This is a genomic window from Streptomyces sp. MCA2, from assembly GCF_023544705.1.
GTDB classification, from domain to species: Bacteria; Actinomycetota; Actinomycetes; order Streptomycetales; family Streptomycetaceae; genus Streptomyces; species Streptomyces decoyicus.
Genome location: NZ_JAMJFM010000028.1, coordinates 57,672 through 115,342, shown reverse-complemented (window position 1 = coordinate 115,342; position 57,671 = coordinate 57,672). Strand labels below are relative to the sequence as shown.

Annotated in this window: 43 protein-coding genes and 2 pseudogenes (2 of these 45 cut by a window edge); 25 read left to right on the top strand and 20 right to left on the bottom strand. The window is 71.2% G+C overall.

Translation table 11 applies throughout. The features are described 5' to 3' along the window. Nucleotides 1–526: the 5' portion of a helix-turn-helix transcriptional regulator gene (locus M8I34_RS23275; protein ID WP_250051989.1), read on the bottom strand. Its footprint begins 308 nt before the window's first position; the window shows 526 of its 834 coding nt (coding positions 1–526); its start codon is at nt 524–526; the stop codon falls past the left edge of the window. 168 nt (nt 527–694) lie between these two features. Between M8I34_RS23275 and M8I34_RS23270 the strand changes: the two genes are divergently transcribed. The 9 genes and pseudogenes from M8I34_RS23270 (at nt 695) to pulA (ending at nt 14,489) form a co-directional block, all read left to right on the top strand. Then, complete coding sequence (locus M8I34_RS23270; protein WP_250051987.1) at nt 695–1,177, top strand: ATP-binding protein; 483 nt, start codon at nt 695–697, stop codon at nt 1,175–1,177. A 111-nt stretch (nt 1,178–1,288) separates the two neighbouring features. Then, nucleotides 1,289–3,949, top strand: a complete 2,661-nt coding sequence (locus M8I34_RS23265; protein WP_250051984.1) for an ATP/GTP-binding protein — start codon at nt 1,289–1,291, stop codon at nt 3,947–3,949. A 5-nt stretch (nt 3,950–3,954) separates the two neighbouring features. Beyond that, nucleotides 3,955–4,893: a phosphotransferase gene (locus M8I34_RS23260; protein WP_250051982.1), complete on the top strand. Its 939-nt coding sequence runs from the start codon at nt 3,955–3,957 to the stop codon at nt 4,891–4,893. Between the two features lie 102 nt (nt 4,894–4,995). Next, nucleotides 4,996–5,163, top strand: a pseudogene (locus M8I34_RS23255) (YdcF family protein); the annotation flags it as partial. Nucleotides 5,164–5,589: 426 nt separating this feature from the next. Further along, nucleotides 5,590–5,919, top strand: coding sequence for a trypco2 family protein (locus M8I34_RS23245; RefSeq protein ID WP_250051980.1), 330 nt, complete (start codon nt 5,590–5,592; stop codon nt 5,917–5,919). Nucleotides 5,920–5,924: 5 nt separating this feature from the next. After that, nucleotides 5,925–8,975, top strand: coding sequence for an NACHT domain-containing protein (locus tag M8I34_RS23240; protein WP_250051978.1), 3,051 nt, complete (start codon nt 5,925–5,927; stop codon nt 8,973–8,975). Beyond that, nucleotides 8,939–9,886: a DUF6801 domain-containing protein gene (locus tag M8I34_RS23235; RefSeq protein ID WP_250051976.1), complete on the top strand. Its 948-nt coding sequence runs from the start codon at nt 8,939–8,941 to the stop codon at nt 9,884–9,886. Before M8I34_RS23240 ends, M8I34_RS23235 begins: the two co-directional genes overlap by 37 nt. A gap of 492 nt (nt 9,887–10,378) precedes the next feature. After that, nucleotides 10,379–11,734 (top strand): annotated as a pseudogene (locus M8I34_RS23230) (alpha-amylase family protein); the annotation flags it as partial. Between the two features lie 118 nt (nt 11,735–11,852). After that, nucleotides 11,853–14,489 carry a pullulanase-type alpha-1,6-glucosidase gene (pulA, locus tag M8I34_RS23225; protein ID WP_374210971.1) on the top strand — a complete coding sequence of 879 codons (2,637 nt, stop codon included), beginning with the start codon at nt 11,853–11,855 and terminating at the stop codon, nt 14,487–14,489. 526 nt (nt 14,490–15,015) lie between these two features. Here pulA and M8I34_RS41395 read toward each other — a convergent pair. Beyond that, nucleotides 15,016–19,005, bottom strand: coding sequence for a polymorphic toxin-type HINT domain-containing protein (locus M8I34_RS41395; protein WP_308372560.1), 3,990 nt, complete (start codon nt 19,003–19,005; stop codon nt 15,016–15,018). Nucleotides 19,006–19,457: 452 nt separating this feature from the next. Between M8I34_RS41395 and M8I34_RS23205 the strand changes: the two genes are divergently transcribed. Continuing rightward, the gene (locus tag M8I34_RS23205) at nt 19,458–19,961 is read left to right on the top strand and encodes a hypothetical protein (RefSeq protein ID WP_250051971.1); all 504 of its coding nucleotides are present in this window, start codon (nt 19,458–19,460) and stop codon (nt 19,959–19,961) included. Between the two features lie 221 nt (nt 19,962–20,182). After that, nucleotides 20,183–21,751 (top strand): trypsin-like serine protease, encoded by a 1,569-nt coding sequence (locus M8I34_RS23200; protein ID WP_250051969.1) that lies wholly within the window; start codon nt 20,183–20,185, stop codon nt 21,749–21,751. A gap of 49 nt (nt 21,752–21,800) precedes the next feature. Here M8I34_RS23200 and M8I34_RS23195 read toward each other — a convergent pair whose 3' ends face one another. The 5 genes from M8I34_RS23195 to M8I34_RS23175 form a co-directional block, all read right to left on the bottom strand. Continuing rightward, nucleotides 21,801–22,316, bottom strand: coding sequence for a GNAT family N-acetyltransferase (locus tag M8I34_RS23195; RefSeq protein ID WP_250051967.1), 516 nt, complete (start codon nt 22,314–22,316; stop codon nt 21,801–21,803). Between the two features lie 596 nt (nt 22,317–22,912). Beyond that, the gene (locus M8I34_RS23190; RefSeq protein ID WP_244415188.1) at nt 22,913–23,599 is read right to left on the bottom strand and encodes a TetR/AcrR family transcriptional regulator; all 687 of its coding nucleotides are present in this window, start codon (nt 23,597–23,599) and stop codon (nt 22,913–22,915) included. 288 nt (nt 23,600–23,887) lie between these two features. Continuing rightward, a complete protein-coding gene (locus M8I34_RS23185; RefSeq protein ID WP_250051965.1) occupies nt 23,888–25,858 on the bottom strand; it encodes a hypothetical protein in 1,971 nt (656 codons plus the stop codon). Nucleotides 25,859–26,050: 192 nt separating this feature from the next. Beyond that, the gene (locus M8I34_RS23180; protein ID WP_030083635.1) at nt 26,051–26,281 is read right to left on the bottom strand and encodes a DUF397 domain-containing protein; all 231 of its coding nucleotides are present in this window, start codon (nt 26,279–26,281) and stop codon (nt 26,051–26,053) included. A 49-nt stretch (nt 26,282–26,330) separates the two neighbouring features. Continuing rightward, on the bottom strand, nt 26,331–29,492 hold the full coding sequence (locus M8I34_RS23175) for an alpha-N-acetylglucosaminidase TIM-barrel domain-containing protein (RefSeq protein ID WP_250051963.1): 3,162 nt from the start codon (nt 29,490–29,492) through the stop codon (nt 26,331–26,333). A 398-nt stretch (nt 29,493–29,890) separates the two neighbouring features. On the opposite strand from M8I34_RS23175, the gene M8I34_RS23170 reads away from it, so the two are divergent. The 3 genes from M8I34_RS23170 to M8I34_RS23160 are packed head-to-tail and all read left to right on the top strand — an operon-like array spanning nt 29,891 to nt 32,302. Then, nucleotides 29,891–30,682, top strand: coding sequence for a GNAT family N-acetyltransferase (locus M8I34_RS23170; RefSeq protein WP_250051961.1), 792 nt, complete (start codon nt 29,891–29,893; stop codon nt 30,680–30,682). Then, nucleotides 30,679–31,578 (top strand): lysophospholipid acyltransferase family protein, encoded by a 900-nt coding sequence (locus tag M8I34_RS23165; protein ID WP_250051959.1) that lies wholly within the window; start codon nt 30,679–30,681, stop codon nt 31,576–31,578. Before M8I34_RS23170 ends, M8I34_RS23165 begins: the two co-directional genes overlap by 4 nt. Then, complete coding sequence (locus tag M8I34_RS23160) at nt 31,571–32,302, top strand: DedA family protein (protein WP_250051957.1); 732 nt, start codon at nt 31,571–31,573, stop codon at nt 32,300–32,302. Before M8I34_RS23165 ends, M8I34_RS23160 begins: the two co-directional genes overlap by 8 nt. Here the strand turns inward: M8I34_RS23160 and M8I34_RS23155 are convergent. From M8I34_RS23155 to glnII, 4 genes are all read right to left on the bottom strand, one after another. Next, nucleotides 32,278–32,901: a winged helix-turn-helix domain-containing protein gene (locus M8I34_RS23155; protein WP_244415198.1), complete on the bottom strand. Its 624-nt coding sequence runs from the start codon at nt 32,899–32,901 to the stop codon at nt 32,278–32,280. The genes M8I34_RS23160 and M8I34_RS23155 overlap by 25 nt on opposite strands. Nucleotides 32,902–33,475: 574 nt before the next feature. Beyond that, on the bottom strand, nt 33,476–34,345 hold the full coding sequence (locus M8I34_RS23150) for a rhomboid-like protein (RefSeq protein ID WP_250051955.1): 870 nt from the start codon (nt 34,343–34,345) through the stop codon (nt 33,476–33,478). Nucleotide 34,346: 1 nt separating this feature from the next. Continuing rightward, on the bottom strand, nt 34,347–35,267 hold the full coding sequence (locus M8I34_RS23145; RefSeq protein ID WP_250051953.1) for a hypothetical protein: 921 nt from the start codon (nt 35,265–35,267) through the stop codon (nt 34,347–34,349). A 143-nt stretch (nt 35,268–35,410) separates the two neighbouring features. After that, entirely contained in the window at nt 35,411–36,433 is a 1,023-nt protein-coding gene (gene glnII / locus M8I34_RS23140; RefSeq protein WP_250051951.1) for a glutamine synthetase, read from the bottom strand. A 351-nt stretch (nt 36,434–36,784) separates the two neighbouring features. On the opposite strand from glnII, the gene M8I34_RS23135 reads away from it, so the two are divergent. The 3 genes from M8I34_RS23135 (at nt 36,785) to M8I34_RS23125 (ending at nt 39,785) form a co-directional block, all read left to right on the top strand. Continuing rightward, complete coding sequence (locus tag M8I34_RS23135; RefSeq protein ID WP_250051949.1) at nt 36,785–37,693, top strand: Gfo/Idh/MocA family protein; 909 nt, start codon at nt 36,785–36,787, stop codon at nt 37,691–37,693. A gap of 104 nt (nt 37,694–37,797) precedes the next feature. After that, nucleotides 37,798–39,351, top strand: a complete 1,554-nt coding sequence (locus M8I34_RS23130; protein WP_250051947.1) for an AMP-binding protein — start codon at nt 37,798–37,800, stop codon at nt 39,349–39,351. A gap of 161 nt (nt 39,352–39,512) precedes the next feature. Further along, nucleotides 39,513–39,785: a hypothetical protein gene (locus M8I34_RS23125; RefSeq protein WP_244415208.1), complete on the top strand. Its 273-nt coding sequence runs from the start codon at nt 39,513–39,515 to the stop codon at nt 39,783–39,785. A 45-nt stretch (nt 39,786–39,830) separates the two neighbouring features. Here M8I34_RS23125 and M8I34_RS23120 read toward each other — a convergent pair whose 3' ends face one another. Together M8I34_RS23120 and M8I34_RS23115 are read right to left on the bottom strand one after the other, a co-directional pair. Further along, the gene (locus tag M8I34_RS23120; RefSeq protein WP_250051945.1) at nt 39,831–40,397 is read right to left on the bottom strand and encodes a PadR family transcriptional regulator; all 567 of its coding nucleotides are present in this window, start codon (nt 40,395–40,397) and stop codon (nt 39,831–39,833) included. A 28-nt stretch (nt 40,398–40,425) separates the two neighbouring features. Continuing rightward, nucleotides 40,426–42,441, bottom strand: a complete 2,016-nt coding sequence (locus M8I34_RS23115; protein ID WP_244415212.1) for an NADPH-dependent 2,4-dienoyl-CoA reductase — start codon at nt 42,439–42,441, stop codon at nt 40,426–40,428. A gap of 384 nt (nt 42,442–42,825) precedes the next feature. Here M8I34_RS23115 and M8I34_RS23110 point away from each other — a divergent pair, with 384 nt between their 5' ends. Both M8I34_RS23110 and M8I34_RS23105 read left to right on the top strand, forming a co-directional pair. Further along, entirely contained in the window at nt 42,826–43,695 is an 870-nt protein-coding gene (locus tag M8I34_RS23110) for an arpA protein (RefSeq protein WP_250051943.1), read from the top strand. 163 nt (nt 43,696–43,858) lie between these two features. Next, nucleotides 43,859–45,667, top strand: a complete 1,809-nt coding sequence (locus tag M8I34_RS23105) for a choline/carnitine O-acyltransferase (protein WP_250051941.1) — start codon at nt 43,859–43,861, stop codon at nt 45,665–45,667. A gap of 73 nt (nt 45,668–45,740) precedes the next feature. On the opposite strand, the gene M8I34_RS23100 is transcribed toward M8I34_RS23105, so the two are convergent. After that, a complete protein-coding gene (locus tag M8I34_RS23100; RefSeq protein ID WP_250051939.1) occupies nt 45,741–46,610 on the bottom strand; it encodes an Fpg/Nei family DNA glycosylase in 870 nt (289 codons plus the stop codon). A 195-nt stretch (nt 46,611–46,805) separates the two neighbouring features. On the opposite strand from M8I34_RS23100, the gene M8I34_RS23095 reads away from it, so the two are divergent. Both M8I34_RS23095 and M8I34_RS23090 read left to right on the top strand, forming a co-directional pair. Continuing rightward, complete coding sequence (locus M8I34_RS23095) at nt 46,806–47,477, top strand: PE-PGRS family protein (RefSeq protein ID WP_250051938.1); 672 nt, start codon at nt 46,806–46,808, stop codon at nt 47,475–47,477. A 252-nt stretch (nt 47,478–47,729) separates the two neighbouring features. After that, on the top strand, nt 47,730–48,377 hold the full coding sequence (locus tag M8I34_RS23090; protein WP_250051936.1) for a sigma-70 family RNA polymerase sigma factor: 648 nt from the start codon (nt 47,730–47,732) through the stop codon (nt 48,375–48,377). A gap of 129 nt (nt 48,378–48,506) precedes the next feature. Here M8I34_RS23090 and M8I34_RS23085 read toward each other — a convergent pair whose 3' ends face one another. Next, nucleotides 48,507–49,832 (bottom strand): helix-turn-helix transcriptional regulator, encoded by a 1,326-nt coding sequence (locus tag M8I34_RS23085; protein ID WP_250051934.1) that lies wholly within the window; start codon nt 49,830–49,832, stop codon nt 48,507–48,509. 154 nt (nt 49,833–49,986) lie between these two features. Between M8I34_RS23085 and M8I34_RS23080 the strand changes: the two genes are divergently transcribed. Genes M8I34_RS23080 through M8I34_RS23070 form a run of 3 tightly spaced genes read left to right on the top strand, consistent with a single transcriptional unit; the run spans nt 49,987 to nt 52,660 of the window. Next, a complete protein-coding gene (locus tag M8I34_RS23080; protein ID WP_250051932.1) occupies nt 49,987–50,976 on the top strand; it encodes a Gfo/Idh/MocA family protein in 990 nt (329 codons plus the stop codon). Next, a complete protein-coding gene (locus M8I34_RS23075; protein ID WP_250051930.1) occupies nt 50,973–52,226 on the top strand; it encodes a DegT/DnrJ/EryC1/StrS family aminotransferase in 1,254 nt (417 codons plus the stop codon). Before M8I34_RS23080 ends, M8I34_RS23075 begins: the two co-directional genes overlap by 4 nt. Further along, entirely contained in the window at nt 52,223–52,660 is a 438-nt protein-coding gene (locus M8I34_RS23070) for an NUDIX hydrolase (RefSeq protein WP_250051928.1), read from the top strand. The genes M8I34_RS23075 and M8I34_RS23070 overlap by 4 nt, the downstream gene beginning before the upstream one ends. A 220-nt stretch (nt 52,661–52,880) precedes the next feature. Here M8I34_RS23070 and glnA read toward each other — a convergent pair whose 3' ends face one another. Then, nucleotides 52,881–54,290: a type I glutamate--ammonia ligase gene (gene glnA, locus M8I34_RS23065; protein WP_244415224.1), complete on the bottom strand. Its 1,410-nt coding sequence runs from the start codon at nt 54,288–54,290 to the stop codon at nt 52,881–52,883. Between the two features lie 339 nt (nt 54,291–54,629). Between glnA and M8I34_RS23060 the strand changes: the two genes are divergently transcribed. Beyond that, entirely contained in the window at nt 54,630–55,097 is a 468-nt protein-coding gene (locus tag M8I34_RS23060; RefSeq protein ID WP_244415227.1) for an RDD family protein, read from the top strand. A 282-nt stretch (nt 55,098–55,379) separates the two neighbouring features. Here M8I34_RS23060 and M8I34_RS23055 read toward each other — a convergent pair whose 3' ends face one another. The 4 genes from M8I34_RS23055 to lipB all read right to left on the bottom strand — a co-directional run. Further along, the gene (locus M8I34_RS23055) at nt 55,380–56,090 is read right to left on the bottom strand and encodes a DUF4191 domain-containing protein (protein ID WP_053208834.1); all 711 of its coding nucleotides are present in this window, start codon (nt 56,088–56,090) and stop codon (nt 55,380–55,382) included. 10 nt (nt 56,091–56,100) lie between these two features. After that, on the bottom strand, nt 56,101–56,319 hold the full coding sequence (locus M8I34_RS23050; protein WP_250051926.1) for a hypothetical protein: 219 nt from the start codon (nt 56,317–56,319) through the stop codon (nt 56,101–56,103). A gap of 211 nt (nt 56,320–56,530) precedes the next feature. Then, nucleotides 56,531–57,481 carry a lipoyl synthase gene (lipA, locus tag M8I34_RS23045; RefSeq protein ID WP_250051924.1) on the bottom strand — a complete coding sequence of 317 codons (951 nt, stop codon included), beginning with the start codon at nt 57,479–57,481 and terminating at the stop codon, nt 56,531–56,533. 173 nt (nt 57,482–57,654) lie between these two features. Continuing rightward, nucleotides 57,655–57,671, bottom strand: the final stretch of a protein-coding gene (lipB, locus tag M8I34_RS23040) for a lipoyl(octanoyl) transferase LipB (RefSeq protein ID WP_250051922.1). It continues 808 nt past the right edge of the window; only the last 17 of its 825 coding nucleotides appear in the window; its start codon lies beyond the right edge, outside the window; it ends in the stop codon at nt 57,655–57,657.

The window sequence follows — 57,671 nt, the reverse complement described above, 5'->3', positions numbered from 1 at the left end:
CGGTCCGGCGCAGGAAGACATGCTCGTCAACGATGAAGCTGAACGCCGTGTTCGGCCGGTCCCGCAGCAGCTTCTGCCGGTCCAGCCGTGCGGTCACCTGCGTCTCGGTCTCCTCGTCGGTCAGCAGCGGGATGCGGTGCTCGAACAGCGCCCGCGCGTACGCCTCCGTCTGCAACAGCCCTGGCACCAAACGGCATTCGTAGGTGTACAGGCTGATCGCCTGCTCCTCCAGTCGGGCCCACTGCCGGAACCACGCGGCTAATCCCGGCTGCCGCGCCAGCTGCGTGGCCATCGCCCGCAGCACCCCGAAGGAGTCCAGCACCCGCTCGGCCCGCTCGATGAAATCCGGGGGCGGGAGCCTGCGCCCCTGCTCGATCGAGGCGACGGTCCCCGCGGAGAATCCCACCTGCCGCGCCAGCCCCTCCTGCGTCAGTGTCGCCCGTCCCCGGAACGCCTTGACCACGGCCCCGAACGCCCTGAGGCTGTCGGTGGTCTCGGGCTCACTGTTTCCCGCTTTGCCGGCCATAGCGGCCACCTCCCATGCGTCTGTCGTGCCACGTGCACAACTCGCTCATGGTTACGGTCCGTTATCGCCGCTGTCCACCCTTTGTACTCGTACGCTCACGCTGCGTACGAGCTCCGTAGGGGCGGAAACCCTGGCCACGGCTGCCGTGCGGGCGCCACCGTGGAGCGCATGTCAGTCCAAGCAACCTCCCGGGCTTCCGAGGCCGCGGTTACCGTACGTGTGTTCACGATGCGCTTCAGCGCGACCCACCTCGGTGCCCGTCTCGCCCGCCGTCTTGCTGTCCACCGGCTCCATCAGTGGGGCTTCCCCTACGGCAGCGAGCTGTCCGACAGCGCCGCCGTGGTCGTCGCCGAACTCGCCGCGAATGCCGTCACGCACGGCCGGGTGCCCGGCCGGGACTTCGAACTGCGTCTCGCGACCCTGTCCTGTGCCCACACCGGTGCCGACGCCGCACGCCCCGCCACCCTCCGCATCGAGGTCGCCGACACCCGCACGGAGAAGCTCCCGCCGTCCCCCGAGAAGCTCGCGTCTCCGCCCCCGGACTGCGAAACGGGGCGCGGTCTCCCACTGGTGGCCGCGCTCGCCGCCCGCTGGGAGGTCGTCGACCGCGCCCCGGTCGGCAAGGTGGTACGTGCCGAACTGGACCTGTAGCGCCCCAGCCTTTGGACCTGGAACGCGTTCCGGAGAGTGACCCGTGCTTGACGGGCCATCAAACGGCTGCTGGGCTGGCTGCTTCAAGCCAGCCAGTCGGAGGTTGCCCAGGTGTCCAGGTCGGATCTTCGCGCGTTATTCCGGTCGAATGATCGTGAGCTGAAAGCCGTTGACTACTTCGCCGACCGACGTGACGAGTGGGCCACGGTGGTGGAGAGCCTGGTTCGCCATACACGACGGGTACACGAGGCCGGGTTCGATGTCGAGGATCTGGAGACCCCGCGACGCAATGTGCTCGTCTTCTACGGGGTCGGCGGCATCGGCAAGTCCACGCTGTCGCGTGGCGTCGCCGAGCACCTGGTGGACAGCGAAGCACGCGGCGCCGACTGGCCTCCGCTGGACCCCCAGGTGGGGCGGGTAGCCCCTGTACGCATCGACTTGTCGCGTGACTCTGGCAGTGACTTCGAGTCCCTGATGCTTGCCCTGCGGCTCGCGGTGGTTGAGCTGGGGGAGCCGATGCCGGCATTCGACCTTGCGTTCCAGCGCTACTGGGAGCGCAACCACCCCGGGGAGCCGCTTGAGGAGTATCTGCGGCGCCGCACGTGGTTCAGCCGGTTCCCGGGATCGCGGTCGCTGTCCGGGCAGATGCAGTCGGTGCTGTCGGACGTCGCGCAGGCGGCGTCCCTGCCCGGGACTGCGGGCGCGCTCGTCGGAAAGGGGCTTCGGCTGCTCGTCCGTGCGTTGCGGGATCGGCGTCATCAGATTCGCTCGCTCGCCGAGTGCCGCCGTTTGGCCGACCTGCTCGAAGCTGAACCGGACCTGGAAGCACTCAGCTACTACTCGCATCTGCTCGCCTGGGACCTCAGCCGGGTCTCGGCCAAGCGCCGGGCAACGCTTGTCGTCCTGCTGGACACCTTCGAGGATGTCGGGGACCGTGTGCACCGCGATCTTGAGCGGTTGATCCAGCGGGTGGCGTGGCTGATGCCGAACGCCCTCTTCATCATCACCGGCCGAAACCGTCTGCACTGGGACGATGTCAAGCTGGAGGGGCAACTGGACTGGGCGGGACCGGACTTCTGGCCGATGCTCGTCGGCGGTGCGGTGGATGAACCGCGCCAGCACACTGTCGGCTATCTCTCCGCGGGGGACTGTGAGAGGTACCTTTGCGAGCGGCTGACAGTCGGCAGCCAGCCGCTGATGGACGACAGTGCGCGACACCTGATCACCGCCAACTCGCATGGGCTGCCGCTGTACCTGGACCTCGCGGTGATGCGGTTCTTGGACATGTACCGCAAGAACGGACGCGCTCCGGTGGCGAGCGAGTTCAATCTGGACTTCCCGGCGCTCGTGGCCCGGACCTTCCGGGATCTCACCCCGAGCGTGCGGCAGGTCCTGAGAGCGGTGAGCCTGCTTGATTCGTTCTCTGTGGAGTTGGCCGCGGCCGGCGCCGGTCTCGATCATGATGCCCCCGCGCTGGAATTGGTCGAGCGCCCCTTCGTGGATCTGGATCCCGGCGCCCCTTGGCCCTACCGGCTGCACAATCTCGTACGCGATGCCATGCGGGAGGCGGACTCGACGAGCGAGGACCGCTGGAGTCCGGCGGACTGGCGGCGGGCTGCTCAACGCACGGTCGATGCCTTGGAACGTGAGGCGGACGGAGACCGAAGGCGTCTGGTCGCCGCCCTGCGGCAGGGGCTGACGCTCGCCCGTGACTACGGGCTGGAGCTCGGATGGCTGGAGGATGCGGCGTTCCGCTATGTCGACGACTTCTTGTGGGAGCCCATCGAACTGCCGGTCCCAGCTGCGCAAGCGAGTCACAACGCCCGGATCGGCAGTGCGGCGGAGGCCCTGGCCATCGCGTTGTCCGCGATCGCGCGGCGGCAGCGGTGTCACCGGAGTGAAACCGCAGAGCAATTGCGCGAGGTGCTGGCATCCGGGCAGTTGCCCGAGTCGCTGTCGGAACTGCCGCGCTACTTCCTGGCGGAGTGCGACCGCGATCTCGGGAACTTCGCGGCCTCGCTGGAGGGGATGAGGCAGGTCGTCGATGCCGGGGGCCGGCTTGGCCCCACCGCGGCCCGTGGCCTGGTGCACCTCGCGCGTCGCGTGGGCCGGTTCCCCCAGGTGCATGCCGCAGCCGAGGCCCTTGGGGTGGAGGGCCGTCGGGACCGTGCGCTCGGCGACCTTTGGTGGACCCAGGGGAACATGGCGCTCGCCTGTTCCTCATACGCGGTCAACCGGGACGAGGCACTGCGGCTCGGCCAGCCGGGCGAGGCGGCGCTGTCACAGGCATGCCTGGCCTTCGCCGCCGCGTTCCGGGACCGCCCTCGTGCCGGGGAGGAGATCGCACGGGCGCAGGACGCCTTGGGCGTGGCGTCGATCCGGTGGGCGGAGCTTCAGACGAAGATCGCCTCGCTCGTGCGGGACGCAGGTGTCAGTACCGACCTGCCGGCCCGCGCCGAGGGAGTCGTCGATGAGGCACGTGAGGCGGGACTCACGTCGTCTGTCGCGTACGTGCGCTTCGCGGTTTGTCTCCATGCCACGGTCCTGGGCGAATCCGCCCCGCGGGACGAGGCACGCGAACGACTGCACGAGTGTGTACGGGGCGAGGAGTTCGCCTACCTGGTCGAACTGTCGTACCTGATGGCGGGCGAAGAACCGCCCGCAGATCTGCCACGCGCCGAGTGGGTGGACGAGCGAAGCCGAGTACGGGCACGCTGGGCCGCGATTGTTGATGATCGGCGCCGAGAGGCCGCCGCACACAGAGGAGACTGAGCCGGGTGGCCACGTACACCAAGCTGGACCAGATCGACCTGCCTGCTGTGTCTGAGCGCTACGGGCTGCGGGACCCGCAACTGGAACCTCTCAAGGGCGGCGCAGCGAACTCCAGCTTCCACGTCTCCAGTCCTTCCGGCGACTTCACGCTGACCATCCTCGACAACCACGACATCGGCAGCGCCCAGAGCCTGGCGACGTACACGCAGGCCGTGTATCGGCTGGGGGTGCCGACGACCGAGGTTGTTCCCGCCCGCGACGGAGCGCTGATCACCACCTTCGACGGCCGCCCGGTCATCCTCAAGAAGTGGATCCAGGGGGAGGTACGCCAGCCGCTTCCGATTCCGTTGCTGCCCGAGGCAGGGCGCATCCTGGCGCAACTGCATGCCCTGGCGCCGGAATCGGAAGGGCTCGGTGACCTTCCAGTCGGGACGCGCCGCCTCTCGGCTGAGCAGTTGGACGTCATTCCGCAGTTCGCCGACCAGGAGTTTGCGGCATGGCTTGCCGCTCGCCTGAAGCGGGTTCGCAGCGCTGAAGCCGGCAGTGAGCGTTCTCGGAAGATCGCACACGGGGACCTCTTCGCCGATAACGTGATCGTGCGTGACGATGGGGCGCTGTCCGTACTGGACTGGGAAACGGTCTCGCTTGACGATCCCCTGCTGGATCTCGGAATGGCGGCGGTCGGACTGGCAGCGGAGGGTGACGTCCTGGTGCCCGAACGGCTGAATGCCCTGGTGACGGGATATCAGGCTCTTGCGCCCCTGTCGGAGGCAGATGCAGCCGCACTGCCCCTGGAGATCGAGCACGCGGCGTGCATTATCGCTTTCCACCGCTACTACCGGCACAACGTCCGTTTTCCCGACGCGAGTAAGAGCACTTACCACTTGAAGATGATCAAGTTTGTGGAATCCGTGGGAGCTGCGACTCGACCTGGCCGAACCTGAGGGTGCGAGCTGCGTCCGATCCTTCACGGGCCGTAGATATCGACTCGTAGGACTCCGTTAGGCCGGTGTGGGGCGCCGCGCGCGGCATCTGCCCGACCTCCTATCGGCGACGAGAAACTCGTCACCGATCAGCTCGTCGGGGACTTGCAGCGGGTGATCGAGTATCCGAAGCTCGACTTCGCCATCGAGCAGGACGTCCCGGAGGACGTGCATGCCGCCTACGAATCCCTCATCGAGGACGGCTTCGACAGCCGCCTCCTCAAGGTCTGAATTACCGCCGCCGGGCGGGTTGTGTGGCATTCACCAGCCCCACCTTCTTCCCCGTCTGAGCACGCTGGCGAAGCTGTTCGTGGCGGACTGCTGGATTGTCCTGGACGAGGTCCAGTTCACCTGTCGCGACTACCGGCACCGACCCGCCGCATGCTCCAGCAGCACTATGGGACCAGCCCCCATGGCTCGCTTCCGCGCTGCCCGATGCCGAAGCGGGCTGGTCCTCGTGGCCGCGCTCGCCGGCCGCCGGGAGGTCCTCGACAGGGGGCCCGGCCCGCAAGGTGCTGGTCCGACTTGGGCTGGGCCTCTGGAGGCCGGATTCCATGGGGTTTCGTGCCGATAGGCGGTCGGTGTCCGCATCGCGGGACTACAGTCCTCGGTGACCGGCCGGTTACGGGCGGTGGGCTCGGGGTGAAGGGGCGTGGAGTGATCGAGCTGGCCAGTGTGATCAGGGATCTGCGGGAGGAGTTGGAGCAGGCGGTCGTCGCGGCGGAAGGTGCGGCGCTGCGCTTCGAGTTGGGGACGATCGAGCTGGAGGTGTCGGTCGCTCTGGAGCGAACCGGGCACGCCGGGGCGAAGGTACGGTTCTGGGTGGTGGAGTCCGGTGCGGACGCGACGGTGGGAGCCACCGCGACCCAGCGCATCACCCTGGCCCTGCAACCGACCCTCACACGGTCGGGCAACCCGGGGCCGGGCAACCCGGGGCCGGGCAACCCGGCCTACGTCTCCGGAATCACCGGCAAAAACGAGCAATGAACCCCGTGGGCAGCAGGGTGGCCGAGCCGGACGGGCTCGACGCGGGGCGAGTGGTCCAGGTCCTCACCACACGGCGGGCGGGCCCGGGGCGGCGCGGGTCGGGCTACCAGGTGAGCGGGCACGCGGTGCTCACCGCCGCGCATGTGGTGAGTGAGGCGGTCTCGGTACGGCTGCGCTTCTTCACCGAGGACGGTGGCACAACGGAGTTGCCCGCCGAGCCGGTCTGGGCGGACGAGGCGATGGATATCGCGGTGCTTGAGATCGTGAGGGAACGCGCGGGGGAAAGCGCGAGGGACGCGGGCGCGGGAGAGGTGAGCGCGGGCGGGCCGGGCCGCGACGAGGTCCCGCCGGTGCGGTTCGCCGGGATCACGCAGCCCGTGGAGTGCGAAGCGGTGGGTTTTCCGAGGTTCCGGCTGCGCCCCGATACGGCGTCGACGGATCGTGACGAACCCCCGTGGTACCGGGATTCTCACCACGCGCGTGGTACGACCACACCGTTGTCGTACCTGCGCGCGGGCAGCCTGGAGATCTCCGTGGCGCCGCCCGAGTACGACCCCGAGCCGGGCCGTTCCCCCTGGGAGGGGATGTCGGGGGCCGCGGTGTGGAGCGGCGGGTATGTGATCGGGGTGGTCAGCGAGCATCACCGCTTCGACGGGCTCGGCAGGTTCGCGGCCAGCCAGGTGAAGCGCTGGTACCGCCTCGCTCCGGACCGGATCGGCGCACTCAGCGATCTGATCGGCCTCCCGGCCGATGCCGGCCGGCTCACGCGGCTCCCGCTGCCGTCGCCTCCGCGGCCGCCGGAAACGCCGGAGCCGGACGACGCGCCGGAAACGCCGGAGCCGGACGACGCGCCGGAGGTGCAGGAGTCGGCCGCGAAACTCGCCCGGGATGTGTACGAACAATGGCGTCGCGAGGGGCAGTGGCAGCAAGTGGGGGACCGGTTCCCGCTCGCCGTGCGCTTCGGGTGCACCGAGCGGAATGTGTTCGATCACTGGGCCAATATCCGCCGGGCCCCGTTCGGGACGGTCTCGGAGCCCCTCCCGCTGGACGGCCGTCTCCACCGGATCGTGGAGGTGTACGAGTCCGTTCCGTCCCGTCGGCTGGTGGTGCTGGGGGAGGCCGGGTCGGGCAAGACGGTCCTGACGCTGCGTTTCGTCCTCGACCGGCTGAGGGCCCGCGCCGCCGGCGACCGGGTGCCGGTGATCTTCGGACTGGGGTCCTGGGATCCGGTCACCACCTCACTGGACGACTGGCTGTGCGGCCAATTGGTGCGCGACTACCCCTTCCTGGAAGCTCCCGCCGGGCACGGCGGAAACCTGGCCGGTCTCCTGCTCGACGAGGACAGGATCCTTCCCGTTCTCGACGGCTTCGACGAGATCGCAAGCGGTCTGCACGGTGCGGCGCTCCGCGCGCTCAACCGCACCGCCATGCCGCTGCTGCTCACCAGCCGCCCCGCGGAGTACAGCCGGGCCGTGGAGGACAACAGCGTGCTCAGCGAGGCCGCCGTCATCGAGCTGGCGGATCTCACCGTGGACGACTACGCCGAATACCTGCACCGGGGCAGCCGGCCGGTCAGAGACGGCGGCGAGGACAGTACCGCGTGGGAACCGGTCCTGACCCGGCTGCGCACAGAGCCGGACAGTCCGGGCGCGGCGAACGTCGCCAAGGTGCTCGCGACCCCGCTGATGGTCGCCCTGGCCCGCACCGTCTACAGAGGCACTCCCGGGCACAGGCCCTCAGAACTTCTGGACGTCGAGCAGTTCGCCTCCCCGGAAGCCCTCCAGGACCATCTCCTGGCCGCCTTCATCCCGGCCGTCTACGACCCCACGCCGACCGGCCGCGGCACCAGCCGCCGCCGTCGCCGGCACCCCGAACGCGTCCAGCGCTGGCTCGGCTACCTCGCCGCGCACCTGCACGAGCTCGACACCCGCGACCTCGCCTGGTGGGAACTGGGCACCACCATGCGCCTTTCCTCGCGCATGCTCGTGGTCGGGTTCCTGGCCGCACTGGCCTTCGGGGTGACGACCGGGATCGGGAACGTGCCCGTGGACCTGGTCGCGACCGAGCGCGGGCTCGGGTTCGCGCTCGGTCGGGGGCTCATGGTCGGGCTCCTGCACGGGCTCCTCGCCGGGCTGGTCTTCGGGTTCGTGTACGGCTTCGTGTCCGGGGGCGCGCCACGTGAGCCCTCGCGCGTACGCCTACAGCTCTTCGGCGGGACCAGACAGAGCCGTGCCCGGTTCGTCCGCAGGTCCCTGCTGGGGCTCGGCTTCGGGGTCCTGGTCGCGCTTGCGCTGGTGCTCGTGGACAGGTGCGTGGTCGCGCCGCTGGGGTTCGACGACGGACTCGACGGCGGGCTCGTGGGCGCCATCCTGTTCCCGCTCGAACTCGGGCTCGGCGCCGGGCTCGTGCTCGGCATCATGGCCTGGCTGGAAGCTCCCATCGAGATCCGGTCCGCGGTCAGCGCCTCGGACTTGTTGAGCACGAACCGCAAGAACGTGGTCTTCCACATGCTCGTGTGGATGCTCGTGATCGGACTCCCGGCCGGGCTCGGCTTCGGGCTCCTGTCCGGCCCGGTCGGCGGGCTCATGCCCGGGCCGGTCCGCGGGCTGCTGGCCGGGCTCGTGTTCGGGATCGAGGCGGCGTTCGGGGGCGGGCTCGGATACGGGCTGAGTTTCACCGCTTGGGGCCAGTGGGTGGCCCTGGCGCGTATGTGGTTGCCGCTGAGAGGCCGGCTGCCCTGGGCAGTGATCGCATTCCTGGACGACGCGCACCGGCGAGGTGTGTTGCGCCAGGCCGGCGCGGTCTACCAATTCCGCCACGCTCGGCTCCAAGACCACCTGACCCAGGTTTCCCAGCCGCACCACGCCTCTCGCCGATCGGGTTCGGCGGGCAGGGCGGGCATGGCGGGCCCGGAACATACCGGGAACTGTCCGGGACCGGAAGAGCGTCTTGAATCCGGTAACACCCGCCAGTCGCGTACCGATGGGGCACACGGCGGAACAACTCACGGGGGTGCCAAATGGCTGCCAGGCGCAGGATGGGAAGGCCAAGGGTGAGGATCGCCCTTGGGGTGGTGACGGCATTAGGGACTGCCGTCGGAATCGTGGGAGTTTCCGGAGCCGGAACCGCGGCCGCACAACCGGCTTCTCGCACACTGAAATACACCTGCAAAGTCCCGGTGATCAAAAACCAGCCTCTCACGGTGAAGATCGACACGGATATTCCGGAGTCGGTCGCGGTCCGCGAACCCAGCCGGAAATTCGCCATCGGTGCGCGGACGACAGTGGACGCGGGCCTCACGGCAAAGATCCGCATGATCGGTGTGAAATCCGTCGAGGGCACGGTGGCCGCGGAGATCGGGGTGTCCGCGCCACAAGGTGACAGGCGCATCAGGGTTCCCCTCGGCATCGCCAAGACCAGCATCCCGGCATCCGGTTCCCTCACCGTCGCGGCGACCGGCGCCGCGCCCGCTCTCACTTTCAGCCGGCCGGGCCATGCGCGGATCACCGCCGGCGACATCGCCCTGCACGTCGTCGGAAAGAAGGCGGGCGGAGGCGTTCTGGGCGCGGCCGACGTGCGGTGCCGGCTCAACGCCGGGCAGCAGAAGGTCGTGGGGTCGTTCGAGATCACGGGGCCGGGGAAGGCCGCCGGCTCGACCACGTCCGGCACCTCGGCCACGTCCGGAACCTCTGGCACGTCCGGCACTTCGACCACGTCCGGAACCTCTGGCACGTCCGGCACGTCCGGCACGTCGGGCACGAACGCCAAGGGCACGACGGCCTCGGGTGTCACGCCCGAGCGGACCTCCTTCGCGGCCCAGGGCGGGGCGACGGGTGACTCCGCGACCACCGGGCAGGACGCCGGTGACCTGGTTCTGCCGATCGTCGGCACCCTTGTCGCGGGCGCCGTCGCCTTCTGCGTCGGCGCGTGGCGGAAGAGCCGGCGCCGCGCCGCCGACGGCAGCTGAGGAGACCCCCCTTGCAGGATCCCGGCATCGGGATCCTGCCTGCTCCCCGCTTGCCCCCTTTTTTTGGGCCTGCCCCCGCGGACGCACGCCGAGGCCCCTGGCCCGCCGTCACGCGCACACCCAGGCCCTGACCCGCCATCACCCGCGCCGCGGGGTCCATGCGCGCCCTCACCCGCCAGGCGCATGCCGAGGAACCGCCCGCGGGGAGAGCCGTCTGCTGGCGCCGGTCCGACCGTCCGGGCGCGTGGACCCGCAGGGCGGGCCTCCGGGCGGCCGGACCGGCTGCCAGGGAACGTAACACCCTTGCAATGTCTTGCGTAAGGTCTTGCAACAACCGAATCCGGCCGCTAGAACCGTCAGCAACACCGGCGTCGTCGCCCCCACCGACGCCGTTCAACGGCCTTTCGGGCACGGCGCGTTGCCGAGCAAGGTCACTCCACCCCCTCAGGAGGAACCGTGCTCCACCGGATCACCAGCGCCGCCCGCAGACCCATGGCTGCCGCACTTGCCCTCGTGGCGGGCGCGGCGGCCTTCGTGGCACCGCAGCCGGCGGCGGCCGCACCGCCCGGCGCAAAGGACGTCACCGCCGTCCTCTTCGAGTGGCGCTACGAGTCGGTGGCCGCGGAATGCCGCACCACCCTGGGGCCCGCCGGATACGGCTACGTCCAGGTGTCGCCGCCCCAGGAGCACATCCAGGGCGGGCAGTGGTGGACCTCGTACCAGCCGGTCAGTTACCGGATCGCCGGACGGCTCGGCGACCGTACGGCCTTCGCGGACATGGTCGCCGCCTGTCACGGCGCGGGGGTCGAGGTCGTCGCCGACGCCGTCATCAATCACATGTCCTCCGGATCCGGCACGGGCACGGGCGGCTCCTCGTACACCAAGTACGACTACCCGGGCACCTACTCGGTCTTCGACTTCGACGACTGCACGGCCCAGGTCGGCAACTACGCCGACCGCTGGAACGTGCAGCACTGCGAACTCGTCGGCCTCGCCGACCTCGACACGGGCGAGCCGTACGTCCGCGGCCGGATCGCCGCCTACCTCAACGACCTGCTGTCCCTGGGCGTCGACGGCTTCCGCATCGACGCCGCCAAGCACATCCCGGCCGACGACCTCGCCGACATCAAGAGCCGGCTGAGCGATCCGCAGGCCTACTGGAAGCACGAGGCCATCTACGGCGCGGGCGAGGCCGTCTCCCCGGCCGAGTACCAGGGCACCGGTGACGTGCAGGAATTCCGCTACGCCCGGGACCTCAAGCGGGTGTTCCACGACGAGAACCTCGCCTATCTCAAGAACTACGGCGAGGGCTGGGGCTACCTCCCGTCCGCCAAGGCCGCCGTCTTCGTCGACAACCACGACACCGAGCGCGGCGGCGACACCCTCACCTACAAGGACGGCGCCGACTACACCCTCGCCCACGTCTTCATGCTGGCCTGGCCCTACGGCTCACCGGACGTCCACTCCGGCTACGAGTTCACCGACCGGGACGCCGGGCCGCCCAACGGGGGGAAGGTGAACGCCTGCGGGCAGGAGGGCTGGAAGTGCCAGCACAAGCGGCCCGAGATCGCGAGCATGGTCGCCTTCCGCAACGCCGTGCGCGGCGGCGCCGTCACCCACTGGTGGGACAACGGCGCCGACGCCATCGCCTTCGGCCGCGGCAGCGACGGCTTCGTGGCGATCAACCATGAGACCACCGCGCTCAGCCGCACCTTCCAGACCTCGCTGCCGGCCGGCGGTTACTGCGACGTGCAGAGCGGCCGGGCGGTGACGGTGGACGGCTCGGGCCGCTTCACCGCGACGCTGGGCCCGGACACCGCACTGGCCCTGCACACGGGGGCACGCACGGGCTGTTCCTGATCCGGTCCGGGCCGGACGCCGCCCCGGCCGCCTCCCGACATCCGGGGCGTGCCCGTCCGCACGCCCCGTAAGCCCACCACCCGTACGCCCCTCAAGGAGCCTCTTCGTGAACGGCCCCCTCCGCCACGGCCCCCTCCGCCGTACCGTCGCCGCCGTGGCCATGGTCCTGTGCGCCGCCGCTCTTCCCGCCGCGTCCGCCGCGTCCGCCGCCCCGACGCCCGGCCCGGTCGACGCCCGCGCCCAGTGGATCGACCGCGACACCGTCATCTGGAAGGGCGCGGAACGCACCGCCGCCCAGCTCGAGTCCGGGACGCACGGCAAGCGCATCCGCCTCACGCCCGGCACCCTCAGCCCGTCCGAACGCCTCGCCTATCCGCATCTGACGGGCTACCCGGCCTTCACCGTCGACCCCCGCGACCGCGGCCTGGCCCGCACCGCGCTGCGCGACAAGCTCCTCGCCACCCAGCGCAGGGCCGACGGGCAGCGCGCCACCACCGGCGTCCAGATACCCGGCGTCCTGGACGACCTCTACGGCGCCCGCGCCCGGCACGCCGCACTCGGCCCGGTCTTCCACCACGGCCGCCCCACCCTCTCCGTCTGGGCGCCCACCGCCCGCACCGTCGCCCTCGAACTCGACGGCCGTACGGTCCCGATGCGACGCGAGGACGCCACCGGCATCTGGCGCGTCCAGGGCACCCGTGACTGGGCCGGAAAGCCGTACCGCTACCTGGTCACCGTCTGGGCGCCCACCGTCGGCAAGACGGTCACCAACAAGGTGACCGACCCCTACTCCACCGCCCTGACCGCGGACTCGACGCGCAGCCTGGTCACCGACCTCGACGACCCGAAGCTCGCCCCGGCCGGCTGGTCACGGATGACGAAGCCCGCCGCGGTGCCGCTGCGCCGCGCGCGCATCCAGGAACTCCAGATCCGCGACTTCTCCGTCGAGGACCGCACCTCCCGCCACCCGGGGCAGTACCTCGCCCTCACCGACCGCCGCTCGGACGGAATGCGGCACCTGGCCTCCCTCGCCCGTTCCGGCACCTCGTACGTCCATCTGCTGCCCGCCTTCGACTTCGCCACCACGCCCGAACGGCGCGCCGACCAGGAACGTCCCGGCTGCGACCTGGCCTCGTACGCCCCCGGTTCCGACAGCCAGCAGGACTGTGTCGGCAAGTCGGCCGCCCACGACGCCTACAACTGGGGCTACGACCCGCTCCACTACACCGTCCCGGAAGGGTCCTACGCCTCCGACCCCGAGGGCACCGCCCGTACCGTCGAGTTCCGCCGCATGGTCCAGGGCCTCAACGGCGCCGGGCTGCGCACCGTCATGGACGTCGTCTACAACCACACCGCCGCGAGCGGCCAGGACCCGCACTCCGTACTGGACCGCATCGTCCCCGGCTACTACCAGCGACTCCTCGACGACGGCGGCGTCGCCACCTCCACCTGCTGCTCGGGCACCGCACCCGAACACACGATGATGGGCAAGCTCGTCGTCGACTCCGTCGTCACCTGGGCCAAGGAGTACAAGGTCGACGGCTTCCGCTTCGACCTCATGGGCCACCACCCCAAGGCCAACATCCTCGCCGTCCGCAAGGCGCTGGACGCGCTGACCCCGCGGAAGGACGGCGTGGACGGGAAATCCGTCGTCCTCTACGGGGAGGGCTGGAACTTCGGCGAGGCCGCGAACGACGCCCGCTTCGTCCAGGCCACCCAGCGGAACATGGCCGGGACCGGCATCGCGACCTTCAGCGACCGGGCCCGTGACGCGGTACGCGGCGGCAGCCCCTTCGACGCCGACCCCGGCATCCAGGGCTTCGCCTCGGGCCTGTACACCGACCCCAACTCCTCGAAGGGGAACGGGAGTCCGGCCGAGCAGCGCGCCCGGCTCCTCCGCTACCAGGACCTCATCAAGGTCGGCCTCACCGGCAACCTCGCCGACTACACCTTCACCGACACCACCGGCCACCGGGTCAAGGGCTCCGGCGTCGACTACAACGGCGCCCCGGCCGGCTACGCCGTCGCCCCCGGAGACGCCCTCGCCTACGCCGACGCCCACGACAACGAAACGCTCTACGACACGCTCGCCTACAAGCTCCCGCAGCGCACCGGCGCCGCCGACCGCTCCCGCATGCAGGTACTCGCCCTCGCCACCGCCGCCCTCTCGCAGGGCCCGGCCCTCTCCCAGGCCGGCTCCGACCTCCTCCGCTCCAAGTCCCTGGACCGCAACTCCTTCGACAGCGGCGACTGGTTCAACGCCCTCCACTGGAACTGCGCCGACGGCAACGGCTTCGGCCGCGGACTGCCCCCGGCCGCCGACAACAAGGACAAGTGGCCCTACGCCAAGCCCCTGCTGGCCGACCCCGCCCTCCGCCCCGGCTGCGCCGCGATCAGCGACACCTCCGCCGCCTACCGCGATCTGCTCCGCATCCACGCCACGGAACCGGCCTTCGGCCTGACCACCACGGCCGCGGTACAAAAGGCGCTCTCGTTCCCCCTGTCGGGGAAGGCCGAGACGCCGGGCGTGCTCACCATGCGCCTCGGCAACCTCGTCGTCGTCTTCAACGCCACCCCGCACCGCCAGGACCAGACCGTCCACGACCTCGCGGGCGAGCGCTACGCCCTGCACCCCGTCCAGGCGCACGGCGCGGACCGGACCACGGCCACCGCGTCGTATGCACGCTCCTCGGGCACCTTCACCGTCCCGGCCCGGACCGTCGCGGTCTACCGGCACGGCTGAGCGGGGACGCAACTCGTCGCCCTGCGGTCCGAAGAATCGGCAGGGCGGCGCCCTCGTCACTCTGCCGCCCGAACCCCAAGAAGCCCCGCCGGATGACATCCAGGCGGGGCTTCTCGACTATCCCCTCAGAATCAGCACGGATTCCCGATGCGGGACTCCCGGCCTTTCTTCATCGGTTTCCCTGGGATGCGACCAGATGCTGTAGCTGAGACACACCACGAGACCGTCACCGCTGTCCGACTTCAGCGCCAGGCAGTGAACCCGCGAGGACTGAGACTCCCGCACTTCGGAGAATCTCAACATCTCTTCGGCCTCTGCGGGTTCGGCGAGGGCGATGCTGAGCGGCCTGTATACGGTTTTGAGTCTCATTCCCACGACTCCATAGAATGTCACTTCGATAAAGTCACACTCTGCGTCGGAGTCGATACTCCGAAGCTTCAGCTCCGAATGCCCGATGCTGTATCGCCACGGCCGGAACTTACGGTCGAACGAGATGGGCAGAGTCGCTGTGGGCTGCTGCCCTCCCTCAGTGGGCGAAGGGGTTGGCATCAGGAACTCCGTTTCTGTAGAACGTCACGCGAGGCCAGATGCTCGGGTTGTCCTGGATCAAGCTTAGCTCCCAAGCAGTCGCGTGCCCATCGAAGATCGGATCCATACCCTTACCCTTGCGGGCGAGTGCCACGGGATCGGTGATTCCGTCCAAGTTGAAGTGGATCGGCGTCTTTCCGTCATTGATGAAACTCTTGAGTTCGGAGACCCAGCTGTCGCCGGCGGACGGCCAATCGTGATACGACTTCGCGCCAATGGAGTCCGCGAATTCATGCAGGACCATCGGGTCGGCATCGACTTCACTGAGGCCGAGTGCAATTCCTCCGCAACCGTTGGAGTTGTGGACCAATACCGGGGTCTGGCCGGCCAGTACATAGTACGTGTGGAGGCCTTCGACGGTGAGGTTGTAGGTGCGCGCGTGCTTGGCGAAGGACCGGTTGGCCTGGACGCGGACGGTGGTTCCGTCGTTGCTCAGGAGGGTGGTGCCCGGTATGAGTTCCTGTGCCGGGAGCCAGCGGTGTTGTGACGGGTTCCAGAAGGGGTGTTCGTAGGTGGCGGTGAGTTTCCGGGGGCCGTTGCGGGTGGTGAGCGTCAGTTCGTTGAAGTGTTTGTCGTCTTCGGTGACGATGAGGCGCGTGACCTTGCGGGGCGCGGTTTCGCCCGTTTCAGGGTCGGTCGCGAGAACCTTCTCGCCCGGTGCGACGTCCTCGATAGTGCGTGTGGTGCCGTCACCCATGAGGACTTCGGTGCCGGCGAGGAAGCACTGCGTGCACCCTCGTTCGAGGAATCGCAGTCCTCGGTAGGCACTTGAGAGGAGTCTGAGTTTGCTGCCGAAGGCGGCGTCCCGCGCGAGTTGCGTACAGGCGTCGAAGTCTCCGGTGCGTACGCATTCCTGGAGCATGCCGATGCCGAGGAGATCTTTTTCGAAGGCCCACATCTTCTCGAGGCCGGGTTCGAGTTTCTCGCCCGCGGCAAGGATGGTGCAGTAGCCCTCGTGACGTATGCACCAGCTGGGGAAGTTGTGGGCGGCATCGCAACCCATGACGCCGCACATGTACTGCTCCCGGGCGATCTTTCCGGGATCCTTGGCGGCCTTTTTCTTGGCTTCCGCCTCGGCCTTGCGCTGGGCTTCCGCCTCGGCCTTGAACTTGTCGGCGGCGATGTCGAATGCTTCTCTGGCCGCCTTGTTTGCGGCGGTGGCGTCCTTGCCCGCCGCGGTGGCGGAGGTGCGGGCGCGGCGTGCTTCGGCCCATGCGGTGTTGGCGGAGACATGCGCCAGCTGTGAGGAGACCGTGGCGTCGGCTGCCGAGGTGGCTGCGTTGGAGGCGGCGTGATTGGCGTCGGCCTCGGCCTTGCGAGCGGTCCTGGCGGACTCGGCGGCACGGGCCGCGGAGGCTTCGGCTTCCTTGGCGGACTTCGCCGCATCGGCAGCGGAATTCTTTGCCTCAGTGGCCGAATCCTGGGCCTGCTTGGCGTACTTCTTCGCCTCTTCGGCCTTCTTCACCGCGAGGGCGGCGACCTTGCGGGCCTCGGCGGCGTTCTGCTGGGCGGTGGCCGCGGTACGGGCGGCTTCGGCGATCAGCTGCTGGACGCGCGCCTTGTGGGTGGCGGCCAGCAGGTCCTTGCGCTGGGCGGTGTACTGCCCGGCTTCGATGAAGGAGTGCAGCAGCTGCGGCGGGCTCTCCAGGGCGATGCGGCCCGCGGCCTTCATCTCCGGCCCGCCGCTGTTGATCAGCTGGCCGGCCCGGACCCGCTCGTCCTGCGTACGGGCGGTGTACTGCCCCTTGGCCAGGAACTCGCCGTACTTGTCGGTGGACCCGGAGTTCAGCGCGGCCCTGCCCGCCTCCTGTACCCCGGGACCGCCACCATTGATCACCTGTGCGATCTCGACGCGGAAGTCCGCCGCACCGGCCTGGAACTGACCGGTCGACAGGAACGCGCTGATCTGCGCGGCGTCCCCCTTGAGGGCCTGCTCGGCGGCGTCACGCACCGGCTCCAGAGGACTCTCCCCGGCCAGCCGCCCGACATCGACCCGGTCGTCCTGCTGGAGCGCTTCCTTCCACCGGGTGCGCACGTAGTCGGCGACGTCGGCATCCGAACCGCCCAGGGCCGCCTCGGCGGCCGCCTGGCTCCACGGACCGCCGGACTTCATCGCCAGCAGCGCGACCTTACGGCCCTTGACCACCACGTCCTTGGCGTCGGCACCGTCCTGGCCGGCCTCGGTGGCCAGGCGCTGCGCGTCGGTCTGGAACTTCTTGAGCTCCCCGGCCGCCGCGGTCCGGTCCTCCTCCAGGTCGTCGTCGTCCGCCTTGAGGTCCTTGGCCCGCTCGATCCCCTCGTTGGTACGGGTCAGGATCTCCGCGGCCTCGAACTCCCGCGCCAGACCGTAGATGTCCTTCGCCTTGTCCACCGCCGCACTCGCGGCGTCGGCGTCCTCCTGAGCGGCCTTGGCGTGGTGGGCGGATTTCGTTGCCGCGCCGGCGGCCTCGCCGGCCTGGTCCGCAGCCTCATCGGCTTCCTTGGCCGCCGCATTGGCATGCTTCGCCGCCGACCGGGCGGCATCGCGCGCCTGCCCCGCGGCGGTTGCGGCCTTGCGCGCCAGGGACGTGGCGGCATTCGCGGCACGGGTGGCCTCATCGGCGTGACGGCGCGCCTCCGCCGCCGCACGCCGCGCCTGCGCGGCATGCGCATCCGACTGACCGGCGTAATTCCCCGCCTCTTCGGCGGAGTTGGCGGCGGCCTGGGCATTGGCCCCCGCGGCAACGGCATCCTGAGCCGCATTCCCGGCTTCCGTCGCAGCCTTGGTCGCCTCATCGGCGGCATCAGCCGCCCGGTCCGCACCCTTGGCAGCCGTCCGCGCAACATCCGCCGCCTTGTGCGCGGCGGAAGCATCAGCGGCGTTGGTGGCGGCAGCAGCCGCCGCGCCACGCGCACGGGAAGCGGCCTGCGACGCACCCGCCGCAGCGGACGCCGCCTGAGCCGCAGCATTCGCCGCCACATGCGCGGAGTGTGTGGCCGCACGAGCCGCCCCGATGGCCTCCTGCGCGGCGGACGCGGCCTGCGAAGCCGCCGAAGCCGCCCGCTGCGCCGCGCCGGCCGCTTTCTGGGAGTCGTCCTTGGCCGCCGCTGCCTCGGTGGCCGCCGCCTTGGCCGCCTTCTTGGCCAGCTCCGAAGCCGTCACGGCGTGCGCGGACGCCTTCTTGGCGGCCTCCGTCTCCGACTTCGCCCGCCGGCCCGCCTCCCGGGCCTGATCCGCCAACTCCGCGACGGAAGTCTGTTCCTCGTCACGGGCACGCGCCACATACTGGCCGACCTCGAGGAACTCACGAATATCGTCCGCGGAACCATTGAGCGCAATCCGGCCGGCGGTACGGACCTCCGGACCACCGGAATTCAGAATCTGCGCGAGCTCGACCCGCTGATCCCCATCGCGCTTGGTGTACCGGCCCTCTTCCAGGAACTTCCGTACGTCATCCGCCGAACCGTTCAGCGCGGCACGTCCGGCCTCCCGGACACCAGGTCCGCCCTCATTGATGATCTGCGCCACCCGGACCCGCTGGTCTTCCGCAAGCGGAGCCTGCCAGCCTCGTACCAGAAACGCTTTCAGTTTGTCCGGATTCTCACCGAGTGCAGTGCGTGCGGCTTCCTGTAGGGCCCGGCCGCCCACGTTCGCTCTCTGGGCGGCAGCCACCCGATTGTCCTGGAACGTCTCCCCCTCGACCACGGTGAGGAAGTGCATGACGTCGTCGTCGGTGCCCGCCAGCGCGACTTCGGCAGCCGCCTTGACGCCCGGCCCGCCGGTCTTCCACTGCTCGACGATCCACGCCCGCTTGGCGGAAATCTGCGAGGGGGGACGCTCCCCGGGGCCGGTGGCTCCGCCGTCCGCCCACGCCGGTGCAGGCGCGAGCAGGCCCGCCAACAATGCGCATAACAGGGACAGGTGCAGCGCGCGTATCGCGCGGATCACCTTTCCCCTGTCCCCTCTTGAACGCGTTCTTCGCCTCAAGAAAATACTCTCCCCGCTGGTCGGCACATCTCGTTGCCGGATAACGAATATTGGCGGGGGGAGCATAACCATGCCGCGCGCAGCGAATTGCGGAATTTCAAGCTGTTCAGTGGCGGGAACTGGCCGCAGGCGGAAGTGTTCTGCGCCTTACGGGAATGCCGAATGGCAGGAGTCTGCCCCGTAGCCCCCTTCTTCCCGGTGATTGCTCACGGAGAAGCGCGGTGGACGTTAGCATGCAAACACGGACTGAGGCCCCATCAAGTGACTCACATCACATTGCATAGATTTCGCGCAAACAAGTCCTGTCCGATTTCATATGTGGTTTCGTGATACCTTCCCCCTCGCTTCTTACGCTGTCATGACAACTACGGGGGACTGCGGATGCGCTGTCACCCTTCCCGGAAGGACCGCCGGTGAGATCTCGTACCCGCAGCCTGTTACTTGCCGCAAGCCTGTTCAGCCTGCTCGGCGCCGCCTTCGGCCTGCCCTCCCTGAACTCCGCCTCCGCCGCACCGGCAGGGGTGACCGCCGAAGCGGAACCGCCCTCCGCGGTCGAGGAGTTCGACTACCCGGACGCGGCGAAGATCCTCGCGGAGAAGAAGATCAAGCTCCTCAAGGGCGACGGCCACCTGCTGCTCGCTGACTGCGGGAATTCGCCTCAGCAGGTCAAGGTCTGGTCGCGCGACGGCGACTTCTGCTTCCTGGCCAACGCCAAGCGGGGCTATGTCACCTTGGAAGTCCCCAAGGTGTGGGCCCTGGAGACCGCGAGCCACCCCATCAGCGCCGATGTCACCGCCCGCGGCAAAACCGAGACCGTCAACGTCTCCAAGACGGGCCCCCAGAACGGCTATCAGAGCGTCGGCGAAGGCACCGACGGCGACCCGGCCGTCCTCGTGGAACTCCGCGTCACCGGCTGACCCGGCACCCAACGTCCAACCCGTGCCACGCACGTACGCCCGCGCACATCACGCCGCCCCGAGGGCGAAAAGCCGCCGGACCGGATGGACCGGCCGAGCAGCCCCTGCGGCAGTCCCGCCCCTCCGCCCTGCCCCGCCCAACAGCGGCACACGGCACCCCTGACTTCGAAGGAAAGAACATGTCTGGCATACGTCCGCGCCGAGCGTGGATGACGTTAACGATGGCCGCCACGGTCGTGAGCAGCGCACTGCTCACCGGCTCCGCGCACGCCATCTCGGGAGAGGCCGCCAACAACGGCACCTACGCGTTCACCGCGAAGTTCGACATCGAGCGCGACGGCGGAAAGCGCAGCTGCTCCGGCGCGCTGGTCGACAAGCAGTGGGTCCTCTCCGCCGCCCGGTGCTTCGCCGCCGATCCCGGCAAGGACTTCAGGATCGACGAGGGCGCTCCCAAGGGGAAGGCAACCGCGACCGTCGGCCGCACCGACCTGTCGGGTACGACCGGCAGCGTCACGGACATCGCCGAGCTCGTCCCCTACGCGGGCCGCGACCTGGTGATGGCCCGGCTGGCCAAACCGGTCAGCGGCGTCACCCCGGTGGCCATCGGCACCAACCCGATCGCCACGGGCGAGCAGCTGAAGGTGGCGGGCTTCGGCCGCACCAAGACCGAGTGGGTCCCGAACACACTGCACGCTGCCTCCTTCACCGTGGGCACGGTCCAGGACACGACGATCGGCATCACCGGCAAGGACGCGGCGGTGTGCAAGGGCGACACCGGCGGCCCGGCCCTGCGCGAGAGCGGCGGCCGGGTCGAGGTCGTCGCCGTCAACAGCACCTCCTGGCAAGGCGGTTGCCTGGGTACCGACCCGGCCGAGACCCGCACCGGCGCCGTCGACGCCCGGGTGGACGACCTGGGCGCCTGGGTGCAGCAGGTCCGCTACCGCCCGGTCTTCGCCGCCGCGCCGTGGGCGAAGGCCACCCACCTCGCCTCGGGCTACTTCACCGGCGGCTCGGCCGGCGGCACCCGGCACATGGACATGATCGTGCGCTGGAACGACGCCGAAGTCACCCTCTACCAGGGCGCCGACGACAAGGACCCCCGCCACCCCTTCGCCGCCGAATACCAGCTGGCCGAGCCGCCGAAGGCGGGCAAGACGAGCATCTGGCAGCACGCCAAGCAGATCACCGGCGCGAGCTTCGGCGGCGGCACGGACGGGCTGGTCGTGCGCTGGGGCGACGGTGAGCTGACCCAGTACACCCACGTCGACGCCAAGGGCTTCCACGGGGAGAAGCAGCTCGCCAAGGCCAAGAACACCACCTGGCCACACGCCACGCAGATCACGGCGGGCCGCTACTCGGCCAACCAGCAGCGCGACGACCTGCTCGTGACCTGGGACGACGGCCGCGTCACCCTCCACCCCGACCTCAACGCCAACGGCGTGGCGGACAAGACCCGGAAGGTGCTCGTCAACAAGAACACCACCTGGACGCACGCTACCCAGATCAGCGCCGGGGAGTTCACCGGCAAGAAGACCATGGACCTGCTGGTGCGGTGGTCGGACGGCGAGGCCACCCTCTACCCGGGCGTCGACACCGCGGGCTTCCACGGCGAGACCAGCGTCCGCCCGAAGAAGTCCTACTGGACCAATGCCACCGCGATGGCCGGTGGCGCGTTCGTCGCCAACGACCGGTCCACCGATGTCATCGTCTCCTGGGCCAACGGGTCGGTCAGTCTCTACCCGGGTGTGGACGCCGCGGGAACACACAAGGAAATCAAGATCGTGAACTGAAGTCGTTCTCGATGGTGACGACAGCGACTCCCGTTCGGCGAGTCCGACGTCAGCGGGCCAGCTGCTTTTCGAGGAGGGTGACGGCGTACGTGCTGCCGTCCGTCCCCTCCTTGAAGGGCTGCTCCCCGACGACGGTGTAACCGGCGTCCTCGTAGTACGTGCGCAGCCGCGGGTTGGCGGAGAGGCAGTCCAGCCGGGACCACGCCCGCCCCGCCCCGGCTATCCGCCGCTCGGCATGCGCCAGCATCGCCCGCCCGGTCCCGGCCGGTGCCCGGTCGCGGTCCACCATCAACCGGTGCACATAGCCCGCCTCCGGCGGCTGCGGCCCCCACGCGGGCTCATCCCGCCACCACAGTTCGAACGCACCCACGGCCCGCCCGCCGGCCTCCGCGAGCCACACCTCGCCCTCTTCGACCCGCAGCCGGAAGTGCTCCTCGCCCTTCCCGCCGGGCTGCCACTGGTCGATGCCGTTCGCCTGCATCCAACGGGCCGCGGCGTCGTACAGCACGACCAGCCCCAGCAGATCGTCGCCGCCGGAGGTCAGCCGGAAGGTGATCTCGTTCATGGGCCGATTCTGTCTCGCTGCTTTGCCTTGCTTCCCACGTTTTTGTCTTTCCCGCCGTGGGGGTTGTTCGCTGTTTGTCGCCCGCTGCGCGGTGCGCTCGCCGTTGCGCCTCTCCGCTGCGCTTTGCCGTGCGCCCCACGTTGTCGGCTTGTTCGCCGTTGCGCCTGGCGGCGGGCTGGGGTCGCTGCGCGGGGCTGTTGGGTGCGGTGCCGCTCCTCCGGACTTCGTCCTGCGGCGCGTCCCCTCCCGTTGGGGGATGGGGAATGGCTGGTGGGGGTGTTCGTAGGTGGTGCGGTGCTGCTTGTGGATCACGTGGAAACGCGCACGTCGGTGGCCCGCCCCCACTCACTTTTACTTTCTCCACTCACGGGAGGGGACGGGCCGGAGGGGCCTGGTGTGTGGACGTAAAGCGAAGCAGTCCACACACCAGGCCCCGGAGGACCGTCACCGCACCCGACAACCACCGCCCGCCGCAGGCGCAACGGCGAGACACCACCACGGCGGGAAGCCGAAAACGTGGGCCGAAAGCAAAGCGCAGCGGACGGGCGCAACGGCGAGACACCACCACGGCGGGAAAGCCAAAAACGTGGGAAAGACTAAGCGAAGCGCCCTACGCGAGAGGCCAGGTCGGCGAACATCCCGTCCGTAGGGTCGTCGGCCAGGATCTGGCGGACGACCTGGGCCATCCGCTCGTCGTACGCGGCGCTCACCGTCGCCAGCGCCGCGAAGTCGTGCACCAGCTGCCGTTCCAGCTCCTTGCGGGGGATCGGCCGCCCGTCCAGCCACAGCAGTGCGGTGGTCTCGGCCAGTGAGATCCAGGAGCGGACGACCAACTCCAGCCGGGGGGCGGGGTCGGGGATGCCGAGATGGGCGAGGATCTGCACGTAGGCGGCGTGCCGGACCCCGTCGATCATCGCGCTGGTGCGGGTCGAACCGATCGCCGGGCCGCCGCGCATCAGCGCCGAGAAGCCGGGGCCGTGTTCCTCGACGAAGTCGAAGAAGCGTTCCATGACCCGCAACAGCCGGGCGCCGAGCGGACCTTCGTGCGGCTCCACGAACCGTGCCGTGAGTTCCTCGGCGGCCCGCCGCAGCGCGGCCTCGTACAGCTGCTGCTTGCCCGGGAAGTAGTGGTAGACCAGCGGCCGGGAAATACCGGCCGCCTCGGCGACCTCGTCGATCGACACATCCTCGGGGGAACGGTGGCTGAAGAGGTCGAGTGCGACGGCGATCAGCTGCTCGCGCCGCTCCTCGACGCCCATCCTGCGGCGCGTCCCGGTCGTCATGCGAAACAGCCTAACGATCCGGGGCGCTCCATGGAATCGCAGGTGGAATCACAGATCGAGCACGAGTTGGGCGGGGCCTGTACGGACGGACGAGGACGCGTCCGGCGGGGTGACGACGTCCGTCCGCGAGGTGATCCGCGGCAGACGGCCTACGGGACAACCCCACAGCCCAGCCCAGCCCAGCCCAGCCCAACCCAGTCCAGCCGAGTCCAGTTCGGCCCAGCCCAGCCCAGCCCAGCCCAGCCCAGCCCTTGGCTCCGGCCTTCAGCTCAGCCCTCGGCCCGGCGCTCAGCCCAGCCCCTTGATCCCCCTGCCGTTCGCCAGTTGTCCCTTCAGCTCCGCGCGGTCGCCCGCCTTCGCCGGGAGGGACAGCAGGCGGCCGGGGGCCTGGCCGTGCACGCTGCCGGTTGCGGTGATCGAGGTGACCTGGCTGCTGCCCGCCGCCAGCAGCCACCACTGGCCGGTGGTGGCCTTCCACAACACCCCGGCCAGGGCGCGCGGCGCCCGGGGGCCGCAGGCCGTACCGCCCTCGGTGCGCGCCGCCACCGTGCCGGCCGCATAGGGCCGCCCGCCCGGCGCCGGTGTCTGGATCTGTGCCATCGTCCGGCTGCCCGCACCGCGCCAGGTCTCGGCGCGGGTGCACAGCCAGGCCGCGTCGCCCGCGCCCCCGGGCAGTGGCTGGTGGGCGAATTCCCAGGCGTTCACGGCGCGGACGCCCATCCCGCGCACGGCGGGCAGCTGGCAGGCCGTGCGCGCCCAGGCGGTCCTGGCCCGCGGTGCGCTCACCTCGCCCGGCTTGCGTGGTGTGCCGTACGTCAGCCGGGCCGGGGTCAGTTCACCGAGATCGGTGAGCAGCCGGCCGCCCATCCGCAGGGCCGGCCAGGTCGTGCACTTCTCCGCGGGCTGCGGAGTGGGCACCGCGCTGGTCATCCCGCTCGCCCCGATCGTCACCGGCCGGGCCGCCACGTCCGGCTTGACCAGGTCGGTCAGCCGCGCCGACTTCACCCAGGGGGCGGTCAGATACCGGATGTTGCCCTGCGTACGGCTGACGACCAGCGCGCTCGCGGAAGCGGCCGCCGCGCCGTCCGTGCGCGCGAAGTCCAGCGCCGCGCCCGTGCCGTCGCTCTGCCCCTCGCCGTCCGCCGCCTCCGCGTAGCGGATCACCCGCAGCCCGTCGTGGAGGAGCACCACCACCACGTGGTCCACCACGCCGGCGAACAGCAGCTGGGCTGGGCCGGACGCCGGGCCGGCCGGGGTGCCGGGCGTCGCCGAGACCTGCACCCCGGCCCCGGGCCTGGCCCACACGGCCAGCGCCCGCCGCAGCAGCGCCTTGTCGTGGATCCGGTCGCCGCGGGCGGGCCAGGCCGAGAAGTCCTGCCGTGCGGCGCCCTTCCAGGCGGTCGCGGAGGTCACCGCGAGCTTTCCGGGATCCAGGGCCGCTTCGGCCGCCGCGTTCTGTGCGTACGGCGGGGCGGCGGCGCCGTCCGGGCCCCAGCCGTCGCCCGGCAGCCCCAGCAGGGCCCCGCACACCAGCACCGCCACACCGGCCGTCAGCACCGCCCGGCCGTGCTGCCGCCGCCGGATCAGATCCGTCGGCCGGGCCTGTAGGGCGCACGGGTCGAACTCCGCCGACTCCAGCAGCGACCGGTCCCGGCTGCCGGCCGGCGTCGCGGCCCGCTCCGCCTCCTCCAGCGCCTCACGGGGATGCGCCACCCCGGCGGCCTCCAGCACCCGGCGGGTCTCGGGCGCACTCAGCCGCTCCAGATCGCGCAGCACGAACGCCGCCCGGCCCGGCCCGGACAGCGCCGACAACGCCTGGTCCAGCGCCAGTTCGTCGGCGCCCCCGGAACGCGGGAAGAGCCGCAGCCCCCACACCTGGGGGAGCGGGGGCGGCGGTACCGGCAGCCACCGGCGCGAGCGTCCCGCGGCCAGGGCGGTGCGCAGGACCCGCAGCCGTACGAAGGCATAGCCGGGGTCGATCGCCGCGTCCGTGCCGGCGCGCTGGGCGGGCAGGCCGAGTCCGCGGGTGGAGCTGCGCTGCCGCGGCAGGGTCCGCTGCACCACTCCGTGGGCGGCCAGCACCCGCCGGCTGCGGCCCTGGCCCGCCGGCAGGACGAGATAGGCCAGCCGGACCAGCCGGGGGTAGTGCTCGACCAGCGCCGCCTCGGCCTGCTCGACGTCGATGACGTCACCGATGTCCTCGAGGCTGCCGGGTGAGGTGCGGTCCGGACGCTGGGGTGTCGCTTGCTGCTGCTTCACGTTCGGTGAAACGAGTGATTCCTGTGATGGTCACCGGCCCTCCCGGGCGCCCTGACGGGTGACCGCACACGGCTGCGGCCACCGCGGTGCGCCGACCGTGGTGGCCGCTGGCGGTCTCCCACGGAGACCGGGGAGACACCCCCTGGGGCCTGTCGTTTGGATCAGGCCCCAGATCTGCCGGTCCGGCCGGCTTCAGCGCTGGAGGTCGAACTCGCCGTCCCGCGCGCCGAGTACGAACGCCCGCCACTCCGCCTCGGTGTAGCGCAATACCACATCGGGGTCCGTGGAGTTGCGCATGGCCACCGCGCCCCGCTCCAGGAAGGCGATCTCCACGGCCTCCTCGGCGTCGCCGGGGGCGCGCTGCCAGGTGGCGTCGGAGATGTCGAGGGCGTAGAGCCACTCCTTCTCAGCTGCGGCACTCATACCGTGATCCCCTCGCTCGTGGTCCGTTGCCGGTCAGCGTACGCGGCGCTCAGGCCGGGTTCCACCGGCGGAATTCCGCCGTCCCGCGGTCCCCGGTCGCGGAGTTGGCGGCGGACTGGTGCAGACCGGTGTCCTGCCGGGCGGCGGCTCCGGGGACGGTCACGGTGGCGATTTCGCGCCAGGTCGCGCCGTCGTCGGTGGAGCAGGAGCCGGTGTACGTACCGCCGCCCGCGCCGTCCTTCCCGCGGGTCAGGCGGAGCAGGACGGGCGCGGTGATGCCGGTGATCCGCCGGTAGGTGTCCAGGGCGCCGTCGCCGTTGGCGTCATGGGACAGCACGACGCCGTTGGCGGGGGTGACGGACAGGTTGAGGAAGCCGAGGGCGTCCGGTGTGCCCGGGGCGGACGGCGTGCTGAGGCGGTTGCGGACGATGAGGCCGGCGCGGGCCCAGGGGCCGGTCGGGTCCTGGGAGGTGACCTCGACGGTGACCGAGCCGCCGGCGGTGAGCGCGCCCGGCCGGTAGACCGCGCCGAACTCGGCGGTGGCCTTCCACAGGTCCGCGCCGCCGCCGTTGACGGCCAGCCGGTCGCCCAGCTGGCCGAAAACCGCCGCATTGGTGGTGACGGTCCTGAGCTCGTCGTCCAGCGGTCCGGCCACGAAGAGGGTGCCGTGCTGCGCCGCGCGGACCCGTGGCTCGCCCTTCGGGCCGTAGTCGGCGGTGAGGTCGTAGGGGAGCGGGTGCAGCGGGGTCTTCAGGGGGCCGGCGGGGGCGGTGACCTGCCAGTGGGCCCGGCCGGTGCCGCCGGGCGGGAGCGACGGCAGCGACACCGGGCCCGACGCGGTGGCCTCGACGCCGGTCAGCGCGAAGTCCACCCGGCCGGTCGCCCGCAGGCCGTTGACGTTGCGCAGCGCCGCGGTGACGGTGGCCCGGCCGCCCGGCGGCAGGGCGGACGGATCGGCGGTGACCGTGACGGTGCCCTGGTACGGGGCCTTGGCGAGGGTGTCGTGGACCCGCCGGGCGGTGCGGTACGCGTCGGTCGTCGGGCGCAGCGGATGGCCGGTGCGGGCGCGGGTCCAGGGCTCTTCCAGGGCGTACCAGTCGAAGGTCTTCGGCGGCCGGTCCGCGGCCAGCGCATCCGAGAGTTCGTCCAAGTACGCCTGCCACTGCGGGAGATGGACCTCGCCGATCAGGCCGTGCCAGTCGCGGTTGGCGTAGTTGGCGAGCGAGCCGCCGTCGGCGGTGGCCCGGTCCGCCCAGGTGGTGATCAGCGCACGGGCACTGTGTTCCAGCCGCGCCTCCTCCTCGGGGCCGGTCGCCATGGCCCTGGCATCCGCCAGCCACGGCCCGAGGAGGAACAGCCGGTGCCCGCCGGTGACCTCGTCGCTGAGCCGCATCAGCCGCAGCCACAGCCCGGACAGCGCACCGAAGGCCGCCCGGTCCTTGCGCCGGTAGGCCTCCTGGAGCTGCCCGATCAGCTGCCAGGACCGGTTGGCGAGGGCCTGCCGGGCTGCATCCGTCAGATCGTGGCGGTAGGCGTCGCTGCCGCGCAGCGCGGGGCGGACCCGCAGCAGCGCGGCGAACGCGGTGTCGAACCCCGCCGGGTCGAAGGCCGGGGTGTGGGTGGCCCAGACCGTGCCGGAGCGGGCGGCGAGGCTGGGGCGGGCGGCGAAGACCGAGTCGTGCGGACGGCCGTCCTTGCTGGAGATCTCGTACGCGCTGGTGCGCAGCGCGGCGTACGCGGCGCGGGCTCCTTCGTCGCGGGCGCCGTAGCGGAGGTCGGCATAGCCGTCGAACCAGGCCGTGCGGTCCACCGGGCGCTCCCGCCAGGCCAGTTCGCTGAACAGCTCGAAGGCGGCCGGGTCGCGTTCGGCGGCCTCCGGCATGTACGCGGTCCCGGCGAGCCTGCTGCCCGGCTTGTCGCGCCAGGCGGTGAAGCGCTCGGCCCAGATGTGGGTCTTGGCGCCGATGGTGGTGCGGCCGCCGAAGTTGGGGATGGAACCGAAGGCGTACGGCACCCCGCCCCAGTCCCGCTCCCGGTCGGTGACCGTGTCCAGGTCGCTGAGGCCGTCCACGATCAGCATCCGGTCGTGGTCGACGGCGTCCAGGAGATCGCGCCGGGGGTTCTCCTGCCAGCCCAGGATCACCCAGGTGGCGTCGGGGCGGGCGGTGCGCAGCGCCTTCTCGACGGCGCGGGCGGCGTCCGGTACGGGGACGTCCCCGGGGTCGCCGCCCTCGTGCAGCAGATCCATCTTGAAGTGGTCGGCGGGGCCGAGGAGTTGGAGCTGGTGGCGGTAGAAGGAGGCGGCGGCCGCGGCGAAGGCGTCGGTGCGCGGATCGAGCCAGTCGGGGCGCTTGAGGCCGGACCAGGTGCCCTGCGGCACGGTGCGCGCCCCGGGGTTGCGGGCGGCGAACCCGTCCGGGACGGTGCCGAAGTAGCCGGGCAGGACGGGACGCATGCCGAGCGCGCGCAGCCGGTCGGTGATTTTTCGTCCCAACTCGGCGCGCTTGTCGATCAGTTGGCGGCTGAGCGGGCCGTCGTAGCCGCTCATGTTCTGCAACAGCCACCACGGCTGGTGCGAGGGGGCCGGGAGCCAGCCGCGGGCCTCGGTGTCGGAGTAGCCGAAGTCGGTCAGCAGCCGGTGGTAGACGGCCTCGGAGCCCGGGGTGACCAGCACCTCGTTCACCCCGTGCAGCGCCAGCACATCGATCATCCGCTCCCAGTGCGGCCAGTCCGCGTACGGGGCGGTGTAGCCGTCGTGGGTGTCGTTGAGGGCGAAGCGGTGCGGCAGAGAGGTGGCCCGCTCCATCGGGGAGGTCGGGGCGGGCAGCCGGTCCGGCAGCGCCGTCTGGTCGCCGGCCCACGACAGATGGGCCCGGCAGGTGTACTTGAGGTACCAGTGCACGCCGGTCAGCAGCACCGCGGGGGTGGTCCCGGAGACCGTGATCCGGCCCGTCCGGCCCTCCACCCGGAAGCGGTCGGCGTCGCCGTCCGGGGCGAGCGGCACCAGCTGGAACTGATCGGCGTGCCGGGGCAGCAGCCGGGCCAGTGCCGCCTGCGCCGGTGCGGTGTCATCCGCCCGTGCGGTGTCGTACGCCGGTGCCCGCTCCCGGCTCCGGGCCAAAGCCCCGGCGGGGGCGGCCCCGCCGAGCGCCGCTCCGGCGCCGATCGCTCCGGCGGTTCCCAACAGTGCGCGTCGTGACGGTCGGCTCACGTGTGCCCCCACGGCTCGGTGGTAACAACAGTCCCGTGCGGGGGCACGCTAACGGTCGGTCAGCCGCGGTCCAAGGGGGCCAGGGCCGTCGGCGTCCGTCGGCTGGGGGGATCCGATGGCGGTAGGGGGAGTACGCCCCCGGCCCCCGGACGGCGGCGACCAGTGTTCTGCGGACCCTCACCCGTTCGCTCCCTGGGCTTCACGCGCCCGGCCGTCGGGCACGGGAACAGTCTCCCGCGTAGAGAAGGGCCAGGTCATCGGGTGAACACCCCCTCCCCAGGGGTGTCACCGGCACCACTGCGGAGCAGTGCAACGGCTGCCCCGCGCGGCCCGCAGGCCCCGCTGTCTCACCGCCCCGTCGACTCGCACAGCCTCCCCACTCCCCAAGGAGGGCTCTCATGAGCATGGCATCGACTGCGTCCGCCGCCGTCCCCCGCACCACTCCCGTCCCCGCCCCGGCATCCGCCCCCGCCGACCCCGGCTACACCGCCGAGATCGCCGGCACCCGCGAGCAGATCCGCGCCGCACAGCGGCTGCGCCACCAGGTCTTCGCCGAGGAGATGGGCGCGACCCTGCACTCCCCGCTGGCCGGCCACGACATCGACGCCGTCGACGAGCTCGCCGACCACCTTGTCGTCACCCACACCGCCACCGGCGAAGTGGTCGGCACCTACCGGCTGCTGCCGCCCGGCCGCAGCCCGCGGCTGTACTCCGACGGCGAATTCGACCTCGGCGCCCTGGCGGAGCTGCGCCCCTCCCTCATCGAGGCCGGCCGCTCCTGTGTGCACCCCGGCCACCGCAGCGGCGCCGTCATGACCCAGATGTGGGCCGCGCTCGCCCGCTACACGCTGCTCTCCGGCCACCGCTACCTCGCCGGCTGCGCCTCCGTCCCGCTCGCCGACGGCGGCACCGCCGCCGCCCACGCCTGGGGACTGGGCCGGGCCCGCTACGCCGCACCGCCCGAGCTCCAGGTCACCCCGCACCACCCCTGGCACTCCACGCTCCCCGTCCCCGGCCGCCCCAGCCTCGCCCAACTGCCGCCGCTGCTCCGCGGCTATCTGCGCATCGGCGCGTTCATCTGCGGCGCGCCCGCCCACGACCCCGAGTTCGATGTCGCCGACTTCTTCGTCGTCCTGGACATGGAGCGGCTGGGCGACCGCTACCGGCGCTACTTCCTGGGGGAGCGGTGAACGGTCCCTGGGACGTCTGGTCCGACTGCACCCCGGACTGCGCCGCACACGCCCTGCCGCGCGTACCGGCGACCCGTATCGCCCGCCGCGGCGCCGCGTTCGCCCACACCGTGCGGCGGGCGCTGACGGACGGCGAGCGGATGGCCGACCCGGTACGGCTGCGCGCCCATGCCGGGGCGCTGCTCAAGGCCCTCGGCGTCCGCGTCGAGGGCGCGGCCTCCCTCACCGCGGGGGACGGCACCGGCACCCTCATCGTCCTCAACCACATCTCCTGGCTCGACATCCTCGCCCTGCTCGCCGTCGAACCGGTCACCCTGCTCGCCAAGCGCGAGGTCGGCGGCTGGCCGGTCGTCGGCGGCCTCGCCCGCAGGGCCGGTACGCACTTCATCGACCGTACGAGCCCCCGCCGGCTGCGGCACACCGTCCAGGAGGTGGCCGAACTGCTCGGCTCCGGACGGTCGGTGGCGGTCTTCCCGCAGGCCACCACCTGGTGCACGGCCGACCGGGGCACCTTCCGCCGGGCCACGTTCCAGGCCGCCCTCGACGCGGGTGCGCCGGTCCGCCCGGTGACCCTCGCCTACACCCAGCAGGGGCTGCCCAGCACGGTGGCCGCGTTCTGTGGCGAGGACACCTTCGCCGCCTCGCTGCGCCGGGTGCTCGCCGCCCGTGCGCTGACCGTCCGGGTCACCGCGCATCCGGTGCTGACGACGGCGGACGGGCGCCCGGACCGGCGGGAGTTGGCGGAGCTGGCGGCGCGCGCGGTGTTGGGCGGCCGGCCGGGAACGGGTGCGGTGGTACGGCAGGCGCCCGCGCGGCCCGCACTCCTGCCCGCGGTGCCGCGGCCGGGTTCCTCCGTGCCGGATGCTCCTGTGCGGGACACCCCGGCCCATGTTTGAGCAGCTGGACCAGCTCACCGAGCCGCTTCAGGGCATGCTGGGCTCGCCCTGGCTGTGGCTGATCGTCCTGCTGGTGTCCGGCCTCGACGCGCTGCTGCCGTTCATGCCGAGCGAGACCACCGTGGTCCTGGTCGCCGTGCTCATCGGTCCCGACCTGCCGCTGCTCGCCCTGCTGGCGGGCGTCGCGGCGGCCGGGGCACTGGCCGGTGACTGCCTCGGCTATGCGGTGGGACGGTACGCGGGCCCGCGCGCGATCGCCCGGCTGCTGCGGGGCGAGCGAGGCCGGGCCCGGCACACCAGGGCCCGCGCGCGCATCGAACGGCATGCCGCGCTGCTCGTCGTCGCCGGCCGCTTCCTGCCCGGTGGCCGGGTGGTGGCGGCGCTGTCCACCGGGAGTGTCCGCTTCCCGCTGCGCCGCTTCGTCCTGCTGGACGCGCTGGGCGCGGGCATCTGGGCGGTGTGCAGCGCCGCGCTCGGAGCTCTGGGCGGCGCGGCGCTCACCGATTCCCCGGCGAAGGCGATGCTGCTGGCCTCCGGGGCCGGGGTGGTGGTGGCGTGCGGTGTGGGATGTCTGCACCGGCGGGCGCCCCGGAGGACGGGGAACGGATCCGCCCCGGGGCGCGAGCGCTCTCCGGCCGGGCGGGGGAGCGGCTCCCCGCCCGGCCGCGGCCCCGCCAGGAGGGCCGCTGAGCCCCGGCCTCAGAGACTCGGCACGTACTTGTAGCCGACCCGCCGCACCGTCACGATCGACGACCGGTGCGCGGCGCCCAACTTGCGGCGCAGCCGGGCGACATGGACATCGACCGTACGGCCGTCGCCGACGTGCCCGTAGCCCCACACCGTGGTCACCAGCTGGTCGCGGGTGTGCACCCGGTGCGGATGTGCCACCAGATGGGCCAGCAGCTCGAATTCGAGGTAGGTCAGGTCCAGCGGCCGGCCCTGGACCTGCGCGGTGCGCTGTTCGGGGTCGATCCGCACGATCTCGTCGCCGGTCGGCGCGCTCACCACGGGCTCGGCGGCCGGCGGCGCGGCCGCGACCTGCTCGGCAGGTACGAGGACGAGATAGCCGACCATCGGCGGCTGGCCCGGCAGCGCGGGCAGGCTGTGCTGCGGCGCCGGAAGCCAGGTGGCGCCGGAGTTCAGCAGCTCGGACACCGACTGGAGGCTGTGGTCCGGAGCGGCTCCGCCCGGGGCGGTGGCGGGCAACGGGTGGGCCTCGTCGGGTGCTACGGCGCGCAGGCGGTGACGGTGCGGGTGCGGGGCGGGCTGGGCGGGGAGGGGGGCCGTCGCGGAACCGGCAGTCAGGGTACGGACGTTCGTCATCAGGAGTCAGCTCTTTCGCGCAGAGGGGCGTCGGGGACGTCGTGCGCGCGGGCAGGGCGTGGAACGCCGGTCAGCGGCGTCGGTGAGGCGTGTGCGGGCCCGCGCTCAGTGCGCGCGGCAACACAGACGGTCGAATGCGTGCGCCTGCCGGGACGGCCAGAAAGGCTCGAGGTCGCTGCGACCCGTCGCGGTGTCTGTAAGGCTGGCCATGGCACCTATTGAACCAGACAGTCGGTGATCTGTCCCTTGGGTGGACGGCCCTTTGACGGGATTCCGCCGCGGCGGAGCCGCGCAGGTACCGGGACCGGGGGCGACCCGGTCCCGACTCCGCTTTTCCGTAGGGGAGTTGGCGAACCTCCGGGGGTCGGGCGGGTGGCTGGAATCCACTTCGCGGGGCATGTTCCGGTATAGGTGGCGGCATGCGGATATCTGCGGGATGCGCCGTTCGCGCCTGGATGCGCGCCCCGGGTTCATGCCCCGCTGCCGCGGTCTGGGCTCACGTCCCGTTCTCACGGTCTGGGCTCATGCCCCACTTCCCCGCCCAGGGTTCATGCTCCGCTTTCACGCCCCGGGCTCACGCCCGGATCTGCGAGTTCGCCCCCGTTCGTCCTTCCGCCCCCGCCCGTATCCCCGTGCCGACCCGCATCCCCGTCCCCAGCGCCACCCCGATCACGAGTGCTGCCAGATGCCCGACGTCGGTGAACGTCCGCCCGCGGCGCAGTACGGGGCGTACGCCCAGCGCCAGCAGACCGGCCGTCGCCGCGGCCCGCGCGCCGTGGTGCGGGACGGTCGCGGCGAGGGCGCCCACGGTGGCGTTGAAGCCGTAGCTCGCTCCGACGTCGATGGCCCGCGCGGTGGTGTCCGGCGGCTCCGCACCGGTTTCCCCGGCGGCGTGGGCGGCGGAGACGCCGGGGGAGGCCCTGGTGGTGGCGGAGGAGGGGGCGCCTTCCCGCGTCCGCCGGCGCAGCGCCCCGTAGACCAGCAGACTGGCCCCCGCATGGCCGGCCGCGAACACCCCTGCCGCACGCCATACGCCCCATCGCGCCTCGGCCGTGCCGAGGGCGGCGAGCAGCGCGGCGCCGTACGCCACCGGCAGCGGCTCCTCGACGAACACCGCGCTGGTGGCCAGCGTCTGCCACCGCCCGGCCCGCAGATTGTCGACGTTGGTGGAGTGCGTGCGCAGCAGCTCCGTACGCCGCCGGCCGGGCAGCCGCGCGGTGGCGTACGCGCCGAGCTGCACGGCGCCGACATACAGCGACGCGGCCCAGGGAACGCCGGCCGGCAGGCCACGCGGTGCGGTGGTCCGCAGGACGCGCGGTACAGCGGCCGGCAGACCACGCGAGAGGGCCGTCGGGAGGCCGCGCGACAGGGAGACCGGCAGGGCGCGTGGTACGGCTCGCGACAGACGACCGGACGCTTTCCTCCGCGATGCGGTGCCCGGCATCTCAGGCCCCCGTCCGCGGCAGTCTCTTGCGCCAGTCCAGCGGGGCGACCTCGATGACCCGGTCCGGATCGCCGTCCCACTGCGCCGGCAGGCCCGCCTCGGCGAACGCCGCCACCACGGCCCGTCCGACGCCGGCCCGGTCCTGCGGGGAGGCCTCCCCGGTGTCCGCGTAGGCGCCGTAGCGGACCGACAGGCCATGGCCCTGCACGGCCGACTCGGTGTCCTGGAAGTGGAAGAAGACGAAGCCCCGGTCTCCTTCGCCGCGTTCGGCCGCTATCTCGCCGAGCGCGCAGTTGCTGCAACAGCTGAAGTTCATCCGGGCGGTCAGGCCCCGGGCGTCCAGCGCCTCGAAGGCCTGCTCCACCCGGTCGGCGTCGGTCACCGCGGGCCACTCGGCCTGCTCGGCGAGCCGCTCCTCCCACAGGCCCCCGACGATCCGTCGCGCCTCGTCCAGAGAGACCTGGGGATCCTCGGGGCCGAAGGCCTCACAGACACCCTGGGCGACCTCATGGAAGTCCCAGAAACCGGAACATATGTCCTTGCGGGCCCGCTCCTCGGCGGCCGCGCGGGTCTTCGTGTCCAGGCCGGGCGTCGAGTAGAGATCCGCCGGCTGCCAGTCGAGCGCCGTACGCCAGGCCGCGCCGCCGCGCGCCCAGTCCAGGAAGAGCCCGACGACCCGCTCGGTATCGTCGCTCTCCGCGCGGAAGTGCCGCTCCGGAGCGCCGTCGCGGTACTCGACCGAGAACGGCCCGTCGCCGTCCCGCCAGGTCTGCACGAACACCTGGGCCTGTTCGGGGAGCCGCTCGACGACCACGAAATGGTCGTCGTCGGCGCCGATCCGCCGCACCAGCCCGGCGAGTTCGGCTTCGGCCGGGCGCGCGCGGTCCGGCCCGGTCTCGGTCTTGACGCTGATCGCTAGCATGCCCCCAGCGTGCCAGCCGCCACTGACAAACGGCCCCTGAACTGCGCCCGCTTGCGCTTTCCTGTGCCCGCGAGGGCCGAGCGGCACGGGCGAAGGGGCCGGACCACAGTGGTCCGGCCCCTTCGCCCGTCGTTCCGGAGACGTCAGATCTGCTCGCGCCGCGCCAGCTCCGTGCAGCAGGTGTCCACCATCAGCCGGGTGACCACATACGGGTCGACGTTGGCGTTCGGACGCCGGTCCTCGATGTAGCCCTTCTTCTCGACCTCGACCTGCCAGGGGATCCGCACCGAGGCGCCGCGGTCGGAGGCGCCGTAGGAGTACGCGTCCCAGGGGGCGGTCTCGTGCGCGCCGGTCAGCCGGTCCTCGATGCCGGTGCCGTACTGGCGGACGTGCTCCAGCGGCTTGTCGTCCAGGCCCAGCGCCTCACAGGCGGTGATGATCGCGTCGTAGCCCTCCCGCATCGCGCGGGTGGAGAAGTTGGTGTGCGCGCCCGCGCCGTTCCAGTCGCCCTTGGCCGGCTTGGCGTCCAGCGAGGCGGTGACGCCGAAGTCCTCCGCCACCCGGTGCAGCAGCCAGCGGGCCACCCACATGTGGTCCGAGACCTCCAGCGCGGGCAGCGCGCCCACCTGGAACTCCCACTGGCCGGGCATGACCTCGGCGTTGATGCCGGACAGGCCGAGACCGGCCGCCAGGCACAGGTCGAGATGCTTCTCGACGATCTCCCGGCCGAAGATGGCGTCGGCGCCCACACCGCAGTAGTAGTCGGCCTGGGGGGCCGGGTAGCCGCCGCCCTCGGGGAAGCCGAGCGGGCGGTCGCCCTTGAGGAAGGTGTACTCCTGCTCGATGCCGAAGATGGCTTCCTGGTCGGCGAACCGCTCCGCGACCGGACGCAGCAGCGCACGGGTGTTGGAGGGGTGCGGGGTGAGGTCGGTGTGCAGCACCTCGCACAGCACCAGCAGGTGGTCGCCGCCGCGGATCGGGTCCGGGCAGCTGAAGACCGGCTCCAGCACGAGGTCCGAGGCGTGGCCTTCGGCCTGGTTGGTGCTGGACCCGTCGAAGCCCCACCGGGGCAGCTTGCTGCCGTCGGCCAGAATCCTGGTCTTGGAGCGGAGCTTGGCGGTCGGCTGGGTGCCGTCGATCCAGATGTACTCGGCCTTGATGCTCACGGGGTCCTCTTCACGGGGGGTGCGGGGTACGGTGCGGGCGTACCGCCGCACTCTCGCAACGCGCTATTTCTCGTCCGTTGCCCGTTTGTGAACCACAGGTTACCGAGCCGGACATCCCGGCGTTCCTAAGGTTTTCCACCCGAGCTACCTGGGATTTCCGGTGTAAATGTGCCCGTCGTCACATCATTCCGATGTGGCGGAGGTATCCGGGGGGCGCTTCTGCGTCACCGTACGACGTGCGCGCGGAGCACCCCGGCCGGCCCCTCGGCCCCCGGGCCACCGGCCCTCGGCCCATGGCGCGGCCGCGGCGAAATCGGCGCCCCGGCCCGCACCCCGCGGGACACTGGCCCCATGACGACCCCGCGCATCGGACTTCTCGGCACCGGACCCTGGGCGCGGAGCGTCCACGCCCCCGCCCTCGCCGCGCATCCCGGCGTCCGGTTCGCCGGCATCTGGGGGCGCAGGCCGGAGGCGGCCGCCGCGCTGGCCCAGGCCCACCGCACCCGCCCGTACGAGACCCCCGACGAGCTGTTCGCGGCCTGCGACGCCGTCGCGATCGCCCTGCCGCCGTCCGTCCAGGTCCCGTTGGCGGTCCGCGCCGCCGAGGCCGGCTGCCATCTCCTCCTGGACAAGCCGGTGGCCACCTCCGTGTCCGAGGCGCGCGCCGTCGCCGTGGCCGCCGACCGGGCGGGCATCGCCTCGGTGGTCTTCTTCACGGCGCGCTTCGGGGAGCAGGAGGGGGAGTGGATCGCTGCCCAGGCCGCGGTCGGCGGCTGGTTCACCGCGCATGCCGACTGGCTCGGCTCGGTCTTCGCCGACGACAGCTCCAGCCCGTACGCCGACTCGCCCTGGCGCCGCGAGAAGGGCGGCCTGTGGGACGTCGGCCCGCATGTGCTGTCGGTGCTGCTGCCGGTCCTCGGCGATGCGGAAGCGGTCACCGCGACCCGGGGTCCGGACGATGCGGTGCTGCTGACGATGCGCCACGGCAGTGGCGCGGCCAGTTCGGCGACGGTCGGCCTGACCGCGCCCGCCGCGGCGGCGGGCGTCGAGGTCACCCTCCGCGGCACCGCGGGCGTCACCTCCCTGCCCCGCCGCCAGGACGGCCCCGACGTGGCCTACCACCACGCCGTCGACGCCCTGCTCACCGCCGCCGATACCGGACTGCCCAACGCCTGCGACATCCACTTCGGCCTCCGGGTCACCGAGATCCTGGCGGCGGCGGAGGAATCGCTCCCCGCTCTCATGTCTCACGGGTCATGACTACATGGCGAAATTGGTCGTGGAGGGCATGAGCGAACGTCCGTAGCGTCATGGGTGTGACCCCTTCGTCACGCACCCGCCACCGCCCGAAGGAACCCGCCGCCATGACGCCTGCCACCGGCTTCACCAGCTATGCCGACGCCCTCCTCGCCGCCCTCGCCCGTGACCCGTCCCGTACCGCGGTGACCGTGGACGGCGGCGAGGAGGTCACCGCGGGCGCCTTACACGCCACCGTCCACCGCATGGCGGCGGTGCTCGCCGGCCGCGGCATCGGCCGCGGCCGGACCGTCTGTCTCCTCAGCGGCAACCGCCCCGAGGTCCTCGCCGCCCGTTACGCCGCGGGCCTCCTCGGCGCCCGGGTGGTCTTCCTCTACGACGGCATGGCCGCCGAGACCCTGGCCCGGATCGCCACGAGCGCGGAGGCCGCCCTGCTCCTGGTCGACCCGGCACTCCACGCCACCGCACGGGCGCTGCTCCACCACACCCGGGGCCCGTTCCCCGAGGTCATGACCCTGGGGGAGGGAGCCGGCGATCTGGGCGCCGACCTGCTCGCCGCCTGCGCCGCGCTCCCCGCCACCCCCGAGGTGCCGAGCGCCGCCCGGCCCGAGGACGACTGGTGCATCCGGCACACCGGCGGCACGACCGGCATCCCCAAGGGGGTCCGGATGGCGCACGCCCCGTATGCCGGGATGCTGATCCACCACCGCATGGAAGCCGCCGGCGAGCCGCCCCGCTTCCTGGCCTGCACGCCGCTCGCCCACCTCGCGGGCATCTTGGCCGATGCCACGCTCGTGGCCGGCGGCACCGTCGTCCTGCACCGCGCCTTCGACCCCACCGCCGTACTCGCCGCCGTCGCCCGCCACCGCATCACCCACCTGTGGCTGCTGCCCCCGCTCCTCTACCGGCTCCTCGACGACCCCACCCTCCCCACCACCGACCTCGGCTCCCTCACCCGCATCTCCTACGGCGGCTGCGCGGCCTCACCCTCGCGGCTGGCGCAGGCCGCCGAGGTCTTCGGCCCGGTCCTGTTCGGGCTGTACGGGCAGGCCGAGGCGATGTCGATCACCGAGGCCCGTCCGGAGGACCACGTCCCGACCGGTCCCGGCGGACGGATCACCGTGGGCCGCCCGCTGCCCGGCGTGACGCTCGCCGTCCGGGACGCGGACGGGCGGGAGCTGCCGACGGGGGAGCAGGGCGAGGTCCACGTACGCTCCGCGGGCGTGATGACCGGCTACTGGAAGCAGCCCGAGCTGACCGCGCAGGTGCGGCACGACGACGGCTGGCTGCGCACCGGCGATGTCGGCGTGCTCGACGACGAGGGCCGGCTCTACCTCGTCGACCGGGTCAAGGACCTGATCATCGTCGTGGGCGGCCATGTCCACCCCGCGGAGGTCGAGGACCTGCTGCACACCCATCCGGCGGTCGCCCAGTGCGCCGTCTACGGGGTGCTCGGGGCGGACGACACCGAGGAGGTGCATGCCGCGGTCGTCGCCGCCCCGGGCCGCCGGGTGGACACCGCCGGCCTCCGCGCCTTCGTCACCGAGCACAAGGGTGCCCTCTACGCCCCGGCCGCCGTCCACGTCCTCGACGCCATCCCCCTCACCCCTGTCGGCAAACCGGACAAAAACCTGCTCCGTGCGACGACCGTGCCGGCCTGACGGGGCCCGCCCGGGAGGCCGCCCCGGAGGGCGTCCCGACGGGCGCGCGCCGACCCCTCCTCGACGCCCCAAATCCCTCCTGGCCAGGGGCTTTTGTCAGTGGTGGCCAGTAGAATGGGAACCAGTCAGTGAGGGTTCATCCACGCTCCAGGAGGTCGCCGATGGCCGCTGCCACGCTCATGACGAAGCCGCTCCCGGCCCACCCGCTGCCCAAGAGGCCGCTGCCCGCCGGATGGCCGCGCGAACGGTACGAATCGCACAACCGCCGCCTGAAGGCCATGCGGCTGGCCATAGCCCTGCTCGACACCGGCGTCTACCGCCCCGAGCAGGCCCACAACCGCAAGATCCGCAGCACCGCGGCCGACATCGGGGTCCACGCCCCGTCCGACACGACCTGCCGTCTGGTGCGCGCCCTCATCTACGACAACTGCTGACGACCGGCCGCCCCATGCCGTGCCCGCACCCTGCCGGAGCGGGGCTCACCCGCCCGAGCCGCCCCCGGCCCCCTCGGCGGCATCCATGTCCGTCACCTCCGCCAGCGCCTCCTCCAGCCACTGGACCCAGAACGTCTCCAGCCCGATCCCGGCCCGCAGCACGAGGCGCCGCAACCGGTCCTGAGGATCGGCCGCGGCCCCGAAGTCGCGGCCCTCGATCTCCTGGTACTCCGCCAACTGCCCCCGGTGCTGCGCCAGATGCCGCCGCAGCTCCTCGTCGAGCCCGGCCCGCCCCACCACGGCCGAGGCCCGCATCCGCAGCAGCAGCGCGTCCCGGATGGGCTTGGAGTCCTGCTCGCCGGATGCCCAGCGGGTCAGCTCGGTCCGTCCCGCGGGCAGCACCTCGAACTCCTTCTTCTGCCCGCGGGAGGGCTGGTCGCTGGGCAGTGCCCGGATGAACCCGGCCTGCTCCAGCTTTCCCAGCTCGCGATAGATCTGCTGATGGGTGGCCGACCAGAAGTAGCCGATCGACCGGTCGAACCTGCGGGTCAGCGACAGCCCCGACGACGGCTTCTCCAGCAGGGCGGTGAGGATGGCGTGCGGGAGTGACATGCGGCAATCCTAGGCAGGCGGCAGCAGGTCACAGGGTCGCCGCCAGCTCCGTCCCCTGCTTGATGGCGCGCTTGGCGTCCAGCTCCGCGGCGACATCCGCACCGCCGATGAGGTGCACGGCGCGCCCCTCGGCCCGCAGCTCCTCGTACAGATCCCGGCGCGGCTCCTGCCCGGTGCACAGCACGACCGTGTCCACGGGGAGGGTGCCGGCCGCGCCGTCGACGGTGACATGCAGGCCCTCGTCGTCGATCCGGTCGTACGTCGCCCCGGCGACCGTCGTCACGCCCCGGTGCCGGAGCTCCGCACGGTGGATCCAGCCGGTCGTCTTGCCCAGCCCGGCGCCGACCTTCGACGTCTTGCGCTGGAGCAGATGCACCTGGCGCGGGGCCTTGGGGCGCTCGGGCGCCCGCAGCCCGCCGCGCTCGCCGTACGCCGTGTCGACGCCCCAGGAGCGGAAGTAGGTCTCCGGGTCCTGGCTCGCCGCGTCGCCGGCGTCGGTCAGGAACTCCGCGACGTCGAAGCCGATGCCCCCGGCCCCCAGGATCGCCACCCGGTCGCCGACCGGCGCGCCGTCGCGCAGCACATCGAGGTAGCTGACGACGCTCGGGTGGTCGATGCCCTCGATCTCCGGGATGCGCGGGGTGACCCCGGTGGCGACCACGATCTCGTCGTACGCACCGAGGTCCCCGGCCGTCACGGGCGTGTTCAGCCGGACCTCCACGCCCTGCCGCGCGAGCTGCGTACGGAAGTAGCGCAGGGTCTCCTCGAACTCCTCCTTGCCCGGCACCCGCTTGGCGATGTTCAGCTGCCCGCCGACCTCGTCCGCGGCGTCGAACAGCGTGACCTCATGGCCGCGCTCGGCGGCGGACACGGCGCAGGCGAGCCCGGCGGGCCCGGCGCCGACCACCGCGAGGCGCTTGCGGCGGCGGGTCGGGGAGAGGACCAGCTCGGTCTCGTGGCACGCCCGCGGATTGACCAGACAGGACGTGATCTTCCCGCTGAAGGTGTGGTCGAGGCAGGCCTGGTTGCAGCCGATGCAGGTGTTGATCTCATCGGCCCGGCCGTCCTCCGCCTTGCTGACGAAGTCCGGGTCGGCGAGGAAGGGCCGGGCCAGCGACACCATGTCGGCGCGCCCGTCGGCGAGCAACTCCTCGGCCACCTCGGGGGTGTTGATGCGGTTGCTGGTCACCAGGGGGATGCTGACCGAGCCCATCAGCCGCTTCGTCACCCAGGTGTAGGCGCCGCGCGGCACCGAGGTCACGATGGTGGGGATACGGGCCTCGTGCCACCCGATACCGGTGTTGATGATGGTGGCGCCGGCCGCCTCGATCTCCTTGGCGAGCGCGACCACCTCCTCCAGGGTGGAACCGCCCGGAACGAGGTCCAGCATCGAGAGCCGGTAGATCAGGATGAAGTCGGTGCCGACGCGCTCCCGGGTGCGGCGGACGATCTCCAGCGGGAAGCGCACCCGGTTCTCGTACGAGCCGCCCCACCGGTCGGTGCGCTGGTTGGTCGCGCCGACGATGAACTCGTTGATCAAGTAGCCCTCGGAGCCCATGATCTCGACACCGTCGTACCCGGCGGACTTGGCCAGCTCCGCCGCCCGCACATAGTCCTCGATGGTCTGCTCGACCTCGTCGTCGGTGAGCGCATGCGGAGGAAAGGGGCTGATGGGGGCCTGGATGGCGCTGGGCGCGACCAGATCGGCGTGGTACGCGTACCGCCCGAAGTGCAGGATCTGCATCGCGATCCGGCCGCCCGCCGCATGCACCGCGTCGGTCACGGTCCGGTGCTGCGCCGCCTCCTCCTCGGTGGTGAGCTTGGCGCCGCCGTCGTACGGCCGTCCCGCCTCGTTCGGCGCGATACCGCCGGTCACCATCAGGCCGACGCCGCCCCGCGCACGGGCGGCGTAGAAGGCGGCCATCCGCGCGAAGCCGTTCTCGGCCTCTTCCAGGCCGATGTGCATCGACCCCATGAGCACCCGGTTGGGGAGGGTCGTGAACCCGAGGTCGAGCGGGCTCATCAGGTGCGGGTACGGACTCATGGGGGGCCTCCTGGCGCGGTGGTCGTGACAGCAGTTGTAGACCAGCCGGGGAGCCTTATGCAACAAGTTGCATAAAACAGTGACGCAGGCGACGCCGCCCCGCCCCGGGCCCCCCTTCGCCTTCTCGCCCCGGGCGCCTTCCCCTTGCCCCCTCACGGCGCGCAGCCGCCGCGTCGGCGCAGTGTGACGTATCACAGACAACACGGGGGCGCTGTGGGAACTTCAACTGTGCTACTCCTCAATGGAGTTGCCGACGAGCCGACGGTGCGGGCCGGACGGCGCGCGGACCGCACGGACCGCCTGGTGGGGGCGGCCGGGGCGGCGCCGCGGGCCGGCGGCGGGCATCCGGCTCGGGACGGTCTGCCCGCACGTGGAGAGGATCGAATGTCCACTTTGCAAGCCATCACGCTCGACCAGGTGGTCGACACCGCCCGGTACCCCCTGGCGCAACTCGACAGTGCCGAGGGGCGGGCCGTGATGTCCCGTGCCCGGCGCGAACTCTCGGCTCTCGGCTGCACCGTGCTGCCGGATTTCATCCGGCCGTCGCTCCGCGAGGTGCTGGAGCAGGAGGGCGCGGCCCTCGCCCCCCAGGCGCACTTCGACGTCGAGACCGTCAACGTCTACAACATCGCGGTGGACCGGGCACTGCCCGAGGACCACCCCGGCCGCCGGACCTTCCAGCGGGGCAATGCGTTCGTCGCCCGTGACCGCATCCCCACGGACTCCCTCATCAGCCGGCTCTACGCCCACACGGCGTTCCAGGACTTCATCGCCCGCTGCTTCGGGTTGCCGCAGCTGCACGAGCTGGCGGACCCGCTGTCCGGGCTGGTCCTCAATGTCGTCGCGCCGGGCCTGGAGCACCCCTGGCACTTCGACACCAACGAGTTCACGGTGAGCCTGCTCACCCGCCAGGCGCAGGACGGCGGTGTCTTCGAGTACTGCCCCAACATCCGGTCCGCCGAGGACGAGCACTTCGACGACGTCCGCGACGTCCTGGACGGCCGGGGCGAGCGGCTGACCCGCCGCCTCCCCCTGCAACCCGGTGATCTACAGCTGTTCAAGGGTCGCTACTCGCTGCACCGGGTGAGCCCGGTGCGCGGCGAGCTCGCGCGCCACTCCGCGATCTTCGCCTACAGCGAGCGCCCCGGCGTCATCGGGAGCGTGGCCCGGACCCGGCAGCTCTTCGGCCGGGTACTGCCCGAGCATCTGGCGGCCGAGGGCCGGGCCGTCCGGGGCGACCGGCTGCTGGACTAGCGAAGGCGAGGCCGCGCCGTCGCCTTGACCGTTGCCCGCTCCACGCTCCAGGAGGAGCGGGCACGGTGGGTGACGGCGCGAGTATGGACGAGTGACATCACAGGTCCCCACGACGCGAATCGAGAGAGCAGAATTGAATACCCGTCAGGAAAGGCCAGCAGCCATGACGACCTTCGCCCAAGAGGACAGCCTGCCGCGGGTGCCGCTGCCCACGCTGGAGGCCAGCTGTGAGCGGTTCCTCGCCTGGTGCGCGCCGCTGCTGACCGCCGACGAGCTGGCGGCGACCGAGGCGGAGGTGGCCGCCTTCCTCCGGCCCGGCGCCCCCGGCCGGACGCTGCACGCGGCGCTGGAGCAGTACGACGCCGCCCCGGGCGTGCACAGCTGGCTCGACACCTTCTGGCCGTACCGCTACCTGGGCCGCCGGGACCGGATCGCGCTCAACGCCAACTTCTTCTTCCTCTTCCAGGACGCCTCGCCGCAGCAGTCGCAGGTCGAGCGGGCGGCCGGCCTCATCGCCGGGGCCGTCGACTACAAGCGGCAGCTCGACCAGGAGCTCATCCCGCCGGTCGTGCAGCGCGGCGCGCCCCAGTCGATGATCCAGAACAAGTTCCTCTTCTCCGCCACCCGGATCCCCGGGGCGCAACAGGACACCGTCCGCAGCCCCTACACCGACGCCTGGCCGGGCCCGTCCCGCGCACGGCACATCGTGGTGTTCGTCCGCGGCGGCATGTTCCGGATGGACGTGCTCGGCGCGGACGGTGTCCCGCACAGCCTGGACGACCTCGAAGCGGGGCTGCGCGCCGTACAGAAGGCCGGCGCCGAACCGGCCCCCGCCGACACCTCGGTGGGCCACCTCACGACCATGGCCCGCGCCGAGTGGGCCGCGGCCCGCGAGTCCCTGCTCGCCTGCCACCCCCGCAACGCGGACGCCCTGGAGGACATCGAGACCGCCCTGTTCTGCGTCTGCCTGGAGGACTTCGCCCCCGCGGACATCCAGCAGGCCTGCGACGAGCTGCTCCACGGCGACCGCGGCAACCGCTGGTTCGACAAGGCCGTCTCCCTGATCGTCTTCGCGGACGGCCGGGCGGGCATCAACGTCGAGCACTGCGAGCTGGACGGCACCACCATCCTCAGCTTCACCGACGCCCTGCTCAGCACCCCCGCCGAGGAACACTCCCGCCGTTCGGGAGCCCGCTCCCAGGGGCTCCCGTCCGTGGAGCCGGTCGTCTTCGAGCTGGACGACGCCCTCCGGTCCGAGGTGCGCTCCGCCGCCGAGGCGTTCGCGGCGTACGGGGAGAGCACCGCGACCCGGACCGTCTCCTTCGACGACTTCGGCAGCACCACCGCCAAGGCGCTGGGCTCCTCGCCGGACGCCTTCGTCCAGCTCGCCTACCAGCTGGCCCACCAGCGCGCCAAGGGCCACCTGGGCGCGACGTACGAGTCGATCGCCACCCGCCAGTGGCGGCACGGCCGGACCGAGGCCATGCGGGTGGTCACCCCGGAGATCCAGGAGTTCGTCGGCGCGATGGAGGACCCGGCGGCCGACGCGGACACCCGCCGGGCCGCCTTCCGGGCCGCCGCCGCGAAGCACGTCGCCCGCGCCAAGGAGTGCCAGGCCGGTGACGCGCCCGAGCAGCACCTGTGGGAGCTGGAGCTGATCCAGCGGCGCCGCGGGGCGGAACTCGGCGTGACCGAGCAGCCCGCCCTCTACCGGACACCGGGCTGGCTGACGATGCGCGACGACTACCTGAGCACCAGCTCGGCGCCGTCCGCGAACATCCAGTACTTCGGCTTCGGCTCCACCAGCAGCCGCTGTATCGGCGTCGCCTACGTCCTGCTGCCCGACCGCTTCCACCTCTACCTGAGCACCCCGCTGACGGTCGCCGACCAGATGGGGACCTTCGGCCACCGGCTCCGGGAGGCGGTGGCCGAACTGCGGGAGCTGCTGGCACCGGGGCAGCCCGCGGCCTGACCGCCGCGCTTTCCCACCCGGCACCGAGCCGAAGGGCCGCCACCCGCACCGGGTGGCGGCCCTTCCGCGCCGGCTACTTCAGCAGCCTGGACATCCGCCGGTCGGCGAGGATCTTGCCGCCGGTCTGGCAGGTGGGGCAGTACTGCATCGACGAATCGCTGAAGGACACCTCCCGGACCGTGTCCCCGCACACCGGACAGGCCTCCCCCTTCCGCCCGTGCACCCGCAGCCCGCTCTTCTTCTCCGCCTTGAGATTCCGGAGGTCGATCCCACGGGCCCGTTCGACCGCCTCGCCCAGCGTCGTACCGATCGCCTCGTAGATCCGGGTCACCTCGTCCTCCGACAGCCTGGCGGCGAGCTTGAACGGCGACATCCGGGCCGCGTGCAGAATCTCGTCCGAGTAGGCGTTCCCGATCCCGGCGATCACGCTCTGGTCCCGCAGCACCCCCTTGATCTGCCGGCTTTCCCCCGACAGCAGCCCCGCGAAGGCCTCCGCGGTGAACCCCTCGGAGAGCGGATCCGGCCCGAGCCGCGCAATCCCCGGCACCTCCAGCACATCCCGCACGACATACACCGCGAGGTGCTTCTGACTCCCGGCCTCGGTCACCTCGAACCCCGCACCGTCATCGGGCTCCCCGAGCCGCACCCGGAGCGCCAGCGGCCCCTTCCCGGGCCGCGGCGGCGCCACCGCCAGCTTCTCGCTCCACCGCACCCACCCCGCCCTGGCCAGGTGCAGGACCAGATGCAGCTCCCCGGCCCGGAGATCGAGGAACTTGCCGTGCCGGGTCACCTCGTCGAACGTCCGGCCCTCCAGCGCGGTGACGGGCGGGTCGTACGTCTTGAGCGCGTGGACGGCGACCGGGTACACGCGCTCGACCGTCCGGCCGACGACATGCTCGTGCACGAACCTGGTGAGGGACTCGACCTCCGGCATTTCAGGCATACCGCCAGTTTGCCTCAGTCCTCGGCCACCGGCGGGCCGGCGGGCGTCGGCCGTACCGTGCGGCCCGGGCCGCGCGCCCGGCGGAAATCGCTCCAGGATTGAGCACCTTTTCCGGCTCCGGGGCCGGAATCGCCGGGCGGGGTGCAAGCTGGGCTCGATATGGAAGCCGGACGCGTTCTCAGGGGCTTGCGGGCCGTGGTGTTCGCCACGGTCTGTGTGCTGCTCACGGCTCTCGGGCACGTACTGTCGTCCGGTTCGCCACTGCCCTGGTACGTCGTGATCACGTCTGTCGTGGGGTCCTCCGCCGGTGTGTGGTGCTTCGCCCGGCGCGAGCGCGGACCGGTGGTCGTGGGCCTGCTGACCGCCGGCACCCAGGCGGTGCTCCACACGGCGTTCGCCCTGAGCCAGACGGCCCAGGAGCGGACGGACGGCCCGTGGTCCCTGGGCCGGCTGTGGTGGAAGGCCATGACGTGCGAGGGAGCGGCACCGTTCCCGTCCGCCCCGTTCGGCGACGGACCGGTGCCTGACGCGATGCCCGGCATGCCGCCGTCGCTGCACGAGGGAATGCAGACCGGTGGCCACTCGATGCTCGTGGTGCACCTGCTGGTGGCGGCGCTGAGCGCCTGGTGGATGTGGGGCGGCGAGCAGGCCGCCTTCCGCACGGCGCGGACCGTGCCCCTGCTCCCCTTCCTGTCCCTGCTCCTGTCCCTGTTCCGGTGGATCTTCTTCGCGCTGCGCCCCGCGCCGCCGGCGGTTCCGGAGGACGCCCGGGTACCGCGGCAGAGGCCACGACGGGCCCTGCGTGAACTGCTGCTGGCGCATGTGGTGTCGCTGCGTGGCCCGCCGGAGGAGCCGGCTGTCTGCTGACAGCAGCTGACCTCGGGTGGCGGACGTCGTGCGGCGGGAGTTGCGGCGGCCGTGCCCGCATCCGGCCCTCCGGTCCGCCCGTACACAACGGCGACCGGATCACGCGAAGGACTCCAGATGATGACGCCTGTCCGGACGTTGGCATCCCAGGTGCCCACGGCCGATCTCGTTCCGGCCCCCGGCTCCGCCACGCGCAGGAGCCATGCCCCCTCTTCCCCGGGCTCCGTGATGAGCGGCGAGGGGAGGAAACACATGCATGAGATCGACGATGCGCTGGTGACCCAGTGGGCCTTGGCGGCCCGCACGGGAGACGAAGAGGCGGTGGAACTGTTCGTGCGGGGCACCCGGCGTCATGTGCTGCGCTACGTCACGCATTTGAGCCGCGACGCCCAGGCCGCGGACGACCTGGTGCAGGACACCTATCTGCGGGCCCTGCGCAGCCTGCCCGGCTTCGAAGGCCGGTCCTCGGCCCGCGCCTGGCTGCTGACCATCGCCCGGCGCACCGTCGCCGACCGCATCCGCGCCCACCGGACCAGGCCCCGCGTCGCCGGGCTCACCGACTGGGAGACCGCGGCCGAGCAGACCCGGTACGGGACCGGCCCGGGCTTCGACGAAGAGGTCGCCCTCACCGACCTCCTCTCCGCCCTCCCGCCGGCACGACGCGAGGCCTTCGTCCTCACTCAGCTGACCGGCCTCCCGTACACGGAGGCGGCCGCTGTCGTCGGCTGCCCGGTGGGGACGGTCCGCTCCAGGGTGGCCCGCGCCCGGGAGACCCTGATCGCCCTGCTCGACGCCGCAGAAGGGAACCCGCCACGCCGGGCCGAAGGAAACCCGTCGCGCCGCGACACCCCGACCCAGGAGCTCGTACCCCGTCCCGTGGCGTCTGGTTCCGTGGCATGACCCGTCACCGTCAGGTACCCGGCGACGCGGCCGGTGAGCGAGGTGGCCGCCCTCGACCTACGGATGGACAAGTCTCAGCTCCGCCTCAGGGCCGACACTGGCCGTCGGCGCCATGGGCGATGGAATCTCTCAGGCGGTCCGGAGTCGTTCGAGGAACTCGGGTACGCCGTCCACCTGCTGGTAGGGCTTGAAGGCGGGGGCGAGTTCGCGGACCAGGGTGACGCAGCGGTCGGCACCGATGCGGGTGGCGAGGTCGAGTGACTCGGTGCTGACGACGAGGGCTTGTTCGACCTCGCGGGCCTGGACGAGGCTTCGGGCCTCGTAGGTGCGGAAGACCCCGCGCGTCTTGTCCCGGGCCCGTGGAAGCAGGGTCAGGCCCTCGCCAATGCGGGCGCGGGCCTCCTCGGTACGGCCGAGGTCGAGGAGACACTGGCCGGAGTCCACGGCCAGATCCGCTGTGCTCATCCACCGGCACCAGCCGGGGGCGGTGTCGGCCGAGTCGGTCAGCAGGGCGGTCTCGGCGGCGGCGAGGTCGCGGTGGCAGTCGGCAGCGGCACCCAGGGCGGCGTGGGCTCGGGCTCTGCGCAGGTGCAGCAGCGAGCGGGCGGTGGGGTGCTTTGTGTGGATCAGGGCCTGGCTCAAGGGCTCCACGGCGGACCCGGGCTGGCCGAGCCAGATCGACTGGTAGGCGAAGTCGGACAGGACCCCGGCCCCGAGATCCCGGTCGCGGGCAGTGTGCGCGTTGGTGAGAGCGGCGTTCCACAGCTTGCCGGCCGCGTAGTGCTGACCCTGGTCGAAGCGGTACCAGCCACAGGTGCTGGAGAGGCAGGCCGCCAGGTGGTGCAGGCGGCGGCCGGTGGCCTCGCTGTACCGGGCTCCTTCGAGAAGGTCGGTCACGGTCGTGAGGTGGGCGTCCATCAGCTTGATGGTGTGCTGGCGTTGCTCGGTCGGCAGGGCGGTCAGTTTGGTGCTGGTGTCCTCCAGCCAGTCCACCAGTTCGTCATCGACGCGGCGCCCGCTGAGTGCAGTTGTCAGGCGGTCGGGTTCCAGCGCGGCCCACTGGGAGGCCAGCCCGGCAAGGGCGAGTGCGCTGTAGGTCAGGAAGGTACGACGTTCGCGGTTCATCGCGGCTCTCTGTGCATCTCGAAGTGCTTGGACGGTGTACGCCGCCCCGAGCGGGGCCGGGTCGTCCCGGCCCGGGAGCCAGTGGGGCCAGGGGTACCGCTCCAGGTCGGAGACCGACACGTCGAAGGCGTCCGCGAGCAGGAGCTGGGATTCGATGTTCGGCGTCTTGCGGCCGTTCTCCCACTTGCTGACGGCTGCCTTGTCGGTGCCGGAGCGGAGACCCTCGGGTCGCATCGCGGCAGCGCGGTGCAGGCGCGCGACGAGGTCGTTCTGGGACCAGCCGCGTAAGAGGCGGGCGTAGGCGAGGGGATACCTGATCGGGTCGTCCACGGGAGCAATCCCATCATCGACGGTGACGGTCAGGCTACCGCGCGTGCAGGTGGGACAACCCCGGGACCACAGCTAACACCTAGGGCCTGAGCTGGAGTTGGCGCTGTACTCGTCATCCCGACACGTTCCTCCGTGAAGTGGAAGGAGAACGCGCATGAAACGACGTGCTGCGATCATCGGCCTTGGCCACCAAGCCGCCGAGGATCACCTGCCCGGCCTGCTCGGCTCCAGCCGGGCCGAACTCGTCGCGGTGTGCGACAACAACCCGGATATCTTGCACCAGCGAGCGGACACCCTCGGAGTGCCCCGGTTCACCCGGGCCGGTGACCTACTGGACGAGACCGCCCCGGACTTCGCGATCGTCGCCGTCCCGCACCATGCCGGGCGCGCGGTGACCGAGGGGTGCGCCGCCAGGGGCGTCCACGTCCTCAAGGAGAAGCCGTTCGCCACCTCAATCGAGGAGGCCCGCGAGCTGGCCGGGATCTGTCACAAGGGCCGCGTGGAACTGATGGTGACGCTCCAGCGCCGGTTCAACCCGATCTACCGCAGCGTGGCCGGGATGCTGGACCAGATCGGCACCCCGTTTCTCGTCGGCGGGCACTACTCGTTCCACACGCCCAACCCCGGCGCCGGCTGGCGCGGGGACCTCAAGCAGGCCGGTGGCGGCTGCATCCTCGACATGGGTTACCACCTGATCGACCTGCTCCTGTGGTACTTCGGCCTGCCCAGCAGGGTCATCGCGGAGTTCTCCACCACGGCCCTGACCGAAGGCGGCTACGACGCGGAGGACACCGCCGTCGTCCAACTCGGCTACGACTCCGGTTTGTACGGATCGCTGGTCCTGTCGCGGTGGATGGCGCCGAAGACTGAGTTCATGCGGGTCGTGGGGACGGCCGGCTCAGTGGTGCTGACGAAGGGAGCGGTGCAGCGGCTCGCCCTGGTCGGAACGGTGGTGGAGGAGCTGACCCGACCGCACGCCCCCAGCGTCGCCACCGCACAGATCGACTACTTCTGCCGGGTCCTGGACGGAGAACGGCCCAACGTCTCCGGCCCCGACCAGCACCTCTCCCACGCCGCGTTCATCGCGTCCTGCTACCGGTCCAAGACCGCAGGCCGCTATATCGACCCGAAGGAGATGCTGTGACCAGCCCGCTCGCCCTCATCGGCGGCACCCCGGCCGTTACCGACGCCGGCCCCCACTTCACCTGGCCCCCGATCGACGACAACACCCGCATGAAGGTTGTCTCCCAGCTGGATTCGGCTGTTTCCATCCCTGGCCGGTCCGGGATCGTCGCGGACCTGGAAGACGCCCTCCAGGACTACTTCGACGTGCGGCACGCGATCACCACCAGCTCCGGCACCGCCGCCCTGCACGCCGTCTACTGGGCCGCCCGCATCCGGCCCGGCAACGAGGTGATCGTCCCCGCCTGGACGTTCCACGCCACCGCCTCACCCCTGTTCCAGCTCGGCGCGGTCCCGGTCCTCTGCGAGACGCTCCCGGACGGCAACATCGACCCCGGCCGGGTGGCCGAGTTGATCACCCCTCGCACCCGCGCGATCGTGGTCACGCACCTGTGGGGCAAGCCCGCCGAGATGACCGACCTCACCACGCTGGCCAAGGACCGCGACCTGGACCTGCTGGAGGACGGCTCACACGCTCACGGGGCCAGTGACGGCGGCCAGAAGGTCGGCACGTTCGGCCTGGCCGGTGCCTTCTCCCTCAACGGTCCCAAGCCCTTGTCCGGGGGTGAGGGCGGCTTCATCCTCACCGACGACGATGACACCTCCTACCGCGTTCTCACGTTCGCGCACTACAACAAGCGGGCCAGGAACGAGATCCCGGACGGCCATCCGCTCGCGGGGTACGCGGTCACCGGGGCCGGGCTCAAGCTCCGCATCCACCCTCTGGCCGCCGCCCTCGCCCACGACCAGCTCTCGCGCCTGGATGCCTACCTCGCCGGACGCGAGGAGATCGCCGCCTACCTGATCCGAGAGCTCGGGCAGATTCCCGGGCTGGAGGTTAGCTCGATGCCCGAGGGGGTGAAATCATCCTGGTACGCGTTGACGGCCACCTACCGGCCCGACCAGCTCGGCGGCCTGCCCCTCGACCGCTTCCACGCGGCCCTCGTCGCGGAGGGCGCGACCGAGTTCGACCGGCCCGGCTCCACCCGCCCCCTGAACCAGCTCCCGCTCTACCAGCACCCGTCACCTCTCTTCCCCGGCTACCCGAACACCCGCAGCCGATACCGGGAGGGTGACTTCCCCGTCGCTGAGAAGGCGCACACGCACACGATCAAGCTGCCCGTCTGGCACCGTGAACAGGATCTGAAACTGGCCGAGCAGTACGTCAGCGCGGCCAGGAAGGCCGGCGAACACCACAAGGAGCTCCTGTGACCGTGACGTCCGACCTCGCCCGAACACTGGCAGAGGAGGCCGAAGCCGAAGGCATCACCACTTTCGTGGCCGCGGCCGTCGTCACCGACGCCGACCTCATCCTCCTGGTCCGCCGCAAGCCGGACGACTTCATGGGCGGCCTGTGGGAGATCCCCTCCGGTCATGTGGACGCCGGAGAGAGCATCCTGGACGCGGCCCGCCGCGAGACGCTGGAGGAGACCGGCCTGACCGTCGCCTCCGTGGACCGCTACCTCGGGCACTTCGACTACGAGAACAGCCGCGGCCTCACCACCCGCCAGTTCAACTTCGCCGTCACCGTCTCCGACGCCGCGCCGGTCATCCTGACCGAACACGACCTGCACCAGTGGGTCGCCCTCGCCGGCGACCTGCCGGGCGTCACCGACGGCGTACGGGAGGTTCTGGCTCGCGCGTAAGCCACAGGAGGCCGGCCAAGCCAGCGAGGGCCGCTACCCCGGATGTGAGGTAGCGGCCCTCGTGTCGTTTCTGACATCAAGTCGGAGAACTGGCCAGGCGGTGCACACGTGGTGCACAAGGGAACGAAAAACAGCTGTGACCCACGAGAACTCACGAGAAGAGTTTCCGCAGGTCACAGCTGTTTTTCAGACTTGCGCCCAGGTCGCTGGGCGCTGCGTCTTAGATGTCGAAGTAAAGCTCGAACTCGTGCGGGTGCGGGCGCAGCTGGATCGGGGCGATCTCGTTGGTGCGCTTGTAGTCGATCCAGGTCTCGATCAGGTCGGAGGTGAAGACGCCGCCCTGCTGGAGGTACTCGTTGTCGGCCTCGAGGGCGTCGAGGACGGCCGGGAGGGAGGTCGGGACCTGGGGGACGCCCGCGTGCTCCTCGGGGGCGAGCTCGTAGAGGTCCTTGTCGATCGGCTCGGCCGGCTCGATCTTGTTCTTGACGCCGTCCAGGCCCGCGAGGAGGAGGGCGGAGAAGGCGAGGTACGGGTTCGAGGACGGGTCCGGGGCGCGGAACTCGACGCGCTTGGCCTTCGGGTTCGAGCCCGTGATCGGGATACGCATGGCCGCGGAGCGGTTGCGCTGCGAGTAGACCAGGTTGACCGGGGCCTCGAAGCCGGGGACCAGGCGGTGGTAGGAGTTCACCGTCGGGTTGGTGAAGGCCAGCAGCGACGGGGCGTGCTTGAGGATGCCGCCGATGTAGTAGCGGGCGGTGTCCGAGAGGCCCGCGTAGCCCTGCTCGTCGTAGAAGAGGGGGCTGCCGCCCTGCCACAGCGACTGGTGGACGTGCATGCCGGAGCCGTTGTCACCGAAGATCGGCTTGGGCATGAAGGTCGCGGTCTTGCCGTTGCGCCAGGCGACGTTCTTCACGATGTACTTGAAGAGCATCAGGTCGTCGGCGGCGGCGAGCAGCGTGTTGAACTTGTAGTTGATCTCCGCCTGGCCGGCCGTGCCGACCTCGTGGTGCTGGCGCTCGACCTGGAGGCCGGCCGCGTCCAGCTCCAGGGAGATCTCGGCACGCAGGTCGGCGAAGTGGTCGACCGGCGGGGCCGGGAAGTAGCCGCCCTTGTAGCGGACCTTGTAGCCGCGGTTGTTCTCCTCCGACCCGGTGTTCCAGGCGCCGGCCTCGGAGTCGATGTGGTAGAAGGACTGGTTCGCACCGGTCTCGAAGCGCACGCTGTCGAAGACGTAGAACTCGGCCTCGGGGCCGAAGAACGCGGTGTCCGCGATGCCGGTGGAGGCGAGGTAGGCCTCGGCCTTCTTGGCGATGTTGCGCGGGTCACGGCTGTACTGCTCGCCGGTGATCGGGTCGTGGATGAAGAAGTTGATGTTGACGGTCTTGTCGCGGCGGAACGGGTCCACACGAGCCGTCGACAGGTCCGCGCGCAGCGCCATGTCGGACTCGTGGATGGCCTGGAAGCCGCGGATCGAGGAGCCGTCGAATGCGAGCTCCTCGGCCGGGTCGAACGCCTTCGCCGGGATCGTGAAGTGCTGCATCACGCCGGGCAGGTCACAGAACCTGACGTCGACGAACTTCACGTCCTCGTCCGCGATGAACTTCTTGGCCTCGTCAGCGTTCTGGAACATCCAACTCCTCCTAGCCCGGTCACCGGTCGGCGGACGCGGGATTGCTACTCGGAACGCGACCATGTGCGGTGGCGCGTTGCCCGACCATAGGCAGGCGGGATTTCCCAAGCATGACCCATTTGTTTCGCCGAGGTTAACCGGCGCGCGGCCGCGTTTATCTCCCAGTGTGACCCACGAAAGACCATTTTGACCCGGGTGGCGACCGCCCGCTCCGACGTCGCGCCGAGTCGTTCCGCCCCCTTTCCGACCACCCCCGGGTACGGCCGGGAATGGGGGGCGGCACCGTCCCGCACCGGACCTCGGCGCAGCGAATGTATGCGGTCGCAGTACCGTGGTCGGGTGGACAACAGGCAAGCAATCGGATCGTGGATCTCCGGGCCCCGCGCGGCAGCCGAGGACATGGGTGTCGAGTTCGGGTACCGCGGGCAGCAGCTCGGGCTGCCGGAGACGGGGCCGGGCTCGATCGCACGCCCCGGGCGGCGCTTCGCCGCGCTCTTCCTCGACTGGGCGCTGTGCATGCTCATCGCCTTCGGGCTGCTCAGCGGCGGTAAGGCACAGTCGGCGAGCAACTGGGCGCTGGTGGTTTTCGCCGTGCTCAGCGTGCTGACGGTGGGCACGGTCGGGTTCACGCCGGGCAAGCGGCTGCTGGGCCTGCGGGTGGTCGCCGAGGGCGGTGGCCGGATTTCGCTGCCGCGGGTCGTGCTCCGCACGGTGCTGCTTGTCGTGGTCATTCCGGCCGTGGTGTGGGACCGGGACGGGCGGGGGCTGCACGATCGCCTCTCGCGCGCCGTACAGGTCCGCATCTGAGCCCGTACGCGCGCTGTGAGCCTCGTACGTGAGCTTGTGGTCTTGTGCCCGAGCCCTCGGCCTCCCGCGTGAGATTTCTGCCTCGTGCCCCGCACCTGCGGCCCTCCGTACCTGAGCCGTAGCGCGGCCCCGCACCCGAGCGCACCCGGGCCCGCTCACGAAGCGCCCCGCCCCCTCAGGACCGCACACGAAACGCCCCGGAGCCATCGGCCCCGGGGCGTCGTCGTCATTCGGTCAGGTGTCGGGTCCGCCGGCCGGCGCGGGCGCGGCCGGCCCGCACGGTCAGCGGGTCTTGCCGCCGCCCTTGGGCATCCGCATGCCCTTGGGCATGGGGCCCTTCGGGACCGGCATGTTGCTCATCAGGTCGCCCAGCGCCTTGAGCCGGTCGTTGACGGCCGTCACCTGCGCGCCGGGCAGCACCCGCGGCAGCTTCAGCAGCGTCGTACGGAGCTTCTTCAGCGGCACCTGGCCCTCGCCGTCGCCCACGATGATGTCGTGGACGGGGGCGTCGGCGACGGTGCGCGCCATCCGCTTCTTCTCGGCGGCCAGCAGGCCGCGGAGACGGTTCGGGTTGCCCTCGCCGACCAGCACGATGCCGGCCTTGCCGACGGCACGGTGGACCACGTCCTGGCTGCGGTTCATGGCCACCGCGGGGGTGACCGTCCAGCCGCGGCCGACGTTGTCCAGCACGGCGGCCGCCGCACCGGGCTGGCCTTCCATCTGCCCGAAGGCAGCTCGCTCGGCGCGCCGTCCGAAGACGATCGCCATCGCGAGGAAGGCCAGGACGAAGCCCAGGATTCCCGCGTAGATGGGGTGGCCGATCACGAAGCCGATGGCAAGGAGAACGCCGAATACGACGATGCCTACACCAGCGACGACTAGACCGACCTTGGAGTCGACCCGACGGGTCATCTTGTAGGTCTGGGCGATCTGCTTCAGCCGCCCGGAGTTCTCAGCGCCGGCAGCGCCGTCTGAGTTTGCCTTCCTCGCCATATGGCGAAGTTTACGTGGCGTGCGGGCGCCGGGTCGCCGCGGCCTCCAGTACGTACTCGGCCTCGTGGCGGTCCTTGGCGCGGCGGCGGTCCTCCAGGACCGATGTCCAGGCGTTACGGCGGGCGGTGCGCTGCCCGCCGCGCATCAGAACGGCCTCGACGGCACGCAGTGCACCGGTGACCGAAGGGATGGGGAGGGCGGGATTGGCGCGGAGCGGCGCGGCCTGCATGGTGGGTGACTCCCTCTGATCTGTTCGGAGAAGCAGGGGTAGGTGCGGGAGCGGTGCGTGCATCCATCGTCACTGATAGGTGTTACCAACGGATGACCTGCCGGTCAAACACCGATGAAACGTTGACGCGGCCCCCACGCCCCCCGTCAGGGGGAGTGCGGGCCGCGTCCTCAGCATGTGCCACGTTTCACAAGATGGCGCGCCGGGGAAATCAAACCGCCTGACTGGACGCCTCGACCTCGCGCCGCTCGACGGCCTGCTGGTAAAGGCGGCCGGCGCGGTAGGAGGAGCGGACCAGCGGGCCGGACATGACACCCGCGTAGCCGATCTCGTCGGCCTCTTCCTTCAGCTCCACGAACTCGGCGGGCTTGACCCACCGCTCGATCGGGTGATGGCGCACGGAGGGGCGCAGGTACTGCGTGATCGTGATGAGCTCACAGCCCGCGTCGTACAGGTCCTGGAGCGCCTGGCTGATCTCCTCGCGCTCCTCGCCCATGCCCAGGATGAGGTTGGACTTGGTGACCAGACCGGCCTCGCGGGACTTGGAGATGACCTCCAGCGAGCGCTCGTAGCGGAAGCCGGGGCGGATGCGCTTGAAGATCCGCGGGACGGTCTCGACGTTGTGGGCCAGCACCTCGGGGCGGGAGGAGAAGACCTCGGCGAGCTGCTCGGGGACCGCGTTGAAGTCGGGGATCAGCAGCTCGACGCCGGTGTCGGGCATCGAGGCGTGGATCTGCCGGACGGTCTCCGCGTAGAGCCAGGCGCCGCCGTCCTCCAGGTCGTCGCGCGCGACGCCGGTGATCGTGGCGTACTTCAGGCCCATGGTCTGCACGGACTCGGCGACCCGGCGCGGCTCGTCGCGGTCCAGCTCCTGCGGCTTGCCGGTGTCGATCTGGCAGAAGTCGCAGCGGCGGGTGCACTGGTCACCGCCGATGAGGAAGGTCGCCTCGCGGTCCTCCCAGCATTCGAAGATGTTGGGACAGCCCGCCTCCTGGCAGACCGTGTGCAGACCCTCGCTCTTGACCAGGCCCTGGAGGTGGTTGTACTCGGGACCCATCTTCGCCCGGGTCTTGATCCACTCGGGCTTGCGCTCGATGGGGGTCTGGCTGTTCCGGACCTCCAGGCGCAACATCTTGCGTCCGTCGGGTGCGACTGCGGACACGACCGGCTCCCTACGACTTCGTTTCTTCGGCGTACACCAGGGTACGCCCGTTGATTCGCACGTCTTGACGTGCGGGGCAACCCCGTATGGCGGGGTTGCATTCCCGGCGGTCTCCGGGAGGACCGGGCCGGCGGCCGTCCGGCCCGGGATGCCGGGGCCGGACGGCCGTCCGGTCAGACCGCGCGGGGGA

What these genes read in the sequence shown, in the direction of transcription:
- M8I34_RS23150 (WP_250051955.1), bottom strand. Translation starts at nt 34,345, where the DNA reads ATGCCGGGCACCGCATCGCGGAGGAAAGCGTCCGGTCGTCTGTCGCGA.
- M8I34_RS23200 (WP_250051969.1), top strand. Translation starts at nt 20,183, where the DNA reads ATGGCCGCCACGGTCGTGAGCAGCGCACTGCTCACCGGCTCCGCGCAC.
- M8I34_RS23170 (WP_250051961.1), top strand. Translation starts at nt 29,891, where the DNA reads ATGAGCATGGCATCGACTGCGTCCGCCGCCGTCCCCCGCACCACTCCC.
- M8I34_RS23155 (WP_244415198.1), bottom strand. Translation starts at nt 32,901, where the DNA reads ATGACGAACGTCCGTACCCTGACTGCCGGTTCCGCGACGGCCCCCCTC.
- M8I34_RS23120 (WP_250051945.1), bottom strand. Translation starts at nt 40,397, where the DNA reads ATGTCACTCCCGCACGCCATCCTCACCGCCCTGCTGGAGAAGCCGTCG.
- M8I34_RS23235 (WP_250051976.1), top strand. Translation starts at nt 8,939, where the DNA reads ATGGCTGCCAGGCGCAGGATGGGAAGGCCAAGGGTGAGGATCGCCCTT.
- M8I34_RS23105 (WP_250051941.1), top strand. Translation starts at nt 43,859, where the DNA reads ATGACGACCTTCGCCCAAGAGGACAGCCTGCCGCGGGTGCCGCTGCCC.
- M8I34_RS23100 (WP_250051939.1), bottom strand. Translation starts at nt 46,610, where the DNA reads ATGCCTGAAATGCCGGAGGTCGAGTCCCTCACCAGGTTCGTGCACGAG.
- M8I34_RS23050 (WP_250051926.1), bottom strand. Translation starts at nt 56,319, where the DNA reads ATGCAGGCCGCGCCGCTCCGCGCCAATCCCGCCCTCCCCATCCCTTCG.
- M8I34_RS23195 (WP_250051967.1), bottom strand. Translation starts at nt 22,316, where the DNA reads ATGAACGAGATCACCTTCCGGCTGACCTCCGGCGGCGACGATCTGCTG.
- M8I34_RS23145 (WP_250051953.1), bottom strand. Translation starts at nt 35,267, where the DNA reads ATGCTAGCGATCAGCGTCAAGACCGAGACCGGGCCGGACCGCGCGCGC.
- M8I34_RS23180 (WP_030083635.1), bottom strand. Translation starts at nt 26,281, where the DNA reads ATGAGTGCCGCAGCTGAGAAGGAGTGGCTCTACGCCCTCGACATCTCC.
- M8I34_RS23115 (WP_244415212.1), bottom strand. Translation starts at nt 42,441, where the DNA reads ATGAGTCCGTACCCGCACCTGATGAGCCCGCTCGACCTCGGGTTCACG.
- M8I34_RS23055 (WP_053208834.1), bottom strand. Translation starts at nt 56,090, where the DNA reads ATGGCGAGGAAGGCAAACTCAGACGGCGCTGCCGGCGCTGAGAACTCC.
- M8I34_RS23160 (WP_250051957.1), top strand. Translation starts at nt 31,571, where the DNA reads ATGTTTGAGCAGCTGGACCAGCTCACCGAGCCGCTTCAGGGCATGCTG.
- M8I34_RS23080 (WP_250051932.1), top strand. Translation starts at nt 49,987, where the DNA reads ATGAAACGACGTGCTGCGATCATCGGCCTTGGCCACCAAGCCGCCGAG.
- M8I34_RS23125 (WP_244415208.1), top strand. Translation starts at nt 39,513, where the DNA reads ATGGCCGCTGCCACGCTCATGACGAAGCCGCTCCCGGCCCACCCGCTG.
- M8I34_RS23190 (WP_244415188.1), bottom strand. Translation starts at nt 23,599, where the DNA reads ATGACGACCGGGACGCGCCGCAGGATGGGCGTCGAGGAGCGGCGCGAG.
- M8I34_RS23135 (WP_250051949.1), top strand. Translation starts at nt 36,785, where the DNA reads ATGACGACCCCGCGCATCGGACTTCTCGGCACCGGACCCTGGGCGCGG.
- M8I34_RS23090 (WP_250051936.1), top strand. Translation starts at nt 47,730, where the DNA reads ATGCATGAGATCGACGATGCGCTGGTGACCCAGTGGGCCTTGGCGGCC.
- glnA (WP_244415224.1), bottom strand. Translation starts at nt 54,290, where the DNA reads ATGTTCCAGAACGCTGACGAGGCCAAGAAGTTCATCGCGGACGAGGAC.
- M8I34_RS23130 (WP_250051947.1), top strand. Translation starts at nt 37,798, where the DNA reads ATGACGCCTGCCACCGGCTTCACCAGCTATGCCGACGCCCTCCTCGCC.
- M8I34_RS23110 (WP_250051943.1), top strand. Translation starts at nt 42,826, where the DNA reads ATGTCCACTTTGCAAGCCATCACGCTCGACCAGGTGGTCGACACCGCC.
- M8I34_RS23270 (WP_250051987.1), top strand. Translation starts at nt 695, where the DNA reads ATGTCAGTCCAAGCAACCTCCCGGGCTTCCGAGGCCGCGGTTACCGTA.